54 protein-coding genes (1 of these 54 running past the window's edge) are annotated in these 57671 nt (G+C 58.6%); 31 read left to right on the forward strand and 23 right to left on the reverse strand.

Annotated features, from left to right (window positions below):
• Positions 1-286: 286 nt before the first annotated feature.
• From B0E51_RS13285 to B0E51_RS13290, 3 genes are all read right to left on the reverse strand, one after another.
• Positions 287-1114 (reverse strand): hypothetical protein, encoded by an 828-nt coding sequence (locus B0E51_RS13285; protein WP_143525922.1) that lies wholly within the window; start codon positions 1112-1114, stop codon positions 287-289.
• A 68-nt stretch (positions 1115-1182) separates the two neighbouring features.
• The gene (locus B0E51_RS19300) at positions 1183-1515 is read right to left on the reverse strand and encodes a hypothetical protein (RefSeq protein ID WP_143525923.1); all 333 of its coding nucleotides are present in this window, start codon (positions 1513-1515) and stop codon (positions 1183-1185) included.
• 58 nt (positions 1516-1573) lie between these two features.
• Positions 1574-1873: a hypothetical protein gene (locus B0E51_RS13290; protein WP_077445388.1), complete on the reverse strand. Its 300-nt coding sequence runs from the start codon at positions 1871-1873 to the stop codon at positions 1574-1576.
• A 789-nt stretch (positions 1874-2662) separates the two neighbouring features.
• Here B0E51_RS13290 and B0E51_RS13300 point away from each other — a divergent pair.
• Positions 2663-3880: a site-specific integrase gene (locus tag B0E51_RS13300; protein ID WP_077445392.1), complete on the forward strand. Its 1218-nt coding sequence runs from the start codon at positions 2663-2665 to the stop codon at positions 3878-3880.
• 8 nt (positions 3881-3888) lie between these two features.
• On the forward strand, positions 3889-5247 hold the full coding sequence (locus B0E51_RS13305; RefSeq protein WP_077445394.1) for a hypothetical protein: 1359 nt from the start codon (positions 3889-3891) through the stop codon (positions 5245-5247).
• 61 nt (positions 5248-5308) lie between these two features.
• Here the strand turns inward: B0E51_RS13305 and B0E51_RS19515 are convergent, their stop codons facing one another.
• Together B0E51_RS19515 and B0E51_RS13315 are read right to left on the reverse strand one after the other, a co-directional pair.
• Positions 5309-5521: an AlpA family phage regulatory protein gene (locus B0E51_RS19515; protein WP_168172637.1), complete on the reverse strand. Its 213-nt coding sequence runs from the start codon at positions 5519-5521 to the stop codon at positions 5309-5311.
• A 628-nt stretch (positions 5522-6149) separates the two neighbouring features.
• Positions 6150-6884, reverse strand: a complete 735-nt coding sequence (locus tag B0E51_RS13315; protein ID WP_077439632.1) for a YoaK family protein — start codon at positions 6882-6884, stop codon at positions 6150-6152.
• A 227-nt stretch (positions 6885-7111) separates the two neighbouring features.
• Between B0E51_RS13315 and ccoN the strand changes: the two genes are divergently transcribed.
• From ccoN to B0E51_RS19885, 9 genes are all read left to right on the forward strand, one after another.
• Positions 7112-8578 carry a cytochrome-c oxidase, cbb3-type subunit I gene (gene ccoN / locus B0E51_RS13320; RefSeq protein ID WP_077439631.1) on the forward strand — a complete coding sequence of 489 codons (1467 nt, stop codon included), beginning with the start codon at positions 7112-7114 and terminating at the stop codon, positions 8576-8578.
• A gap of 10 nt (positions 8579-8588) precedes the next feature.
• Positions 8589-9242 carry a cytochrome-c oxidase, cbb3-type subunit II gene (gene ccoO, locus B0E51_RS13325; RefSeq protein ID WP_077445398.1) on the forward strand — a complete coding sequence of 218 codons (654 nt, stop codon included), beginning with the start codon at positions 8589-8591 and terminating at the stop codon, positions 9240-9242.
• Positions 9239-9433, forward strand: coding sequence for a cbb3-type cytochrome c oxidase subunit 3 (locus B0E51_RS13330; RefSeq protein WP_077439629.1), 195 nt, complete (start codon positions 9239-9241; stop codon positions 9431-9433). Before ccoO ends, B0E51_RS13330 begins: the two co-directional genes overlap by 4 nt.
• Positions 9430-10335: a cytochrome-c oxidase, cbb3-type subunit III gene (gene ccoP / locus B0E51_RS13335; RefSeq protein WP_077439628.1), complete on the forward strand. Its 906-nt coding sequence runs from the start codon at positions 9430-9432 to the stop codon at positions 10333-10335. The genes B0E51_RS13330 and ccoP overlap by 4 nt, the downstream gene beginning before the upstream one ends.
• The gene (locus B0E51_RS13340) at positions 10319-10537 is read left to right on the forward strand and encodes a hypothetical protein (protein ID WP_254424020.1); all 219 of its coding nucleotides are present in this window, start codon (positions 10319-10321) and stop codon (positions 10535-10537) included. Before ccoP ends, B0E51_RS13340 begins: the two co-directional genes overlap by 17 nt.
• On the forward strand, positions 10534-12780 hold the full coding sequence (locus B0E51_RS13345) for a cation-translocating P-type ATPase (RefSeq protein ID WP_077445400.1): 2247 nt from the start codon (positions 10534-10536) through the stop codon (positions 12778-12780). Before B0E51_RS13340 ends, B0E51_RS13345 begins: the two co-directional genes overlap by 4 nt.
• Positions 12777-12992 (forward strand): cbb3-type cytochrome oxidase assembly protein CcoS, encoded by a 216-nt coding sequence (gene ccoS, locus B0E51_RS13350; RefSeq protein ID WP_077439626.1) that lies wholly within the window; start codon positions 12777-12779, stop codon positions 12990-12992. The genes B0E51_RS13345 and ccoS overlap by 4 nt, the downstream gene beginning before the upstream one ends.
• 67 nt (positions 12993-13059) lie before the next feature.
• On the forward strand, positions 13060-13506 hold the full coding sequence (gene azu, locus B0E51_RS13355) for an azurin (RefSeq protein WP_077439625.1): 447 nt from the start codon (positions 13060-13062) through the stop codon (positions 13504-13506).
• Between the two features lie 290 nt (positions 13507-13796).
• Positions 13797-14012: a hypothetical protein gene (locus B0E51_RS19885; protein WP_343124668.1), complete on the forward strand. Its 216-nt coding sequence runs from the start codon at positions 13797-13799 to the stop codon at positions 14010-14012.
• 264 nt (positions 14013-14276) lie between these two features.
• On the opposite strand, the gene B0E51_RS13365 is transcribed toward B0E51_RS19885, so the two are convergent.
• Together B0E51_RS13365 and B0E51_RS13370 are read right to left on the reverse strand one after the other, a co-directional pair.
• Entirely contained in the window at positions 14277-14888 is a 612-nt protein-coding gene (locus B0E51_RS13365) for a hypothetical protein (RefSeq protein WP_254424521.1), read from the reverse strand.
• Positions 14828-16075, reverse strand: a complete 1248-nt coding sequence (locus B0E51_RS13370; protein WP_077439622.1) for an NnrS family protein — start codon at positions 16073-16075, stop codon at positions 14828-14830. Before B0E51_RS13370 ends, B0E51_RS13365 begins: the two co-directional genes overlap by 61 nt.
• A 408-nt stretch (positions 16076-16483) precedes the next feature.
• Between B0E51_RS13370 and hemN the strand changes: the two genes are divergently transcribed.
• The 11 genes from hemN to fdxA all read left to right on the forward strand — a co-directional run bounded on the left by hemN (position 16484) and on the right by fdxA (position 31564).
• A complete protein-coding gene (gene hemN, locus B0E51_RS13375) occupies positions 16484-17881 on the forward strand; it encodes an oxygen-independent coproporphyrinogen III oxidase (protein ID WP_077439621.1) in 1398 nt (465 codons plus the stop codon).
• A gap of 29 nt (positions 17882-17910) precedes the next feature.
• The gene (locus B0E51_RS13380) at positions 17911-18672 is read left to right on the forward strand and encodes a helix-turn-helix domain-containing protein (RefSeq protein WP_077439620.1); all 762 of its coding nucleotides are present in this window, start codon (positions 17911-17913) and stop codon (positions 18670-18672) included.
• A gap of 426 nt (positions 18673-19098) precedes the next feature.
• Positions 19099-20562 (forward strand): copper-containing nitrite reductase, encoded by a 1464-nt coding sequence (gene nirK / locus B0E51_RS13385; protein WP_077439619.1) that lies wholly within the window; start codon positions 19099-19101, stop codon positions 20560-20562.
• A gap of 62 nt (positions 20563-20624) precedes the next feature.
• Positions 20625-21398 carry a formylglycine-generating enzyme family protein gene (locus tag B0E51_RS13390; RefSeq protein WP_254424018.1) on the forward strand — a complete coding sequence of 258 codons (774 nt, stop codon included), beginning with the start codon at positions 20625-20627 and terminating at the stop codon, positions 21396-21398.
• A 2-nt stretch (positions 21399-21400) separates the two neighbouring features.
• A complete protein-coding gene (locus tag B0E51_RS13395) occupies positions 21401-21985 on the forward strand; it encodes an SCO family protein (protein ID WP_168170404.1) in 585 nt (194 codons plus the stop codon).
• 152 nt (positions 21986-22137) lie between these two features.
• Complete coding sequence (gene ubiM / locus B0E51_RS13400) at positions 22138-23373, forward strand: 5-demethoxyubiquinol-8 5-hydroxylase UbiM (RefSeq protein WP_077439617.1); 1236 nt, start codon at positions 22138-22140, stop codon at positions 23371-23373.
• Positions 23374-23765: 392 nt separating this feature from the next.
• Positions 23766-25091: a hypothetical protein gene (locus B0E51_RS13405; RefSeq protein WP_077445404.1), complete on the forward strand. Its 1326-nt coding sequence runs from the start codon at positions 23766-23768 to the stop codon at positions 25089-25091.
• Positions 25092-25700: 609 nt separating this feature from the next.
• A complete protein-coding gene (locus B0E51_RS13410) occupies positions 25701-28031 on the forward strand; it encodes a cbb3-type cytochrome c oxidase subunit I (RefSeq protein ID WP_077439615.1) in 2331 nt (776 codons plus the stop codon).
• A gap of 338 nt (positions 28032-28369) precedes the next feature.
• On the forward strand, positions 28370-29248 hold the full coding sequence (lipA, locus tag B0E51_RS13415) for a lipoyl synthase (protein WP_254424522.1): 879 nt from the start codon (positions 28370-28372) through the stop codon (positions 29246-29248).
• A gap of 446 nt (positions 29249-29694) precedes the next feature.
• Positions 29695-30999, forward strand: a complete 1305-nt coding sequence (locus B0E51_RS13420; protein ID WP_254424017.1) for a divalent metal cation transporter — start codon at positions 29695-29697, stop codon at positions 30997-30999.
• A gap of 241 nt (positions 31000-31240) precedes the next feature.
• Positions 31241-31564: a ferredoxin FdxA gene (fdxA, locus tag B0E51_RS13425; RefSeq protein ID WP_077439613.1), complete on the forward strand. Its 324-nt coding sequence runs from the start codon at positions 31241-31243 to the stop codon at positions 31562-31564.
• Between the two features lie 206 nt (positions 31565-31770).
• On the opposite strand, the gene B0E51_RS13430 is transcribed toward fdxA, so the two are convergent.
• The 4 genes from B0E51_RS13430 to tatA all read right to left on the reverse strand — a co-directional run bounded on the left by B0E51_RS13430 (position 31771) and on the right by tatA (position 33704).
• Positions 31771-32037 (reverse strand): DUF2249 domain-containing protein, encoded by a 267-nt coding sequence (locus B0E51_RS13430; RefSeq protein ID WP_077439612.1) that lies wholly within the window; start codon positions 32035-32037, stop codon positions 31771-31773.
• An 86-nt stretch (positions 32038-32123) separates the two neighbouring features.
• Positions 32124-32885, reverse strand: coding sequence for a twin-arginine translocase subunit TatC (gene tatC, locus B0E51_RS13435; protein WP_077439611.1), 762 nt, complete (start codon positions 32883-32885; stop codon positions 32124-32126).
• Entirely contained in the window at positions 32882-33466 is a 585-nt protein-coding gene (tatB, locus tag B0E51_RS13440; protein ID WP_168170403.1) for a Sec-independent protein translocase protein TatB, read from the reverse strand. The genes tatC and tatB overlap by 4 nt, the downstream gene beginning before the upstream one ends.
• A 4-nt stretch (positions 33467-33470) precedes the next feature.
• Entirely contained in the window at positions 33471-33704 is a 234-nt protein-coding gene (gene tatA / locus B0E51_RS13445) for a twin-arginine translocase TatA/TatE family subunit (RefSeq protein WP_077439609.1), read from the reverse strand.
• An 899-nt stretch (positions 33705-34603) separates the two neighbouring features.
• Between tatA and B0E51_RS13455 the strand changes: the two genes are divergently transcribed.
• The 9 genes from B0E51_RS13455 to B0E51_RS13495 all read left to right on the forward strand — a co-directional run bounded on the left by B0E51_RS13455 (position 34604) and on the right by B0E51_RS13495 (position 42637).
• Positions 34604-34888, forward strand: coding sequence for a DUF2249 domain-containing protein (locus B0E51_RS13455; protein ID WP_077439607.1), 285 nt, complete (start codon positions 34604-34606; stop codon positions 34886-34888).
• Positions 34869-36125 carry a hypothetical protein gene (locus tag B0E51_RS13460; RefSeq protein ID WP_077439606.1) on the forward strand — a complete coding sequence of 419 codons (1257 nt, stop codon included), beginning with the start codon at positions 34869-34871 and terminating at the stop codon, positions 36123-36125. The genes B0E51_RS13455 and B0E51_RS13460 overlap by 20 nt, the downstream gene beginning before the upstream one ends.
• Complete coding sequence (locus B0E51_RS13465; RefSeq protein ID WP_077439605.1) at positions 36122-36538, forward strand: putative zinc-binding protein; 417 nt, start codon at positions 36122-36124, stop codon at positions 36536-36538. The genes B0E51_RS13460 and B0E51_RS13465 overlap by 4 nt, the downstream gene beginning before the upstream one ends.
• The gene (locus B0E51_RS13470; RefSeq protein ID WP_077445409.1) at positions 36519-37379 is read left to right on the forward strand and encodes a chorismate mutase; all 861 of its coding nucleotides are present in this window, start codon (positions 36519-36521) and stop codon (positions 37377-37379) included. The genes B0E51_RS13465 and B0E51_RS13470 overlap by 20 nt, the downstream gene beginning before the upstream one ends.
• 48 nt (positions 37380-37427) lie before the next feature.
• Positions 37428-38453 (forward strand): quinolinate synthase NadA, encoded by a 1026-nt coding sequence (gene nadA / locus B0E51_RS13475; protein ID WP_077439603.1) that lies wholly within the window; start codon positions 37428-37430, stop codon positions 38451-38453.
• Positions 38450-39901 carry an L-aspartate oxidase gene (gene nadB / locus B0E51_RS13480; RefSeq protein WP_077445411.1) on the forward strand — a complete coding sequence of 484 codons (1452 nt, stop codon included), beginning with the start codon at positions 38450-38452 and terminating at the stop codon, positions 39899-39901. Before nadA ends, nadB begins: the two co-directional genes overlap by 4 nt.
• Before the next feature lie 124 nt (positions 39902-40025).
• Entirely contained in the window at positions 40026-40541 is a 516-nt protein-coding gene (fabA, locus tag B0E51_RS13485) for a 3-hydroxyacyl-[acyl-carrier-protein] dehydratase FabA (RefSeq protein WP_077445554.1), read from the forward strand.
• Positions 40541-41749 (forward strand): beta-ketoacyl-ACP synthase I, encoded by a 1209-nt coding sequence (gene fabB, locus B0E51_RS13490; RefSeq protein ID WP_077439600.1) that lies wholly within the window; start codon positions 40541-40543, stop codon positions 41747-41749. The genes fabA and fabB overlap by 1 nt, the downstream gene beginning before the upstream one ends.
• Before the next feature lie 228 nt (positions 41750-41977).
• Positions 41978-42637, forward strand: a complete 660-nt coding sequence (locus B0E51_RS13495) for a hemolysin III family protein (protein ID WP_077439599.1) — start codon at positions 41978-41980, stop codon at positions 42635-42637.
• 36 nt (positions 42638-42673) lie between these two features.
• Here the strand turns inward: B0E51_RS13495 and B0E51_RS13500 are convergent, their stop codons facing one another.
• From B0E51_RS13500 to B0E51_RS13555, 12 genes are all read right to left on the reverse strand, one after another.
• Positions 42674-43564 (reverse strand): U32 family peptidase, encoded by an 891-nt coding sequence (locus B0E51_RS13500; protein ID WP_077439598.1) that lies wholly within the window; start codon positions 43562-43564, stop codon positions 42674-42676.
• A 4-nt stretch (positions 43565-43568) separates the two neighbouring features.
• Complete coding sequence (locus B0E51_RS13505) at positions 43569-44567, reverse strand: peptidase U32 family protein (RefSeq protein ID WP_077445413.1); 999 nt, start codon at positions 44565-44567, stop codon at positions 43569-43571.
• Between the two features lie 279 nt (positions 44568-44846).
• On the reverse strand, positions 44847-46328 hold the full coding sequence (locus tag B0E51_RS13510; RefSeq protein WP_077439596.1) for a UbiD family decarboxylase: 1482 nt from the start codon (positions 46326-46328) through the stop codon (positions 44847-44849).
• Positions 46325-46573, reverse strand: coding sequence for a hypothetical protein (locus B0E51_RS13515; protein WP_139350364.1), 249 nt, complete (start codon positions 46571-46573; stop codon positions 46325-46327). The genes B0E51_RS13510 and B0E51_RS13515 overlap by 4 nt, the downstream gene beginning before the upstream one ends.
• Before the next feature lie 67 nt (positions 46574-46640).
• The gene (locus tag B0E51_RS13520) at positions 46641-47759 is read right to left on the reverse strand and encodes a PLP-dependent cysteine synthase family protein (protein ID WP_077439594.1); all 1119 of its coding nucleotides are present in this window, start codon (positions 47757-47759) and stop codon (positions 46641-46643) included.
• Positions 47752-49740: a pyridoxal-dependent decarboxylase gene (locus B0E51_RS13525; RefSeq protein WP_077445415.1), complete on the reverse strand. Its 1989-nt coding sequence runs from the start codon at positions 49738-49740 to the stop codon at positions 47752-47754. Before B0E51_RS13525 ends, B0E51_RS13520 begins: the two co-directional genes overlap by 8 nt.
• A 1100-nt stretch (positions 49741-50840) precedes the next feature.
• Positions 50841-51569 (reverse strand): nitrous oxide reductase accessory protein NosL, encoded by a 729-nt coding sequence (locus B0E51_RS13530; RefSeq protein ID WP_139350355.1) that lies wholly within the window; start codon positions 51567-51569, stop codon positions 50841-50843.
• A gap of 2 nt (positions 51570-51571) precedes the next feature.
• Positions 51572-52405: an ABC transporter permease subunit gene (locus B0E51_RS13535; RefSeq protein WP_077439591.1), complete on the reverse strand. Its 834-nt coding sequence runs from the start codon at positions 52403-52405 to the stop codon at positions 51572-51574.
• On the reverse strand, positions 52402-53340 hold the full coding sequence (locus tag B0E51_RS13540; RefSeq protein ID WP_077439590.1) for an ABC transporter ATP-binding protein: 939 nt from the start codon (positions 53338-53340) through the stop codon (positions 52402-52404). Before B0E51_RS13540 ends, B0E51_RS13535 begins: the two co-directional genes overlap by 4 nt.
• A complete protein-coding gene (locus B0E51_RS13545; protein ID WP_077445417.1) occupies positions 53333-54622 on the reverse strand; it encodes a nitrous oxide reductase family maturation protein NosD in 1290 nt (429 codons plus the stop codon). The genes B0E51_RS13540 and B0E51_RS13545 overlap by 8 nt, the downstream gene beginning before the upstream one ends.
• A 67-nt stretch (positions 54623-54689) precedes the next feature.
• Positions 54690-56666: a TAT-dependent nitrous-oxide reductase gene (gene nosZ, locus B0E51_RS13550; protein WP_077445419.1), complete on the reverse strand. Its 1977-nt coding sequence runs from the start codon at positions 56664-56666 to the stop codon at positions 54690-54692.
• A 47-nt stretch (positions 56667-56713) separates the two neighbouring features.
• Positions 56714-57671, reverse strand: the final stretch of a protein-coding gene (locus tag B0E51_RS13555) for a NosR/NirI family protein (RefSeq protein ID WP_254424523.1). Its footprint extends 1148 nt past the window's final position; 958 of the gene's 2106 nt are visible here — the last part of the coding sequence; the start codon falls outside the window, past its right edge; it ends in the stop codon at positions 56714-56716.

Consider the following 57671-nt stretch of genomic DNA (forward strand, 5'->3'; position numbering starts at 1 on the left):
GCATGGTGTGGTCTCCTCTGGCCTCGTAACCCGTGGGGAATGACCGCATCATGCGCGCACTGTTTCTTCAGTCCGCACGCAAGGCGTTGATTGAGCGAAGAGATTCGTGGGGAAACCTCAGCCTCCGTCCCCTTAAATTGACTGTGTATGTTTTAGCAGCCGCGCATGATCTGCGTGAAACTGGACTGGCCCTCCGTAGTGGCAACTACTTTCGACTCAGTGAAAACGGAGCTCGATACGTTTCGGATCATCGGCTCCTTGGATGATCGATCTAGGCGTGAATTGATCAGAGAGTTTTTCGCACCGGAGAGCCAGGTGCATCTGGGACGGACCAGTTCAGGCTTATTTCGTGCTTCGCGAGATCCGCAATTAATAGACTCATATCGTGCTCGTAAACGTGTCTAAGGGGCGGCCCTTCTGGATTAGCGAGAGTATTAAGTGCATCCGATGCTAGAACGCAATCATGATCGGTTGTCGTATAAACGGACTTAAGAGCGGATAACGTTGCAATTATCTCATCTCTGCTTAGCGAACTATTTCCCTGGTTAAAAGTGTCCATGGATTGAGAGGCAATTGTATCCATTTCTTTGACGTCGCTAGTGCATTTGACTACTGCGGCGGCAGTCTTCGGGTCGCCTTTGCTAATTGTCTGGATCTCATCCAAGGTAATGGCGAAAGTTGGTATTACGAGCTTGTCGAAAGAGAGGTGTAGCTCCACGCTCGACATTGCCTTTTCCAAGTCTGACTTCGCAAGACCTTCGGCAAAAAGAAGACGCCGCTGCGTAAGCGATATCTCTGCCGCATTAAATTCAGGTAGGCGGTTACTCGCAATAACCTCATCCACTGCGTTTCGAGATGCGGTTTCTCTGGCATCAATTCGCTGAGAAAGCCGGTATGCCTGTTCACTTAAGTAGAATGACGAGAACGTCGCAAACATTATTGTCAATAAATTAAGCAGCGCTATTACTTTGGCGTTTGTATACTTCGTCCATTTTGAACGAACATCGCGCTTTTCGTATCTTGAAGGACGAGTGCCGACGAGCCGCCTTTTAGTTCGGAATACGTTTATAACACTTCCCCTATATTTAATAAGAGCGCGACCGGCAAAAGACATGACCCGTCGGGTGGAACCGATAACCGGGGGCACTCATTCTTTGCGAGAGTGCCGCCAGGGTGCAATGCCTACCCGGCGGTTTCGCCATGATCACCGAATGATCGGCGCTCAGGAGTCAGCCCTTCGGCCGCGCATCGGCCATCCCGATCGGCATCGGCAATGGCCGCGTCATCGTTGTCACGCTCTTCAACGCTCTCGCCTTCCGCAACGGGATCACCTGAATCGGTAGCCTCGTCGTAAACGTGCCACCGGCCGTGCACACGAAGTCCGTCCGGCCCGCGCGAGCCAAAAGAGAACGTGCTAATCCGAAATTTCCCTACCTTGAAACTGCCCATACGTGACCATTTATTCAGTTCAGTGCGCCGATGGTGCGCGCGATTCGCGAAGGCAACAAGTCGCATGCGCGGAGGCACTAAAAAGCCCGCAGAGCGGGCTCGATGCGGATATTGTGATGGAGGCTTATTTACCGAGATGCTGCAGGATCGGTCCGAGATACTGCTGAGCCATCCACCAAACGCCACCGAGGATGCCTAGCAGCACAATGACTACGCCGCCCATGATCCATGCCTTTGTAGCTACATGATTTAAGCGCTCTTTAATCGTCGCGACGTCGACACGAAGGTCGCTGCAATGCTGTTCGAGCTGGGCAATGCGTGCAAGCATGTCAGGATCATGAGGGCCGCTGCCTCCGGTGGCAAGGCCCTTGTCCTTGTAGGTGCCAAGAGTGGGCACGGAACTGAGGTGGTTGCGCTCATTCACGCTTGAGGCTATCCAAATAATTTTTGAACATGTCGACCTGGTGCATACGAAGATAGCCACACTGCGCACAGAACATCGCTAGGACTCGGACGGCGGTAGGTTCTAGTTGACCGCTTGGGGCCATCCACGGGACGCACGCCGTGCGGCCGGTGCCATCGGTCATTCCAAGCCAATTTGTGCAGTCGCAAATGGGGCAGGCATACCGATCTTCGCGCTCGGTCATGAACTGGGCAATCTGTTCTCCTGAAATGTCGAGCCCAGTAGCTGCCGTCCCGGCGGATGCGGGAGGATCACCTCGCACGCCCTCGGTCGAATCCTTGCGAGTTGTGTCTTCGCTCATCAGTCAGTCTCGAACTGGTTTGCAGTGTGGCGCACGTTGGCCACGTCGATATTCGGCAGCTCTAGGATGTCGTTCGAGTCCAGTGCTTTCATTTGTCACAGGCAGAAATGCTTGCATCGTTTGCTCATCGATCCCGGGCCGTTGATCTACTGCCGCAGGCTACCTAAATGCCAGGGCTTACGCATGTATGGGACAGAATCGTGTACAGAAACATGCATGCACAAAAATCCCATTAAATCAGGGGCTTAATTGCAAAACTGGCGGAGAGAGTGACCGCCTGCAAAGTCCGCAACGAGAGTCAAGGCACCCCAACGAAGTCTAAGACAAATGGCTATCTTAAGCCATTTAAGAGAGATATTCGCCCAACTAACCACAACGAGGCGCAACCAGATTCAAGCCATCATGGCATACTGACTGGCATACCCCAACTCAATCCGGAGCCCTCGACCATGGCACTGCTCACCGATACCAAAGCACGCAGTGTCAAACCTGAAGGCACCCCGCTTGCACACGGCGGAGTCACGGGGTTGGTGCTGCATCCCTCCCCGAGTCACAAAGGCCACGGCAAGTGGGTGCTCCGCTACGTCAGCCCCGTCTCCAAGAAACGGCGCAATGCTGGGCTCGGCAGTTACCCCGACATCAGCATCGCCGAAGCCGCCCAGCAGGCTCGCTTGATGCGCGAGCAGATCGCTCACGGGCAAGACCCATTGGAAATCAAGGCCAACGAAGCAACCAAACCCCGTATGCCGCTCCTGAAAGAGGCTGCCACGACGCTGCACGAAGAGCTGAAACCAGGCTGGAAGAACGCCAAGCATGCCCAGCAGTGGATTAACACCCTTACGGAGTATGCCTTTCCGCTGATCGGCACGATGCCCATCGACCAGATCCAGCCTCGGCACATTGCCGACGTCCTACGGCCCATCTGGTTGGACAAGGCTGAAACAGCCGGACGGGTGAAACAACGCCTGCACGCAGTGATGGCCTGGGGATGGGCGCACAGCTACTGTCAATCCAATCCCGTCGATGTCGTGGGGCACCTCTTGCCGCTTCAACCGGGTAAGACTGTCCGCACGCAGCATCAGCCTGCCATGCCCTGGCAGGACATTCCGTCGTTCGTGGCGAAGCAAATGCATCACCCTAATGACGTCACCATCGCAGCACTGCAGCTCTTGATACTTACAGCCGCTCGCTCCGGCGAGGTGCGCGGTGCTATGTGGTCGGAGTTTGATATGAAGGCGGCCATCTGGACGCTGCCCGCCGAGCGGATGAAGGCGAAACAGGCACACCGGATACCTCTCTGCAAACAGGCGCTACGGCTTCTTAAGAAGCAGCATGGGCAGCACAAAGTTCTGGTGTTCCCATCAATACGTGACCAGAAGGAGCTCTCGGATATGACCTTGACGGCCTTTCTCCGTCGCGTCAAAGCCTGCAGTGACGTTGCAAAGCGCACAGCAACTGCACACGGCTTCCGCTCCAGCTTTAGGGACTGGTGCAGCGAGAAAGGGTATGCCCGTGACCTGGCAGAGAGAGCCCTAGCTCATACGGTCCAGAACCAAGTGGAGGCGGCCTATCACCGGACGGACCTACTGGAGCAAAGGCGTCCGATGATGCAAGCTTGGGCTGACTTCGTTGCGCCAATGAAGGCACGGCAAGACCCCGCAACCTGAGAGCAGCCTTGAATATTCATGACGACGCCGAAGCGGTACCTACGCACTCACGCTCGCACGTCGTGCTGCTCGCCGACGTGCTTGACTTAGCGATAGATGCAAGCGCGCTGCGCCGCTTGATTCTCGAAGGCGCGAGCACTGAAGAGTACCGGCTGTATTGGCCCATCCCCTCCGATCGAATGGTTTTTTCCGGACCGTGGGACGGTGGGAATCCGGAGTACGCAAAAAAGTCCATGACCCCCGCAGATGGGTATATGCCGGCGGCTTGGACGCCTCGGCCAAACGTGAGGTTTGTTCGTCTTGCACCGAAGGTGGCTCAACAGTTCCTTGCGACTAAATCGTACATCCAAGATCCGATATTCGAATCAGATTTTAAGGATGGCCTGTTCATTCCCGACGACGTCAGCGTGTCGTCGGGGCTGTTCGCAGTCACAGCGTTTTCAGCACATTTACGTCTCTCACATCCGGCGTGCCTAGACCGAGTATCTGAACGGGGGGTGCCGTCGAGCTCTGTGGAAATCAGGTTTCACGAGATATACATCGACAAGAGTACCCGCGACCACATCCGAGGGCACCTCCAAGAGCAGCTGAGCGCCTCACCCGCCACACACGTGGCGACGGCCACCGAGGTCACGGAGGCAACATTAGCGATCACGGAACGAGCGGAAACAGTCTCCGTGGGTACAGACAAAACATCGGCAACTACGAACGCAGACCCCGGATTGAAATCCGTGGAAAGCGGCGACCCATATGAGCTGAAGGGGCGATCTGATGGCGTCTACGTGCTGTATAAGACGGCGGAAAGATGTGCGGGCAACCATGCATTCGGCAGCGCATCCAAAGCTCAGGATCGTCAGGACATCGCACTCGAAACTTTCAACCAGCTGCTCGACGAGATGGCGAAAGGAAGTGACAATGAGAAAGCGCGTCGGAGAAGTCTGCAGCAGCTCTTCACGTCGACACGGCTCAAATACGCGCTTTACCTCATCGACCCCGAGTTCGACCACAACCGTGGTCGATCCCTGGATCAGCGATGTGAATGGCCCCCTGCTGCTGGGAAGGACTTCCTTGCCCAACCAGATGAGCGGCGCCAAGTATTCGTAACGGACATGCTCGCCCTGATCGTAGGCGGGACCGAGCAATGGCTTAACTTCAGCGCAAATCTCCCGGCTGCCGGTGGCACCAAACAGGCGGCACTGCAACATTGGCTTGAAGACCACGGGCTAACTGGCTCGGACGAGCTCAAGACGGCCTTCGCCGTGATCGTTTGGGGCCGCGCCGGTGGCTCCATTCCCACTCCCCCGAAATTTGCAAAACCGTCGACATCTCGCGCCCGCGTTGAAGCGGAGCGCCGAGCGTCACGCTGACGCGTTTGATCAAGCCGCGTCGGAAGTTCATCTTAGTGATGCGTCACAGTCATCACCGGCGTTACGCATCGAGGTATGCCAGCAACTCATCGACGCGCCAGCCGATAGCACAGCGGCGCCCGGCACCAAGCGGTTTCGGCTTCGGAAATTTTGGATCGTACCAGCGGCCGCCTTCCTTCATGCGGTTGCGAATCGTGGAAGGTGAAAGCCCGACGATGCTGCAGGCCTCAGGCATCCGAGCGATCCTGGTGTTCCGTTCTTGCGAGAAGATCATAAAAGGGTCCAGTGCGATTCCAAAAGGTTGCGTATCCAGAGTCGATACCCTGCGCCTATGAATCGGTCGACGCCCAGTCCGAAACCACCCGAAACATTTGGACCACTCTGGTCCAAACACGTCCATGCTGGTAGAAAACCGCGCTACAGCGGGCTTTTTCGGGGTCCGAACAAATGTGGGCATTCGCATCAATTGCGCACCGCCGCGAACTACGTTCGGCATTCCCATCACACCGAATGGAATGCAATTGCACGTCGCCGAGCACGTGTTTCCGGGAACGGAGGATCGCTCTTTGACCACTGCCGGAGCAGTGAATCTGCTCAAAGAATTGCACCCTTACATCACTTTGTATGGTTTCCATCGACGTTCCGCGACTGGGCCGAAAGACCACGAAGCACCCGCGTGAAGTAATCGAAGCAGCGATGGCGCACCGGCTCAAAGACAAGTCAGAGGCTGCATATCAACGTGGCTACCTGCTGACTCGGCGCGCCAAGTTGATGAACGACTGGGAGCGGTATTGTCGTTCTACGGCATAGTCTTGCATGCCCCCGATCCGCTATTTGCAGCGGATCGTGGTTCTATCTCGTAAGCGTCGACATTGAGATCCCATGCACGCATGATCGTCGTATCAGGCTTGTGGCACCGACACGTCGCCCCGAAGCGCCTGCCAGATACCTAGTAGCGAGAGGGCCAGAAGAACCGACGCCGTGGCGAAGAGAAGACGTCCGCCGATCGCCTGATAGACCATTACACCGATGATCCCGCCCACCAGGAAGGAAAGCACCGTCTGTGCATGAAGCCGAAGCTTCAGCTGATAGGGCGCAGCATCCACCCCAAGCTCGCGGCCACGAGCGATGTCGAACAGCATGCTCAACTCGATGCCAATATCCGTCGACATACCGGAAACATGGGTTGTTCGCACACGCGCACCAGAAATCGTGGTGACGACCGCATTCTGCAGACCCATAAGAAAACTCAACCCCAGGATCAATGTAGGCCCACGGTTAGCCTGAGGAAGCCAGAGACAGGCACATCCAAGCAACGCCATCAAAACTGCCTCTGCGAGGATGCTGACAGCGTAGATACTACGAATGCGTCGACGCTTGCCCGCATTAATAAGCAAGGTCGACACCGCAGCGCCCAGCACGAAAGCCAAGACAATCGACAAATAGAACATGCCTAGCAACCACTCTCCCAGTGCGGCGTGATCGGAGAGCGCCGAAACGTTCCCAGTCATGTTGGCGGAGAAAAAACCTACTGCGTGAAAAGCAGCCGTGTTCAGCGCTCCGGCAATCGCGGCCAGGGTGCAGGCAAGGCGACGATCGACATCGCTGCTTCGCGCGTTTCCTTCCCTTACCAACATTGAGACTGCCCCGTTCAACGTGAGGTTGGTGCAATGGCATCACTGTAGACGGTCAACGAATCGCGTGCCATCTGAAGCGGTGCGGCGAACCCATTGAGCGTTGCCTAACACAATGATGAGGAATTGGTTCCGATCCTGCGTAACAGGGAGCCGAAGCGACTTGATCTAGATCAATAGTCGGCTGAACAGCGTTGTCAGAATACCTCCAACCATAGTTAGGGGGTGCCATGCCAAATACCGAGTACTACAACGACAAGGTCGTGCGCCAGTTTCTGCTCGGCGCCGCGGTATGGGGAATCATCGGCATGTCGGTAGGCGTCTACGCCGCCGCGGAGCTGATGTGGCCCGCGCTGAATTTTGATATCCCATGGCTGACCTTCAGTCGCATCCGTCCTGACCACACCTTCGGGGTGATCTTCGGCTTTGGCGGCTGCGCGTTGATGGGCACCTGCTATTACGTGGTGCAACGTACCGGTCAGGCGCGGCTGGCGCTGGGCCGGCTTGCCGAGTTCACATTCTGGGGTTGGCAACTGATTTGCGTGCTGGCCATGGTGTCGATGCCGCTGGGCGCGACCCGCGGCAAGGAATATGCCGAGCCCGAGTGGATCGTCGCCATTCTCATCGCCGTGGTATGGGTCAGCTTCGGCGTGGTGTTCTTCGCCAGCCTGACGCGCCGGCGCATCCGCCATATCTATGTCGCGAATTGGTACTACGGCGCCTTCATCATCGCGGTCGGCCTGTTGCATATCGTCAACGGTCTCGTGCTGCCGGTGTCGATGTGGAAGTCGTACCCGATCTATTCGGGCGTGGTCGATGCCATGGTGGAGTGGTGGTACGGCCATAACGCGGTAGCGTTTTTTCTCACGGCCGGCTTCCTCGGCATGATGTATTACTTCGTCCCGCGGCAGGCCCAGCAGCCGCTGTGGAGCTATCGCTTCTCGATCGTCAATTTCTGGGCGCTGATCTCGGTCTACATGTGGGCAGGCGCGCACCACCTTATGTACACCGCCCTGCCCGACTGGGTGCAGTCGGTGGGTATGGCATTTTCGCTGATCCTGTTGATGCCCAGCTGGGGCTCCGCAGCTAACGGGCTACTCACCTTCAACGGCTCGTGGTGGCGACTGAAGACCGACCCGGCCGCCAAGTTCATGGTGATGTCGCTGGTGTTCTACGCCGCGGCCACCTTCGAAGGTTCGATGATGGCGATCAAGACGGTGAATTCGTTGTCGCACTACACCGACTGGACAATCGCCCACGTACATTCGGGTGCGCTCGGCTGGGTCGCGATGATCACCATCGGCTCGCTTTACGCGATGGCGCCTCGTGCGCTAGGTCGACCCGCCATGCACTCGCATCGCGCGATGGAAGCGCATTTCTGGCTGCACATGATGGGTACGCTGATGTACATCTGCTCGATGTGGGCCGCCGGCATCACCGAAGGCATGATGTGGCGCGCCACCAACCCGGATGGGTCGCTCACTTATTCCTTCCTCGACAGTCTGATTGCGATCAAGCCGATGTATTTGATCCGCTGGGCCGGTGGCCTGCTGATCCTGTCTGGCATGGTGGTGATGGCCTGGAATCTGTGGCACACCGCAGCAGACGCCCGTGCCCGACTGATCAAACCGATTCCCGTGCCGATCCCGGAGCCGGTGCCCAATCAGGTACCGGCCCCCTTGCCGGCTGCCGGTTGAGGATCACGACATGGCATACAAGCATTTTGAAATCATCGAGAAAAACGTCGGCCTGCTTGGCATCCTGATCGCTATCATGGTCTCGCTCGGCGGCCTCGCTGAAATCACACCGCTGTTCATCGAGGCACATACGATCAAGGCGCCGTCCGGGGTCAAACCGTACGACCCGCTGCGCCTGGCTGGCAGGGACATCTACGTACGAGAGGGCTGTTATCTGTGCCATTCGCAGATGATCCGCGCGCTGCGTTTCGAGACGGAGCGCTACGGTCACTACTCCACCGCCGACGAATCGGTCTACGACCGTCCGTTCCTGTGGGGTTCCAAACGTATCGGACCGGATCTAGCTCGTGTCGGAGGCAAATACTCGGATGACTGGCAGCGCATGCACCTAATGAACCCCCGGCAGGTGGTGCCGCCATCAAACATGCCAGGTTTCCCCTGGCTGGCCGACAAGAAACTCGATGCGGCGGAGATCCAGGCCAGCATGCGCACGCTGCGCCGATTGGGCGATCCGTACAGCGACGCGGACATCGCCGGCGCGCCAGCGGCGGTGAACGGCAAGACCGAGATGGACGCGCTGATTACCTATCTGCAGGGCTTGGGTATTAAAAATGAGCCGACGAAGACAACCTCGGCGGAAGCCAGCGATGGAGGCCAACCATGAGTCCGGTATGGGGACAGATCGCGGGCGCTTTCATCCTGGCCATGATGATCACCTTCATTGGTATCTGGATCTGGGCTTGGCGCAAGCGCCACAAGAAAGTGTTTGACCAGATGGCCCAGTTGCCGATGCAGGAAGATACGGAAGAACAACCTGCCGACACGCAGGCAGGCACACGGGAGAGTCGTCCATGAGCACAGGCTGGTCGTTGTGGGTCATGTTCCTGGTGGTGTTCAACCTGGGCATTACATTGTTCCTGTTCCTGTGGGGACCGTGGGTAAAAATACCGACGTTGCCCGACGGCACCAGTGGCCACATCTGGGCACACGGTGCGCTGCGCGAGGGTGTGCGACGACTGCCGCGTTGGTGGTTGCTGATGTCGGCCAGCATGTTCATCGCCGGCTTCACGTATCTGGCGTTGTTCCCTGGCTTCGGCAACTTCAAGGGTTTACTGGGCTGGACCTCGCATGGCGAACTGGCGCGCAACGTGGCCAGCAACAATGTCGCGTTCGCCGAGGAGATGAAGCGCTTCGAGCTGTACCCAGTCGAGCAACTCGCTGGCGATCCAGCCGCCCAGCAGATGGGCAAGGAATTGTTCGGCGACGACTGCGCGGCCTGCCATGGGCGCACCGCCAAGGGCAATCAAAAACTTGGTGCGCCCGATCTCACTGACGCCGACTGGTTGTACGGCGGCGACGGTAAGTCGATCACCGCAAGCATCCACGATGGTCGTGCCGGTGTCATGCCGCCGTGGGCGAGTCTGGGCGAGGACAACGTGAAAAATCTCGCCCAATATGTGCTTAGTCTGTCCGGCTCACCGTACGATGCTGCCAAGGCGGCGGCCGGCAAGCCGCTGTTTGTCACCTGCGCCGCCTGTCACGGCCCGGATGGCAAGGGCAACCAGGCGCTTGGCGCACCCAATCTCACGGACCACATCTGGCTGCACGGTGGCAGCGTTGCCGATATCGAAGCCACCATCGGTGGCGGCAGGCAGGGCCATATGCCGGCGTGGAGCCGCCGCCTCAGTGACGACCAGATCCACGTGCTGGCCGCCTATGTCTACCACCTGTCGCACCGCGATGATGCCACGCCATGACGCCCGCGATTTATCCAGCGCATCGAGCTGGTATCGCCAGCCGGTGCTGTGGCTTGGTGTGGTGGTCTTCGCCGCATCGATGGCCGGGTGCGTATGGCTGATCGTGGTGAGCTCCCGTCACGCCGATATCCCGGTGGACACGTCGCACACCGTGTTCGGGGTGCCAAGCAGCAGCCATAGCAGCAACGGCCCTCCACCATGAGTACCCATGCGGCATGGGTCCAGCCGCAACTGGCTGCGCAGGTATTGCGTACACGCCGAGATGGTCATAGCGAGATCGCTCTGCGGGTCGAAGGACTGCACAACGCGCAGCAGGTATTGCGACTGGAGCAACTCATCCACGGGTTGCCCGGCGTGCAGCGGGTGGCCATCGACGCACCGGCCAAGCGCGTACGGGTAGTGTGGGACAGGCAGCACACATCACTGCCGGTTCTGCTCGAGGCGTTCACTGGCGCACGTTGCAGGGCGCAACCGCTGCGGCATGACAGCATCGACGACGCCCGTTCGCGCGAATCGCATGACGCATTGAAGCGCCTGCTGGTCGCCGGCATGTTCGCGATGCAGGTGATGACCTATGCGTTCGTGATCTACATCGGCGTCGTCGACTTCGTCGATTTCACTACCCGCGGCCTGTTCCGCTGGCTGAGTCTGTTGTCCACCGTGCCCGTGGTGTTCTATTCGGCCAAGCCGTTCTATGTCGGCGCACTGCGCGAACTGCGCCACCACCAGTTGGGCATCAACCTGTCGGTGACGCTCGCGGTGCTGCTGGTATTTCTCGCAAGCACGATCAACACCTTGCGCGGCAGCGGCGACATCTACTTCGATTCGGTCAGCATGTTTGTGTTTCTGCTGCTGGCCGCACGCTACGTGGAGTTGCGCGCGCGGCATCGCAGTGGTGCTCTTGGCGATGCGGTGATCGATGCCGCACCGCTGCTGGCGGAGCGTCGGCATGCAGACGGCAGCCTGGAAACGGTGGCCGCGATCGAGCTGGTTGCTGGCGATCACGTGCACATCGCCGAGGGCACCACGGTACCGGCAGACGGCGTGCTGGAGAGCGCCATGGCCGAGGTGGACGAGGCTTTGCTGTCGGGCGAATCGCTCCACGTGCAGCGTCAGCGCGGGGAGCGGCTGATTGCCGGCAGCATGCTGCTGGTCGGCCCTGCCGAGCTGCTCGTGGAACACACCGGCGAGGCGACAGCTGCCGCCCGATTGAGCGCGCTCAGCACGCGTACGCGCAAGGCGCGCATGGTGTCCGCGCCCGGGGGCGAACGCGAAGTCGGCCGTTTTATCGGCCGCGTACTGCTGCTGACCGCGTTGACGGCGCTGGGCTGGATGCTGGTGGACCCAGCGCGCGCGTTCGAAGCGGCGGTGGCGGTGCTGGTGGTCGCCTGTCCATGCTCGTTCGCACTGACTCGACCGGCCACGCTGACCCGCGCTCTCGGCGTGTTGGCTGGACACGGAGTGCTCGTCACCGACAGCAGCGCGCTGGCCACGCTGGCGCGGGTCGATTACGCGTTGTTCGACAAGACCGGCACGCTCAGCGTGCCGCAACTGGCAACCGCCGCGATCGAACCGCTCCGCGGCGATGATCCCGATGACGTGCTGCAGCTGGCCGCCGCACTGGCCCATGAAAGCTCGCATCCGCTGGCGCGTGCGCTGGCCAGCACCGCCCGCCAGCGTGGCCTGCCACAGCGGGCGCAGGCAGTTGAGGTCAGTGCCGGCGCAGGCATCAGCGGGGAAGTCGATGGTCGCCCACTGCGTTTGGGGCGCGCCGATTTCGCGCTGGCGCCGAGCGGACATATGGTATCGGCAAGCCTCTCAAATGCGCTGCTGCTGGCCGATCAGAACGGACCGATCGCTGCCTTCCATCTCGACGAACAGCCACGCAAAGATGCCCGCCGCACGCTCGACGCGCTGCGTGCCGACGGCATCGCGCTGGTAATCGCCAGTGGCGACAGTAAATCGCGCGTGGCCGCGCTTGCCGCTCGTCTGGACATCCACGACGCTTACGGCCGTCAGTCGCCCACCGACAAGCTGCAGCGGCTGCAGGCAGCCCGCCAGCGTGATCACGTCACCTTGGCCGTCGGTGACGGAAGCAACGACGCGCCGGTACTGGCGGGCGCGGACGTCTCCGCCGCGCTGGGTAGTGGAACCGAGTTGGCACAGGCGCATGCCGACCTGCTCTTGCTGGATGGAGGTCTGGACGGCCTCGTGCAAGCACGCTCGATCGCGCGCCAGGTAGCTCTCGTGGTTGCTCAGAGCCGGCGCTGGTCACTCGTCTACAACTTGTGTGCCGTGCCGTTCGCCGCGCTCGGCTTCGTGCCGCCGTGGCTCGCCGCCATCGGGATGTCGCTGAGCTCATTGGCAGTCGTGCTCAACGCATTGCGCGTGGGTCGCGACAGTGTCAGCGAACCCACGGCGAAGCAACGCGAGATGCGCGTATGAACATCCTGCTTGTACTGATCCCGGTAACCTTGCTGGTGGTGCTGATCGCGACAGTCATTTTCTTCTGGGCCGTCAATCACCAGCAGTTTGACGATCTGGACAGCCCGGGAGTTCTACCACTGCTTGAAGATTTGGCTCCGGGCGAAGCGCCTCCGGAAAGGGCCACGCAGGCAGAGGACTTTGCCGCTGGCACTGACCCAGATCAAGGCTGACTGCGCATGAGCACGCCAAAATGAAGCCACTCTTCTTCCCCACCATTCCTCATTGGAGCTTCTACTAATGCGAAAACTAATTGCGATCACCCTGCTCGGCCTGTTGTCCACCCCACTGCTGGCCACTGAGTGTGCAACCACTGTCGAAGCCAATGATGCTATGCAATACAATCAAAAAAGCATCACCGTGCCGAAGACCTGCAAGACCTTTACGGTGACCTTGAAACACACCGGTACGCTACCGAAGACTGCGATGGGCCATAACTGGGTGCTGGCCCACAATGCCGACGAGCCCGGCGTTATTGCCGACGGCATGCAGGCAGGTGCTGCCAGCAACTATGAGAAGCCGGGCGACGCCCGAATCATTGCGCATACCAAGCTGATCGGTGGTGGCGAATCCGACTCCGCGACCATCAGCGTAGCCAAGCTCAAGACTGGCGAACAATACGCATATTTCTGCACCTTCCCAGGCCACGCGACCCTGATGAAGGGCACGCTGAACCTGAGCCAATAAGTGGCGCCCACAGCACGTTTCCGGCTGGTACCGGATACGTGCTGTGGGCAAACGCCCCTACTTTCGTGTATTCCGACTCCTGATGCACCACGTTCCGCATGAACTCACCATTCCTTGACGAATTCGCGATCGCTACGCTAGTCGACCGCTTTTACGAAAGGGTGCGATGCGATCGGAAACTGGGCCCAGTATTCAATGCCGCAGTGCGTGACTGGGACGAGCACAAGCGCTTACTTGCCTCCTTCTGGTCATCAGTAGCATTACGCATCGGAAGCTGTCGCGGAAACCTGATGGCCGCACACCGACCGCACCCGATCCTCGCCGAGCATTTTGACCGCTGGCTTACCCTGTGGCGTGAAACCTGCGCCCAAGAGCTGGACGAAGCGAACGCCGTACTGATGCTGGAGTATGCCCAGCACATCGGCCGCAGCCTCAAGCTGTGGCTCGGCCTGCATGAGCGAGCACATAACTTTGTCGTGCCCGTAGTCGGCATCACCAGAGAGTAGCTCCCCAGCTCGGTCGAGGCACTCCGCGAGCCATGCTTCACCAATCACCCGGAGCCAGCTCCAGGGTCGGGTGTACCCGACACATGAGTGATTCAGCGCCTTCAGGTTTCACAGTCGTAGGGCTTGAACATCTCCCTAAATCGCTACCGACCTACTGAAACACCGGTGCCGTCGTACTCACTGCCTAAAACTGGCCGTCGATACTGATCGACTGATCATTGAATGCGACTGTAGAGATGATGCGCCTTATTAGAAGAAGGCCGTCTACAGATAGAACATGATCTTGGCCAAGAAAACGATGCCAATCATCAGGCCGAGTACCACGCGATGGGTATGCCGGAACCGGCACACGTTCATCCTGCCGCTCCGCATAGCCCGCATCGCATTAACAAACACGCCGAGTACGCCGAACGCCAGCAGCATCTTCAGCAGCAACAAGTTGCCGAAGCGCGTGCCAATACAGCTGATGCCAGCACAACGAATGTCGAACAACATGCCGCCACTGGCGAACAGCAGAATCACTACCAGCGGCATGAAGCGGCGTGCCCGCGCCATCACCGCCTGTTCGATACGCTGCATTATGGCCCCGTCGAAGTGTCGATGTAGGGACTCGATCACCAACACCTCGAACGCCACCGAACCGACAAACAGGATCGCGCAAGACAAATGTATCAACACTATCCATGGATACCAGACAGCCATCACTTTCTCCCAATACTGGGTGAACGAGTCTGCGCGTAGCCCATCCTGGACGCGCTGATATGGATCAAGCGAGAGCCTGTGTGAGTTGTTGGCAAGACGACGGCGGCGCCACCTTAACCCGGCTTGTTGTCCACCCGCGGGGTCAGGTAGATCCATGCCGAACGCAGCACCCATGGCAGAAAAGCCAGTAGCCAGCCGTACGCAGCGACCACCAGCCATAGGTACATATCGCCGCCCAATTCCGCGCGGATGCGCAGCAACACGACGATCTGCAGCAGTCCGAAGCACAGCCACGCTACCGCGCCCATCTGCAGCGGCCGACCGGAATGGCCTTGGGTCACCCGCGTCACCATTGCGACCAGCATCGAGCCGAAGTAACCAATCGCCAATGCATGCAGAGGTGCACGTCCGAGCAGCAGATGACCGCTGGCCGCGTAAATCACGTCCTGCAGCGCATACAGCACGAATGCCAACGGCAGCCAAGCGAATGCCAGATGCAACACAGCAAGCAGACCTGGCCGCATCGCCTTCCAAGGTTGCCACGCCAGCGCGTGCCAAGCGAACACCAGCGCCAGCGGAACATCAGTTAGCCACAGCCAGCCCAACGCATTGCGCCAATCCAACAGCGCATGTACTAGCAGCAACACCCACACAACCGGAAGGCTCCAGCGCGGACGGATCACCCTGTAGTCGGCTGCCACATTGCCGCTAAAGAACGGTAGCATTCGGTGCGTTACCGTAAAGAAAATGGGCAGGAGCAGACCAAATGTCCCCAGCCGGATCGCCAGCGTAGCGCACTCGAACGGACCGCCGAACAGAGAGACCAGGAACGCGAGAAGCCCTAGCGTGCCCAAACCCACCGCCAGAAGACACGAACGCGCATGGTTGTCGCGCTCACCCGACGCATGCAACACCGTCGCCAGTGTCCAGAAGCCGATCACGTAACCCGCCAGCATCACGATGAAGCCGAGCTTGAGCAGCCACGGCAAGTCGAGCAGCCCCACGTTCGCCAGCACATAACCGCCGAATACGCAGCCAGCGACCGGTACATACCGCCCGCGCGGCAACGCCGGTCGATTCAGCCAGCGCGGAAAAACTGTCAGTAAAAAGCCAAAGATGAATAGCGGAAACAAACCGTATTGGATCAGCATTGCATGCGCCCAGCCGGGGGCTATCGATGGCTGCGGCCAGCCACCCAGCCCGAAGCGCATCCAGGTTAGTTCCAGCGCCCACCAAAGCATACTGAGCAGCACTGCAACCGTGCCGGCCAGAAACAGCAGCCGATGCGGCGCCGACGCCAGCAGGGCTGGCAACTCCGCGAACATAGCGGGCTTGACTCTTGAAGATGGAGATTCAGCCATGACGGCGTCAACTCAAGTGAGAACGACCTGTCATGTTGACCGCCATTCGGGGCGACATTCTTGATCTGTGTCATATGGAGGCCGTACCGATTGATCGGCAATCATGGCTGCGGTTCGCGACCGGGTCGAAGGGCGTATGACTTCTTGCCTAGTTGCTCCAAGGAGGTGCACATCATCGGCCTCGTAAAGTGTGGATGGGATTCCCAACCTCATGTTTTGCCCTCTTAGGCTTAGACAGGATAGCTTGCGGAGCGATTGGCCTGACAAATAGCACGCGATGCTCTCCAACCGACGTAAAGCTGGATTTCCGATGGTGGTGCTCGCCTTGGATAGGAGCAACGCAGCATTTCGTCGCGGTTTTTGACCTGAATCAATGCACGAACTACTCGCGCTGCACAAACTAAGCACATGAGCCGAGCCATCACTGCACCTGAATTCGATCCGGCGACAATCGCCCGCTATGACACGGACGGACCGCGCTATACCAGCTATCCCACAGCACCGCAGTTCCGACGCGATTTCGTCGAAGCCACGCTACGCGAAGTGATCCGCGCGTCCAACGAAGAGCCAATCCCGCGTTCGTTGTCGCTCTACGTTCACGTACCCTTTTGCCTCAGTCCGTGCTTCTACTGTGGATGCAACCGCGTAATTACCCGCGATATCGGCAAGGCCGACCGCTACTTGGAACGGCTGTACCGCGAGATTGAACTTTTGGCACCACTGTTCGACCGTGATCGGCCAGTGCGTCAACTACATTTTGGTGGTGGCACGCCGAACTTTCTCGATCTACCGCGGATGGCCGAGCTGATGGAGTCGTTGGCCCAGCACTTCAGCTTCATACACGAGAGCCGGCGTGAGTACGGCATCGAGATTGATCCGCGCTTTGCCGATGGCAACTACATCCACGGCCTGGCGGAGCTTGGCTTCAACCGACTGTCGGTAGGCATCCAGGATTTCGATCCGGAGGTGCAGCAGGCTGTCAATCGTATTCAGAGTGTGGAGCAGACACGTGAGGTATTGCAGGCTGGGCGGGCCGCAGGCTTCGTGTCGGCCAGTGTAGACCTGATATACGGTCTGCCACGGCAAACGATGCAGGGATTTGACCATACACTCTCGGAAGTGATCGGATTGGAACCAGACCGTGTAGCCGTATACGGTTACGCGCATATGCCGCACCTGTTCAAGGCGCAACAGCAGATCGACACGGCCGAACTGCCCGATCCGGCGACGCGGCTAGCCTTATTTGGTCAAGCGCTGCAGCGGCTCTGTTCGGCCGGCTACGTCTACGTCGGCATGGATCACTTTGCACGCCCCGACGACGAGCTGGTACGCGCACAAAGGGCGGGCACACTGCAACGAAATTTTCAGGGTTACTCCACCCATGGCGACTGCGACATCGTAGGCTTGGGTGTGAGTGCGATCAGCCGTATTGGCAACAGCTACAGCCAGAATGCCCGGGATCTAACCGGCTACTACAGTGCCCTGGACAATGCCCGCCTGCCTATTGTTCGTGGGCTGCTGCTGGACGAGGACGATGAGATTCGTCGCGAAGCGATAAGTGAGCTGATGTGCCATGGTAAGCTGGACATGTATGCTTTTGGTGCGCGTCATCGTCTAATCTTCGGGGAATATTTCGCTACTGAACTGGCCCGGCTGCAATTGCTTGCCGATGACCAATTGGTGACCTTAGACTCACGTATCATCCGTGTAACGTCGCGTGGACAGCTGTTGTTGCGTAGTATCGCGATGTGCTTTGATGCGTATCTCGGCCGAGAGAGCACGGCACGCTACTCGCGTACCATATGAATGGCACGATCACCAAAGATGCTTCCCAGATGCGTTCCAGCGATCAGATAGGCCGCCTGCCCCAACCACCCAGTCCGATCGCTGATGATGGTGATGAAAACCATTTCTGTCGTACCTGTGCGTTTGCCAGCGTTTGTCTCGCAGTGGGCTATGGCAAGTCCGACCTAAGTGCACTGCATTGTCTGGTCGAGCACGTAGGACCGTTTCGAGCCGGTGAATATGTCTTCCACAACGGAGACCCATTTCGCGCAATCTTTGCGGTGCGTGCTGGCACAGTAAAGACCAGCATGGTTGATCGCGACGGGCGCGAACAGGTGCTTGGCTTCTACCTACCCGGCGAAGTAATCGGCCTAAACGCCATCTATCCGGATCATTTTCCGTGCGATGCAATCGTGCTGGAGAACGGACATTTCTGTCGCTTCTCATTCCCGGCCATGAGCGCGTTGGCCGCTCGTATCCCAGCCGTACAGCAACACCTTTTCCGCATGCTCAGCAAGGAGCTGGGTGCCGCCAGCCTACTCGCGGGTGACCATAGCGCCGACGAACGCATGGCAGCGTTTCTCGTGGATCTAGGTGAGCGTTATGCCACGCGAGGCTTTTCTGGCACTCACTTTCAACTAAGCATGTCACGCGGCGATATCGCCAACTATCTCCGTCTAGCCGCCGAGACAGTGAGCCGAGTTCTTAGTCGCTTCCGCAGCCTCGGGTTAATTGAAATCGAAGGGCGCGAACTGGTGCTAAACAATCCAGCCGAGCTGCGCAGGATAGGTCAGAGTCTGCTACCTAACTGAGCTAGGTGTCGCAGAGAGCGAGTCCAAATTCAGGTGACCGTGCGCCCGAACCAAGAGCCTGTCGCATTCGACAAACAGGCTATGGCATGGATGGCTCCCAAGCTTCATCCAGTCTTTCTCTGTTGAAGCAATTGGCCATGCAGGCGGCAATGCCGTCATCTGCAATTTTTCCCCAGCGCGCCAGCCTCTTTGATCCGCGCTTAAACCCAAAGCCCTGAGGCTAGTGGTGTCATAAATTGGCACTACTCTCGCACTGGAGCCACCTGGTTCCACATGTGAACGGCCATTTCGGCGATCGTTTTTCGAGCTAGCATTATGCGGCAGCTTGACGCAGAAAGCATTTGTCGCTTTCGAAACTGATCCAAATCAAGTAGGCAAAAAGATAGTGATTTAGGCTTAAGCCAGGACTCACAAAGGAGAGACCTTATGTCACGATTGCTGCCCTCTTTACTGGCTGCCGCTGGCCTGTTGGCGATCACTGCTTACATCGGTTCATCCGCTTACGCGGCACACTCCGCTGGATCGATCAATGGGTCCACAACAGTCACAGGGGATTTCGGACCTCCCCAAGGACCGCCCATCGAGGAGAAGCTGGTCGCTCCCCCGGGCGTACCGGCACCGATTCATCGTGATCATCCTGCACGCGTGATCGTTCGCCTTGAAACGCAAGAAGTGGTCAAGGAAATTGCCGATGGCGTGCGTTATAACTTCTGGACTTTCAACGGCACTACGCCAGGGCCGCTGATCCGCGTGCGGCAGGGCGATACCGTGGAGCTGCATCTGAAGAACGATCCCAATTCGCACATGGCGCACAACATCGACCTTCATGCCGTGATGGGACCAGGTGGTGGCGCAGCCTCCACCGTCACACCACCGGGACATGAGAGCGTATTTACTTTTAAAGCGCTGCGCTCCGGCACCTTCATCTATCACTGCGCGACAGCACCCGTACCGATGCACATCGCCAACGGCATGTATGGTGTGATCGAAGTCGAGCCACCAGAAGGTTTGCCCAAGGTTGATCACGAATATTACGTGACGCAAGGCGACTTCTATACCACTGGCACCTACCACGAACCCGGCTTGCAATCGTTTGACATGCAGAAAATGCTGTTGGAGCAACCGACCTACGTTTTGTTCAACGGTCGCGAAGGCTCCTTGACGGGCGCCAACGCGCTCACCTCAAACGTGGGCGATACGGTGCGCCTGTTTGTCGGCAACGGAGGCCCGAACTTAGTGTCTAGCTTCCATGTCATCGGCGGCATTTTCGACAATGCCAATGTCGAGGGCGGCACCTTGATCAACCATAACGTGCAGACCACCCTGGTTCCAGCGGGTGGCACCACTATGGTCGAACTAAGCACGCCGGTACCGGGGACCCTGCTGCTGGTCGACCACTCGATTGCTCGTGCCTTCATGCAGGGAGCACTGGGCGAAATCAAGGTGAGCGGGCCGCCACAACCGGCGATCTACAATAAAGTATCCAGCGGTCCGGTAAGCGGCGCGGCGGAACCCGTTGCCGTAGTCGCCGAAGTCTCCAATGCAAACTCGGCCATGGCCGATGGCAAGCGTGTGTTTACTCAGATCTGCTCCGCCTGCCATCAGGGCAACGCAATGGGTCTGCCTGGGGCTTTCCCGCCACTGGCGATGTCCGATTACCTCAATGCGGATCCAAAACGAGCGATCGGCATTGTGCTCAACGGCCTCAGTGGAAAGATAACCGTCAACAGCACCGGCTACGAGTCGGTAATGCCAGCCCAGGGTCCGAACCTCAACGATGAAGAGATCGCCAACGTATTGACCTATGTGTTGAACAACTTCAACAACAAGGGTGGAAGCATCAGTCCGGCCGAAGTCAAGGCCGTCCGTGCAGGCGGCAAACCAAACTGAGGTCGAGTCGATCGCACCACCGTGTCGATGCCATCGGCTGTCGTCCCAAGGAGGCTATATCCGTGTCAAACCGGCTCGCCGGATGCCTGTTGCTGCTGGCGATATCGCCAGCAGCAACAGCTGCAGACTATGTGGCCATTCCCGCTGGCCGGTTTGTAAGTGCCTTGGCCATAGACGGCAGCGCCTCGCGTATCGCGATTAAGCCATTCACGATGCGGGCCGAGCCGGTGACTAACGCCGAATATCTGACCTTCGTGAGCAAATATCCACAATGGCAGCGAGGCAGAGTGTCGCCCCTGTTTGCCGGACCGCAATACCTAGCAGCGTGGCAGGGGCCACTGATCCTAGGCGCCGCGGCACAACAACAACCGGTGACCAATGTCAGTTGGTTCGCCGCGCGAGCTTTCTGCGCCAACGAGCACGCGCGACTGCCTAGCTGGTACGAATGGGAATACGTGAGTGCCGCTGATGGCACCCATCGTGATGCCAGACAGGATCAGGCTCGCAACCAGACGTTGCTGTCGGCCATCCTGGCCAGTAACGGTGAGCGCCCTGGTGTGATCGGTCAGCATCACGCCAATTTCTATGGGTTACGTGATCTCAACCAACTGCTGTGGGAGTGGACCGGCGATTACGCCGCGATGTTTCCCAACGCCGATTCGCGGGTTGCTGGCGGCGGCGCCCTATTGGCACTATGCGGCGGCTCGGCGTTGGCCTTTGAAGACAAGAACCAATACGCGCTAATGATGCGTGTTGCCGCCCTGACTGCACTCAAACCCGCCGATGACGCACCGCGCGTTGGCTTCCGTTGTGTTCGTGACTTGCCTGGAAAATGACCATGCGCTTCCCTCTACATGTACTGCTGCTGATGGGGCTGGTGCTTGCTCCACCGCTGGCATTCGCTTCGCCCCCCGCTGCCACACCACTACCGAAAGACTCGATATATGGAATTCCCACCCTGATACTGCGAGATCAGCAAAACGATGTCTTCTCGTTTGCCTCACTACGTGGGGAGCCGCGTCTCGTTGGTATGTTCTACGGCTCGTGCAAAATGGCCTGTCCGCTCGAAATCGAAACATTGAAACGCATCGAGCATGCGATCGCGCAGAAAAGACCAATACCGGTGTTACTGGTGACGTTCGACCCCACGGTCGACGACGTTGCGATGCTTCGGCAAGTGGCGGACGAACATCATGTGCAAACGCCGCAGTTCCGACTGGCCCGCCCTGAAGAAGGTGATGAAGGCATGCTGGCAGGGGTATTGGGCATTGCCTACCGGCCGTTGCCAAGTGGTGGCTTCAGCCATAACGTGGTGGTGGCCCTGCTCGACGCGGAGGGCCGCGTAATTGCCACGACCGACGCCTCCGGAGCACCTGACCCAGCTTTCGTGAGAGCGATTGTCGACTTGGAAGCAAAACGCTAACGCCTTGAGGGCCGTTCGGCGCCTGCCGCGTTGACTAAACCTAGTTCGGTTACGGTTGCGTCACAGTAGCCAGGCAGGCTTGATTTACGTCAATGCCCATATGCATGCTGAAGCGTAACTTGACGGCATCACTGAGCAATTGAGAGACAGTCATGTCGTTTGATGTCGTGGTGGTGGGTGCGGGTCCTGTCGGGCTGTGCTTCGTACGCTCACTTGCTGGCAGCGGCTTGCGCATCGCGCTGGTCGAACGCCAGGACGAGGCATCCTTGAGGGCGCCACTGGACGACGGTCGCGAAATCGCAATTACCCATCATTCGCGGCGGCTATTGATTGAATTAGGTCTCTGGTCACGGCTGAGCGAGGAGGAGCTCAGCGCCTTACGTGACGCCAAGGTACTCAACGGGGATGATCACGACGGGTTGTTTTTCAGCCACGAAGAAGCGGGGAAATCGCTGATGGGCTGGCTGCTGCCCAACCATGCGATTCGTCGCGCAGCCTACGCCGCGGCGGCGGAGTTGCCTGAGGTGCGAATCGTAACTGGCGTGAGCGTAACCACAGTACGCAACGGCAGCGATGGCGCCGATGTCGTTCTCGACAATGGCGAAATCTTGCGAGCACAGCTAGTAGTGGCCGCCGACAGTCGATTTTCCAGCTTGCGTCGGGAGGCGGGCATCGCTGCCGGCATGCACGATTTCGGCAAGGTCATGCTGGTATGCAAAATGCGTCACGAGCGGGTGCATGATCAGACGGCGTGGGAGTGGTTTGCCTTCGGCCAGACTTTAGCGCTGCTACCATTGCATGATGCTCACACATCCTCCGTGGTAGTGACGCTACCACCACAGCAAATGCAAGCACTGCTTGCGCTGGATGATGCCGCACTGGGCGTCGAGATGGCCGCGCGATTCCAACAACGCATGGGCGCAATGAACGTGACCGGCCCGCGCTGCGCTTACCCACTGGTGGGCGTGTACGCTCGACACTTCGTCGCTGACCGTTTTGCAGTGATCGGCGATGCTGCGGTCGGAATGCACCCGGTCACGGCTCATGGCTTCAACTTCGGATTGCTCGGGCAAGAGACTCTGTCTCGGAAACTACGTGCGGCGAGAGCCGCCAGTGAGCCGATCTGGAACCCTCAGCTGCTGCAGAGCTACGAACGCGAGCACCGTCGTGCTACCCGCCCGCTGTATCTGGCGACGCAACTGCTGGCCAAGTTGTACACCGACGATCGCCGCCCGGCACGGGCGCTGCGCAAACTGGCGCTGGATGGTAGCGCATGCCTTGGGCCGTTCAAGCGCATGGTGATGAGCGGTCTGACCGGCGACCGCGACGGAAGTCAATCGCCTATGACTCGGATACGGAGTCTGCTACAGCGAATGCGACCGGCATAAGCTCAGACATTGCGAGGGCCCTTTCGACGCGCTGGTTTCTACGACATCGACGTCGATAAGTGGTAGCCGCTCGCCTTCCTGCTCAGCGCTCATTTGCGGGTACCGATCAGCTGAACTGAATTAGCTGGTTTGGTGCATGGCTGTTTCTTATACCGCTGATCATCGGAAGGCATATCGCTGTCGCAGACGATGCGTGGATAGCCGTACGTTGGAGAACCCGGTTTGCAGCCGCCTTCTAGTGCCGGGCTAGCGTGTCTGTGCCTGCCGATTGATGCCCTACGCAGGACACATTGTCACAGTTGATACCCAGATTGCCCGAACTTGACGCGAATCAGATCGCGTGCCACTGCGCGCTACGAAACTGCGCACACCCATCACGAGAGCCCATCATCATGCGCAACAAACTCGCCACCGCAACTATCGCAGCCCTTTTCTGCACACTCAGTTTCGGCGCGCACGCCGATACCCTCAGCGATCTGTTTACTCAAGGCACGGTGGACGGCCAACTTCGCGTATATGATTTCAATCGCGACTACGGCGTGCAGACCGCAGCGAAGCCGAATGCCCAGGCATTTTCCGCTGCGATCCTGCTCAACGCGAAGACTGCCTCGTTGTACGGTTTCAGTCTCGGCGCTTCGCTGGTGAGCGCCAATTCGTTCGAGACGCAATCGGACAACGTGAAAAAAATCGATAGCACGCTGATGGGTCCCGGCAACTCCCTCACCGCGCTGAGTCAGGCCTATCTGCAGTACCAGAACAGCTGGGTGCTGCTGAAAGGTGGCTATCAGTACATCGATACGCCGTGGCTGGGCAGTATGGATGGGCGAGTGATTCCTGCCTCGTATGACGCATTGACCGCTGACTTCAAGCCTCTCGCAGGCTGGGACATCGTTGCGCTGCGCACCTTCGGCTGGAAGAGCCGTACGTCGGACAATTATTTCGATGACAACCTCTACTACCCCACCACCTATCATGGCGACTCCCTGTACGCCGGTAACGCACCGCTGCCGGCCACGGCACCTTCGGCTCCTGGTACTTGGGCGTTGGGCTCCACCTACGTCAACGGTGGGCTGAAGGTACAGGGCTGGTACTACGACTTCATGGATTTCGCGCACATGGGTTATGCCGACGGCAGCTATGTGTTCAATACCGGCACCGGTTTCAATCCCGTTATCGGCGCTCAGCTGTTGACCGAAACAGGTGGATCGGACAACACGCTGGTGGATACCCAGGCCAAATTGCTGGGTGTAGCCGGCGATGACGTGAAGAGCCGTGCTTGGGGTGCCGATCTCGGCCTGGTCATACCGAACGGCCGCTTTGATGTGTACTACAACAAGCTGTCGCAGGAGGACGATGCCGTTGGCGATGGCGCCATCATCTCGCCGTATACAGTGGGTTGGTCCACCGATCCGCTCTACACCACCTCGATGATCCGCGGCCTGGGGGAAGCGGGTCCTGGGCACGCATGGAAGGCCAAGGCGGCGTATGATTTTTTTGGAAGCAAACTGCAACTGGTTGCCGCTTACGCCAAGTACACGACTGATCTCTTCGGCGACAGCCACGATACCTATTTCGACATCATCTACAACTTCGACGGCTACCTCAAAGGCCTCCAGCTGCGCGATCGGTGGGAACTCTCTTCCGGCGGTACGGGCAACCTGAATCCCGGCAATGGGTCGTTCACCTACAACCGCGTGATGCTCAGCTACAAGTTCTGATCATGACCGCCGCGGTGTCGAGAAAGATGGAAGACTTGCAATAACCACGCTCTGAAAGCGCCATGTGGTCGTAGCGGGCTGCGTCCATCGAGACGGCTCCGATCAACGGTTGTGACAAGAGAGTTCGGTCCAGGAAAGGAAAACGGCGGGTAATGCTCGCCGCTTTTCGTTCCCACCATTGCGTACTGCCCATGCAAAGGACTCGCTAAACCTTGACTGCACGCAATTCCGGGGAGCGCAACGATCGACACCGGCATATTCCCCTCGCCACGTGGTGTGACGAATTCAAGTCCGAATGCACTTAACTCAGCCTTCGCCTCGAACACTTAGCGCTATGCCTTGAATGGTCGCGTCACCTGCCCGGAATCGGGGTGATCAATCGACTGAAGAGGCTGCATTGCTCCGTGACCTCGATGCATAGCCATCGGCCACCCGAGACCCATTAAGGCGTTGGTCGACCTGTCAGTAACGGTGTACCTAGGCAAGCGCTGCGACATTTGCGGCGACGAGTCACGCAGTTTCGTTGCCATTCCTGATCCAGATCAGCTGGGCGCCAAGGCAAGTTGCATAGCATTTGCGTAGCCCCTTTCCGCAAACAGGAATGCATCGATGAGTACAACTAATCTCCCATATGGCCAAGCGGGTCCACAGGACCGTACCAGCAAGGTACTGATCTGGGTGCTGCTGTTCGTTACCGTTGCCTGCTTGCTGGGCATGGCCGCAGCGACCCGCAGCACGTATCAGCAGGCCGCTCCACTACCTCAGCAAATGGTTACCAGCGATGGTACGTCGGTCATGGACTATGCCGACATCGTTGGCGGCAAATCGGGCTTCCAGAAAGCCGACCTGATGGATTACGGCAGCCTGTATGGCATGGGCTCCGCCTTTGGCGAAGACTACACCGCCGAGTATCTGGTGCAGTTAGCGAAAGAAGTCCGGAACAACCTCGCCCTGACGCGTTATGGCAAGCCTTTCGATGCCGTCGACGCCGACGAGCAGGAGGGCATCACCCACGCCATGCGCAGGCAGTTGCAAGGCATCGACCTGAGCCAGCAGCAAGTCGTCCTTCCGGATGCTGTGGCCGCGGCGATTGGCACGCTGCATCCACGCATCGCCACGGCGCTGCTCACTGATGATTTCGCCAAAGGCTACACGGGTGCGCGCGCGCTGAACCCATCCAGCGCCGATCAGACCGCAAAGTTCCTACTCTATTCGTCGTTAACCACGGTCGCACGTCGTCCCGGCAAGGATTATTCATGGACTACCAACTGGCCGGCAGAACCGCTGGTCGGCAATGCCCCCACGTCAGCGACCTTCGTTTGGACGTGGGCATCCTTCACGATGGTGTTCTTCGCCATCGGCGCGGCGCTGGTGATCTTCCGTCTGTGGATCCAGCCAAAAGCCCCAAACGAAACCTTTGAACCGGTCCTGCACACTTTCATGGCACCCACGCCTAGCCAGAAGGCGCTATGGAAGTACTTCCTGGTCGTAGCAGGCGTTCTTCTGGTGCAAATCCTTGCCGGCTCGATCATGGCGCACTACTACACTGATCGCGCCAGCTTTTACGGGTTCAATGTTGGCAAATGGCTGCCGTTCGCATTCCTGCGCAGCGTGCATCTGCAAGCACCGATCATCTGGATCGGTGTGAGCTGGATTGGCGCCGGGCTGTTCCTGGCGCCGCTGATCGGCAAACGCGAGCCCAAGGGGCAGCGACTGCTCGTCAACCTGATCTTCTGGGTCTTGTTAACGATCGTGGCTGGCGCCCTGATCGGGGACTATCTGGGCATCATGGGGCTGCTAGACAAGAACTGGTTCTGGTTCGGCAACCAGGGTCTCTCATATCTGGAGTTGGGCCGCTTCTGGCAAATCCTGTTCTTCGTCGGCTTGGCCGTCTGGTGCATCGTATTGCTGCGCGCGTTCTGGCCTACCCTCAAATCGCTGTCTAGGCAGAGCGGTGGCTCGCTGTACGGCCTATTCCGTATCGAACACCTGCTGTGGATAAGCACGCTTACTGTTGCAGTGTTCTATGTGTTCGGCATGATTCCGCTGGGCTCACCCAATCCCTCGTTTTCGATCACCGACTTCTGGCGTTGGTGGGTGGTTCACCTCTGGGTGGAGCTCGCGTTTGAACTATTCACCGCCGCGGTTACCGGCTATTTCCTGATGGCGCTGGGCTTGGTGTCGCGTCAGATGGTCGAGCGTGCCGTACTGTTCGAGTGGGTCCTCATCGTGATCGGCGGTGTACTCGGTACCGGTCATCACCTGTATTGGGCTGGCGAGCCTGGACTCTGGGTCGGTGTCGGCAGCATGTTCTCCTTCATCGAGGTGCTGCCACTGGTCTTGTTGGTACTGGAGGCCATCGAGCAGCAACTTCACATCAAGCAGAAAAAGGACTTTCCGTACAAGCTCGCCTATCTCTACATCCTCGGCTCTTCGTTCTGGAACTTCGTTGGTGCCGGCGTGTTTGGAGGAGGCACGCTGAATGCACCACTGGTCAACTACTACGAGCACGGCACTTTCCTTACCCTCAATCATGCACACACATCCATGTTCGGCGCCTTCGGCCTGTTGGCGATCGGCCTGATCTACATGGTGCTGCGCTATCTCAACGGTGACCGGCCGTGGAGCGATCGAATCGGCGTGTGGGCGTTCTGGCTCTACAACATCGGCGTGGTGATGTGGATCGTGCTGAACTTCTACCCGATCGGCTGGCCACAGCTGGAAGCTGTCTACACCCACGGCTACGCTTACGCACGCAGCATGCAGTTCTACAACACGACTACCTTCTGGCAATGGATGCGCATGCCTGGTGACGTCGTATTCGCCATGGGCGCCGTGCTGATGGCTTGGGACTTCATGGCCAAATTGTGGGCGCAGCGTACTGCGGGAAAGCTAGCTGTCTTGCCATCAAGCGCGGGCAAAGCCATCAAGAATCATTGATGTAAGAGTGAATCGCCCACAAAAGAGGGCCCGCAATAGCGGGCCCTCTTTTGTGATGCGTCCATGGTGGATCACTCCATGTCGTTTTCGTCATTTGCTCATGACCACAGGATGGTGGTATCCAATATTCGGAAGAGTCATTTGTCGATCGCGGCTTGATATGCATCAGTGTTGACGAGGCGGGTAGAGGTGCAGACTGACTGCTCATCCACCGTGGCTCCATCCATCTCATGTCGAGCACTGAACCGGGCACACATATTCCCGATGGCAGCAAGTTTCTAAGTCCGCAAGGCACGCCCGCGGTCAAGGGCGGTATCAAACCGAACGCCGCCAGCGCGATGCCGGATGCCGATCGCAAACCGCCATGGCTACGCGTCAAACTGCCGGCTGGGGCACGCTACGAAGACGTGCGCCAGATCGTACACACAAACAAGTTGAACACCGTATGTGCGGAGTCGAAATGTCCGAACATAGCTGAATGCTGGGGCCGCGGCACTGCCACTCTGATGCTGATGGGATCTGTGTGCACGCGCGCTTGCAAGTTCTGCGCGGTCAGTACCGGCAATCCCCACGGCTGGCTCGATCCACTGGAGCCGATACATGTGGCCGAAGCTGTTGCGCTGATGAAACTCGAGTACGTCGTGCTGACTTCGGTAGACCGCGATGATCTTGCCGATGGTGGAGCTGCGCATTACGCCGCGTGCATACGGGCGATTCATGAGCACTCATCTCAGACGGCCGTCGAAGCGCTGACGCCAGATTTTGCCGGCAACCTTGGTGCAGTCGCTACTGTACTGGACGCAGGCCTCATCACCTACGCGCAAAACCTAGAGACGGTGGAGCGGTTGACCCATCCAGTGCGTGACCAACGCGCCGGCTATAACCAGACGCTGGGTGTACTGGCATTTGCCAAGCGTCATGCGCCGAATACTCTGACCAAGACCAGTTTGATGCTTGGATTGGGTGAAACAGACGCCGAGATCGAACGCACGCTGGACGATGTTCGAGACGCTCATGTCGATGTAGTCACGCTGGGCCAATACATGCGGCCAAGTCCACATCACTTGCCGGTGCAGCGTTTCGTCACACCAGAGCAGTTCCTCCAGTATCGCGAGTTGGCGCTGAGCAAGGGCTTTTTGGAGGCGGTTGCGGGGCCCTTGGTGCGCTCGAGCTATCGCGCCGAACGCGTGTTGGAGCACAACAATCTCGGCTTATGAAGCAGCATCTGCTGCCGGAGGCATGTCGGGTTTTCCCAGGAGTATCGACATGGACGTTCACCTTTTCCGGACGCCAAATCGAAGCTGACATGCCTGCGTCGCCAACTGCTTCTACAACCGCTCCAGGCAGTGGACCTCAGGAATAGATGTTCAGCTGAGGTAGGTAACGCCTTGGATCCACAGCGAATCCACGAGTCCCGGAATGGGCTGATTAGTCGATATCCAGAACAGCAAGTGATGAGCCGACGTCGACACTCGGCCGCTCTCGCGATGACCGACCGCACCATCGTCAACGCGCCACCATCCCTGCCCTTGCCTTCCCTCGCCATCACATTGATTAGCTCCACCCCCAACGGAAAGGAGTACACTGAAATTATAATGATTCTCATTTGTATTGAAGTGCGCTAGTCCGAATCGATATCACGACTCAATGGTACGAAACCATCGTGATCACCGACGTCTCTGCGCAGAACTTCCCTCTCGAAGAAGTCCCGTATATGTCAGCTACAGCCGTCGAAGCCCTGATTCGTCCGAAATCGCGCTGGACCCGCTTTGCCGTTGTGGCAGGTCCCGGCATTGTCGTGATGCTGGCGGATACCGACGCGGGGAGCATCATCACCGCCGCGCAAAGCGGTGCGGAATCTGGATATCGGTTGCTGCTGTTGCAGGCAGTCATGATCCCCATCCTGTTTGTAGTACAGGAACTCACGATCCGCCTGGGTATCTTCACCGGTCAGGGCCATGGCCACGCGATCAGGCAACACTTCGGGCCCATCTGGGCATGGATTTCAGTTTCAACACTGTTGCTTGCCTGTCTCGGTGCATTGATCACTGAATTGAGTGGCATCGCTGGTGTAGGAGCGCTCATAGGCATTCCGAACTGGCTCAGCATGACCATTGTGATCATCGGACTCACGTCGATGGCCTATAGCGGCTCGTACCTGTCGGTGGAACGCATTGCGCTAGCGGTCGGCCTGTTTGAATGTGTGTTTTTGTATGTCGCGTGGCAGGCAAAACCTGATATCACCGCAGCCCTCACGGAAGCGTTGAAGATGCCGCTCACCAATAGCCGATACCTCTACCTGATCGCCGCAAATATCGGCGCGGTGATCATGCCCTGGATGGTGTTCTACCAGCAGTCAGCAGTGGCCGAGAAGGGACTGGTTGCTGCCGACCTCCCCGCGGCGCGCTGGGATACAGCGATCGGATCAGTTGTCACTCAGCTCATCATGGCTGCCGTGCTAGTGGCAGTCGCTGCAACCATCGGGCGCGTTGACCCCGGACACTCTCTGGATACAGTTCAGAAGATTGTGCAGGCGATCACGCCCTTTCTCGGCGAACGGACAGGAACACTGTTATTTGCGCTAGGCATGATCGGCGCGGCGCTCGTCGCGACCATCGTCGTCACCCTTACGGCAGCGCGCACCCTCGGCGAAATCATGGGCTACAAACACTCGCTCGCCCAGCGCCCGCAAGAGGCTCGGTGGTTCTATGGCGTGTACACGGTGACCTTGGTCCTGGGAGGCCTTCTAGTGACCTCTGGCGTTGACCTGGTAAAACTCAGCGTTGGGGTACAGGTCATGAATGCGCTGCTGCTGCCTATCGTCCTCGGCTTCCTTTATACGTTGGCCCGACGGGCACTACCGGAACCATATCGCCTCAAGGGGGCTTATGCCGTTGTGGTGGGCATCATGATGGCGATGACCGCCGGACTTGGTCTATACGCAGGCATCATCGGGACGCTGACTTGAGTTCGATGGGTTTCCAGAGAGCCCTTACACACGTCTCAATGCTTGACTTCAATCAAGGCGCCTCTCAAGTCCACTTGGCAAACTGCACACCATGACCCATGGTTGCTCATGCTCGACGGCTCGGTGCGGTACTCATGGCGAGCCGGGGGTCTGTTCGTCTACATCACACCAGTTATCCCACAGCACATCACACGCATGATGCTATCCGACCAACGGGTTTCAGCCCGCGAGGACCAAATTCGTGACCCATGTTGTCACCGAGAATTGTATCAACTGCAAACATACCGATTGCGTTGAGGTGTGTCCGGTGGACTGCTTCCACGAGGGGCCCAATTTTCTGGTGATTGATCCCGACGAATGCATCGACTGCACCCTGTGTGTGGACGAATGCCCGGTTGGTGCGATCTTTCCTGAATTTGACATGCCTTCCGGACAGGGAGGCTTTCTCGCGATCAATGCTGAACTAGCACGCGAATGGCCGGTACTCACCAGCAAGATTGCTGCCATGGAGGATGCCGCCGAATGGGACGGCGTGCCGGACAAACTACCCCTACTCAAGCGCTGAACGGTCAAAAGAAAAGCGAACGGCTTTGCAGTCACTTGATATGGGCAACGACCTCGGCGAGCTAGCTAATAAAGTGTACGCGCGGAGAGCGCCCGCTCGATCCGTCAATAAGGAACACAGGCATTGTTGAATAGCAAAGATCCCAGACGAAGTAACCGCCTTTGGCTCCTAGCCGCAAAACGCCGATAGTTCGTGGGCCTGCCGCCTCACTCGATCGGCAGACCGGTAATGCCGAAATCAATCACCGTGATATCGGGATTACTTTGCCGATAGGTGACCGTCAAATTATCGCCAAGGCGCTCGCGCAATTGGGCGATGAGCGGGAGCGGATCGTGATCGTTCACGAAACGCATTGTTTCACCGGAACGTAAAACGCCGATAGCACCAAAGATCGCCGAGTGACGAAAACGGCGTGCAACACCGCGGGCATCAAAAGTATGAACGTTAGCATTCGTGGAGGCTTCGAAGGACATGATGTTGACACCCTACTGAGGAAAGTTACCTCAACATACGCCGCCGCCCGCTCGGTACCACTGATTTAGATCAAACGATCCATCGGTTACTTCAGCTGGCGCCTCTCCTCACGATTACGTACCAGTGCTGTCGAGACGAAAACGCCAATCTCGTACAACAGAATCATCGGAATGGCCAGCATGATCATCGACAACATGTCGGGTGGCGCCAGCACCGCAGCGACTACAAAAGTACCGACGAAGACGTAGCGCCGTACAGCTCGCAGCTTAGCGGGTGTCACGATGCCTAACGCTGCCAGCAGCACAACTGCGACGGGAACCTCGAAGCAAAGACCAAAGGCGAAAAACATGGTCAGCACAAAATCGAGGTACTTCCCAATATCTGTCATCATCGACACCCCTGTCGGAGTGCTCATGGTTAAGAAGTGGAATGCTGCGGGAAGAATCAGGAAATAGGCGAATGCGCAGCCCGCATAAAAGAGCAGTACAGCGGACGCCAACAGCGGCAGAGCGAGACGCTTCTCGTGACGGTATAACCCCGGACTGACGAAGGCCCACAGCTGATAAAGCACGGCTGGCATTGCCATGAACAGCGCGACGACAAATGCCAATTTAAGTGGGGTGAGAAACGCACTGGCCACCTCGATCGCAATCATGTGCGAACCATGTGGAAGACGTTCCATCAGTGGTTGTGCAAGCCAGTCGTACAAGTGCTTGGAAAACGGCAGAACAACCAACAGCACGAACAGCACGCTCAGGATCGCTTTCAGCAGCCGCCCACGCAGATCTAGCAAGTGAGCCATCAACCCATCCCTGCCCTTGGTTCCAATTGGCGATGCGGCGATCATCGGATCGTCGCCGGGACAGTGATAGCGCTATTGAGGGATTCGATGCGCATGGCCGCAGAACGGACGTCAGCCACGGCTGCACGTAGTTCATCGCAGGCGTCCACCGTTGTATTTCGAATACCGTCCGCGGCGAAGGCAAGTTCACGTAAGGCCTGCGCCAGCTCCGTCGGAGCCTCGCGATACTCCTTCGCCATGCCATCATCCTTAACCACCGGGGACATAACATTCTCGGTGGCAGCGAGTTTGGCCGTTGCCGCGCTCTGCCAGGCTTGTGACATATCGCTGGCCTCATTCCAAAAAACCGTGTTCGATGCACGAACATTTTCAACCGTCGACTGAATATCTTCGACGAGTGGTGTCACCGTCGCCTGGACACCGGTAGCCACATTGGCAATGTCATCCCTGATCGATTGCATTTCAAGCTCGCGCGTGACATCGGCCTGAACGTCGGCCCAGACGGAACGGGCACGCCGCGCCATCGCACCGACGGTGCGTGCAACTCCCGGCAGACGCTCGGGACCAAGCACGATCAACGCCAGCACGGCAATCAGAAGAAGCTCATTGAAGCCGATTCCAAACACAAGGCTACGACACGCGTTCGCGTTCGGCGTTCTTGACTTGCGCGGAGGTATCTACAGGAGGGTCGGCCTTTAGCTGCTCGGACGGGCCGGTTTCAACACCACCCTTCATACCTTTTTTGAAATCACGAATGGCCGCGCCAAGATCGCCGCCAGCATTGCGTAACTTTCCGGTGCCAAAGAACACCAGGACGATGACAAGCACCAACACCCAGTGCCAGATACTATCAAGACCAAACATAGATCACCTCACAACTTGCAGCGCTAAATGCGCGATGCGGTTGATTTCAATACTTCGACGAGACTGCGTTCACCCCGATGGGAGGTCCATCAATCCACTTTTTAGCAACATGACAGCGCGGTCTGTAACTTTATCCACGTGATATGGAACCCGCTACAGGCCGTTGACAGCTGCATCACTTTTCCCCTCGGTGGCGTTCGACGGATGATTCCAGTCAATACCCTCACTCTCCTGCAAAAAAAGTGCTCCAGTCGCAGTTCATTTCCCGGCCGTAGCACATAGGCAGGGAAATATCGCGTCGAATCAAACTTCAATGGTTTATCGCTGCTCTTCAAACAGGCCTCACTGCGAGGTCCGGATGATGCTTCGATATACATTCCGCATATCTCGCAAACGTCATCTTTCAAAATGGCCACGGGCCTCTGGGGTGGTAGGGATTGATGGTCCCCACAGCCGACGAGAAGGAAGACGAACGCGAGGCTCGTACATCTTGCAATAGCGGCCTTCACGTCGAACTTCACACTTCCCTGTGGCGAAAAATGGAAGGTCAACGCTTATCGTCGCCGAGAATCACGTGAACCTGCCAAGACAAGCCTTCCATGGCGCTCATGCTAGGCCTTGACGTAATCAATCATATTGACCTTTGTCAACTGGCACGCACCGGCACGAATGGCAAAGTGTCACAGGCGCCCAAGGCTCCTGGATCTCGCTGGGCCCAAATACGCAAATCGTCAGCCCCGATTGATACTACAAAGTTTCGCACTGAGCCGAATGGCGTGGTTAGGGAGTACTGGATAACGCTCTCTGACCGAAGGTCGAACGTCTCGTCGACACGACAATTGGATGTCGTTTGATCCAGATCAGCGCGTCAACGTGATACGTGTGCTGCAATACCGATTATGCATCACGTTAGCCGTCCCATTCAGCAGGTTGCCACTGACGTGAAGTGGCCTGAATACGACCTGAGAGGGCGTCCCTGCCCCGAACCGATGCAACGTGCACTCGAATTTTCCGACGCGTTGGAGCCGGGGGAGAGCGTGTGTGTACTCACCCCACTGTGGCCAACGCCACTGCTTGAAGTTCTGGACGCACGCGGCCTTCAGACCAGAGTGTACGCACTGGCTTCCGGTGGCATGCGTGTGTTGATTTCCCGACCCGATCACGATGGTACAGCTGGCGCTTGAGAAGGCACCGCCGACGGCGTTGCCGCGCCGTTTCCTGCTCAGCGTACCGCTGTGGGGAATGTTCGCAGGCATACTTCTAGTCGTCGACGGTGATGCACTTCTGCGCACGCGTTGGCTGCCGGAAACTCTAGCGCTGGTGCACGCATTTACTCTCGGTGTTCTCGGCAATGCGATGTTCGGCAGCGTGTTGCAATTCCTGCCGGCAGCGGCTGGCGTACACGTGCGTGGCAGTACATCGCTCGGGCCTTGGTTGCACGTACTGTTCAATCTCGGCCTAGCCCTGCTGATGACGGGACTGCTTGCTGGTTGGCGCCTCGGCCTTCTGGCTGCTGGCGTGCTGCTTCCGACAACATTCGTGCTGCTATGCGCGATGACTTTGCCGGGCACGCTCTCGGCTGTTGGTCAACGTCTTTTGCGGGCAGGTATTGGCGTATCACTGGTGTTTGCTTTGTCTACAGCATTGCTTGGCGGTTGCCTGGCACTGGGTCTTGGTGGCTGGTTGGAGATACCGCTAGCTGCGCTGGTCGACGTGCATGCAAGCTGGGGATTACTGGGGTGGACCGTACTGCTGATCGCCAGCGTGGCGCGCGTAGTGATGCCCATGTTCCAGGGAACTTCCGTGGTACCGGCGGCGGCACAAGCTGCATGGCTGATGAGCCTGCTGTTGGCGTTGCTCGCTGGGGCGTGGCTACGGCTGCTACGCGACGATGCCTCATGGCTACGCTTAGCACTAGCTATCCATGCACTGCTGTTTACTTGCTCTGCACTGTGGCTGCAATGGCGGGCGCCGCGGTCACGGCGAGGACCCTTGCTTTGGAGTTGGCAGGCCGGACTGGGCGCACTAGCGATTACCGCGCTTATCCTTCTCTGGGATACACGGAACGAATTATTGGCTGGCGCATTGGGGCTGTGTATCGCCCTGCCATTGCTGGTGAACGGTATGTTGCTGGAGATTGTGGCCTTTCTCGGCTGGATCGCCTTACACCGTCGTGTCAGTCGTGGCGTGCGGATACCCGGCATACAACGGCTTCTGCCTGAATTGGACAAGGCCCGTGTGCTGCTGGCGCAACTGCCGCAGGCATTTCTGCTACCAGCGGCTGTGTTGTGGCCACGCCTTTGGCTGGCGCGTTCAGCCGGGCTGGCGATGCTACTGGCATGGCTTTGCCTTTGGCTAACTCTTGATGGCGTGCGCCGACGCGCAAACCGCTTTCTGCTTAATATGGAGGATCATCCATGACTGGTAGGCCGCCGCTCGTCTATTCCTGCTCTGGCTGTTCCAGTGCGGCACAGATGGCCAATCACCTCGCACTGCAACTGGACCGCGCAGGCGTCGCGGAGATGTCGTGCATCGCCGGCGTTGGTGGCGGCGTGACTGGACTGGTCCGCACCGCACAAAGCGGGCGACGCATCCTCGCGCTCGACGGCTGCATACTAAAATGTGCCTCGGCCTGTCTGACCAACGCGGGCGTGGTGGCCGACACACATCTAGTTCTGTCCGACTATGGCGTAAAGAAACGCCAGCATGCCGATTTCGATGCCACCGAAGCACGACGCGTCTATCTGGACAAGGTGCTTCCGGCAGCACGAGCGCTGTTAGCGCTGCCAGCGGCCGCCACCGGGGAGACGGTCGATGTATCGACATCTTCCTGAGCATTTCGCCCTGTCGCGGGCGCGCGCCGTGATTGATCGTGTCGATGACGGCTTAATTCTTCTGCTGGCCGCACGCCGTCGGATGGTGCACGTGGTGGCGGCTCTCAAGCCACGTGCGGGAGTACCACTGCGCGATCCGGCGCGGGAGCGTCGGGTACGCGACCGTGCGCAGAAACTAGCAGCGCGACTCAATCTGCCATCGTCCACCGCAGAGGATCTACTGGACCTGGCCATCGGCGATGCTTGTCGCCAGCAAGGATTGATTGTTGACGTGGATCAGAGCGGTGCTCGCGACTCTGCTTCAATAATGGCGTCCACTATGCCTAGCCCCCCACATTTATCCTCCCTTGTTCCACGTCTGCTGCGCCTGTTGCCGCCACCACAGAGGATAGCTCCGCTGCTGCATGTCGCGCCATCGCGCTGGCAGCACACTTTACTCGAGGCAGGGATGGCGCATGTACTTGCCACTCCTTTGCGCGTGGGCGCACTCGACTTCATGCTTGGACGACGACTAGCCATCGAGGTGAGCGACCTGCGTATCCGCTGGGTGCTGGAGTTACGTGAAGGAAGTTTGCGTGTGACCAATGACGCGCCAGAGGCCAGTGTGCGCGGTAGCGTCGCGGACTTGTTGTTACTGGCCTGCCGGCTGGAAGACGCCGACACGCTCTTCTTCCAACGCCGGCTGGTACTCACTGGCGACACGGAGCTTGGTCTTACGGCGCGCAATATGCTCGACCGGCTACCGTGGGAGGCGATACCGCTCGGCCTGCGCATTTTGCTGAACCGGAGCGCCCGCTTCACGCGCGCCGCCCGGGCGGCGCATCGACGTGAGGCAGCCTGACAGGTTGCTGCGGCACGTGTTTCTCCTACATTCCCTCTGCGGATCGCCATGACCGACCCCGACACGTTGCCATTGCCTATCTGGCGTGACGCACTTGAGCATGAATATGCCGAACTCGGTGCACGCCTCGAACACTTGGTGCCCTGCCTTGAATGGCCATTTCACCTACCCTGGATCGAGGCTATCAACCGGCTGAAGAAACAGCGTGGCGCCGTGATCATGGCGCACAGCTATCAGTCAGCTGAGATCTTTCACGGCGTGGCAGACGTCACCGGCGACTCGCTCGCACTGGCACAGGCGGCGGCGGACTGTGAGGGCCGCCTGATTGTGCTGTGCGGAGTCCATTTCATGGCTGAGAGCGCAAAGATCCTGGCCCCGGAAAAGACGGTCTTGATACCTGATCTAGAGGCCGGTTGTTCACTAGCTGCGTCGATCACCGCTGCTGACGTGCGCGCCTTGCGAGCGAAATATCCTGGAGTACCCGTAGTTAGCTATGTCAACACTTCGGCTGAAGTGAAGGCTGAGTCTGATGCCTGCTGCACTTCGGCCAATGCGGTTGAAGTAGTAGAGGCGATGGGAACGAACCAGGTGATCTTCCTGCCCGACCGCTTCCTTGGAAATTACGTCGCGAGCAAGACCAAGGTGGAGCTGTTGCTGTGGACCGGCCGCTGCGAGGTACACGAAAAATTTACTGCACAACAGGCTCGGCACGCACGCGAATACTTCCACGCCAAATTGATAGCACACCCCGAGTGCCCCCCAGAGGTATGGGCTGAGGCCGATTTCGTCGGCTCTACCAGCGCGATGGTTCGCTGGCTGGCTAAGGAAAGGCCGGAACGCGTGGCACTGATCACTGAATGTTCAATGGCGGACAACTTGCGTGCACAGTTCCCAGCCACCGAATTCATCAAGCCATGCAACCTCTGCCCGCACATGCAGCGAATCACCCTGCAGAAAATCTACACCTGTCTGCGCGACCTGCGGCATGAGGTCAGGGTGCCCACTGACATCGCTGTACGGGCCAGGACGGCACTGATGCGGATGCTTGCGATAGGCCGGCAGGAAACGATATGACGCGCGCAAGGCCACCTGTAGTGGTGGTGGGTGGTGGTGTAGCCGGACTGACCACAGCGCTGGCGTTGGCGCCAACGCCGGTACGCCTGCTTTGCCGCGCACATGATGGCAGCGGCACGGCCAGCGCGCTGGCGCAAGGCGGTATCGCTGCCGCTCTTGATCCAAGTGACAGCCCCGCCATGCATGCCCTCGACACACTCACCGCCGGGGCGCACCACAATAATGCTGCGATGGTGCAGTGGCTTTGCTCGCAGGCACCGGCGGCCATCGGCTGGCTGCAGGCGCAGGGCGTTGCATTCGACCGAAATGCGGACGGACATCTGCACCTTGGCCGCGAAGGCGGACATCTTGCCGCACGGATCGTGCATGCAGGCGGTGATGCCAGTGGTGTGGCGCTAGTTCAGGCGTTACGTCAACGCGCGCAACAGTCATCCCATATCCAGTGGCGCGGCGATATGGACGTGGATGGACTACTGCTGCGCGGCGATGCTGTCTGCGGCGTGTGTACCCACGATACGCGCGGCCATCGGCATGAAATGGAGGCCGCCGCAGTTGTGCTGGCCACCGGTGGTATCGGTGCGTTGTATGCGCGCACCAGTAATCCTCCCGGTGCAGACGGCAGCGGTTTGGCGCTAGGCATGTCCGCCGGCGCGCGAACTCGCGACCTCGAGTTCGTTCAATTTCATCCGACCGCGCTTAACGTTGCGGGCGTCCATTGTTTGCCGCTGATCACCGAGGCCCTGCGCGGTGCCGGCGCGCGTCTGTACGGCGCTACCGGTCAGCTGTTGATGGCCGATCAACATCCGCTGGGTGATTTGGCACCGCGCGATGTGGTGGCCCGTCGCGTGTGGCAGGCATGCCGCGATGACGGCTCCGCATGGTTGGATGCACGCGAAGTGGATGGTGAGTGGGAGCGGCGCTTTCCCACCGTCTTGGCGGCATGTCTTGCCGAAGGCATCGATCCACGACTGCAGCCGATACCGGTGACGCCAGTGGCTCATTTCCATATGGGCGGAATTGCGGCAGATGCAGATGGCCGTACAGGTGTGCCCGGTTTGTATGCCGTCGGTGAGGTAGCCTGCAGCGGCGTGCATGGCGCTAACCGACTGGCCAGCAACTCGCTGCTCGAAGGCGTGCTGTGTGGTCAACGCCTGGGTTTGATGTTGGCCACCATGGATTTGCGAGCAGCAAGCAGCGGTCCATATCGCTGGGTTGGGCGTGCCGCGAGCCTGCCACAGTCGCGGCTGGAAGCTCTGCGCATGTTGCTATGGCAGACCGCAGGACCGGAACGTGAGGCAACTGGCTTGCAGAACGCGCTGAAGGCATGTCTGGCTTGGGCCGATGAAGGTTGGCAGGCTCGCCTCGCACAACGGGTGCTTGAGGCAGCCCTATCGCGCACTCACAGTCTCGGGGCTCACTATCGCACCGATGCCGTCATGCCAGCTTGACTGCGCGATTGTGCCGCACGCCTAAAACAGACGCTGGCGTATGTTTGCACCCCCTTGACCAGCGTCATGGTGCCCGGGTGGAAAGCCTCGCAGACTGGTTAGGTCTTCCTCTGCAAACATGGCCATGAACCGACCTTCTTCGTTCGACTACGCTCAACTGCTTGCCTGTGCCCGCGGTGAATTTTTTGGTCCCGGCAACGCTCGTCTACCGTCGCCACCCATGCTGATGTTCGACCGCATCACCCGTATTGATGAACATGGTGGCGCTTCCGGCAAGGGCGTCATCCTTGCAGAGCTGGATGTCCGGCCTGACCTGTGGTTTTTCGGCTGCCATTTCGACGGTGACCCTGTGATGCCAGGCTGTCTTGGCTTGGACGCGATGTGGCAACTCAGTGGGTTCTTCCTGCCATGGCTGGGTGAGCCCGGTCGCGGTCGGGCGCTTGGCGTGGGCCAAGTGAAGTTTTCCGGACAGGTATTGCCGAGTGCAAAGTTAATCCGCTATGAGATCGATATCCGCCGAGTGCTACGTGGAAAGCTGTCCATGGTGATTGCAGATGGCAAAACGTATGTCGATGACCGGCTTATATACGTAGCCACCGACATGCGAGTTGGCCTGTTCCAGTCGACGGAGGGCTTCTGATGCGCCGCGTAGTGGTAACCGGCATGGGCATCGTGTCTTGCCTTGGCAACGCCGCGGATGCTGTCTCTTGCGCACTGAGCGAAGCACGCAGCGGAATTCGCGCCGTTCCAGAATATGCCGTTCGCGGCTTACGCAGCCAAATCGCCGGCGTGCCGCAGATCGATCTCAATGCGGTGATAGACCGTAAGTTGAAACGCTTCATGGGTGATGCAGCGGCCAATGCGTACGTGGCGATGCGAGCGGCCATTGCCGATGCTGGTCTTGCCATCGAACAGATATGCCATCCGCGCAGCGGTGTGATCGCCGGCTCCGGCGGTGGCTCAGCACAGTGGCAGATTGAGACTGCTGACCTTCTGCGCGAGAAGGGTGTACGTAAGATCGGTCCATACATGGTACCCCGCACGATGTGTTCCACAGTGTCAGCAACACTCGCCACCGCTTTCGGCATTCTCGGCCTGAGCTACTCGATCGCCGCGGCATGTGCCACCTCGGGCCATTGCATTGGCGCGGCAGCAGACCTGATCCGTCATGGTGCGCAGGATGTAATGTTTGCTGGTGGCGGCGAAGAACTGAACTGGGGTATGACCGCGCAGTTCGATGCGATGGGCGCTTTGTCCAGTAACTATAACGACGAGCCGCAAACCGCATCGCGCCCCTACGATGCGGGTCGCGACGGCTTCGTCATCGCCAGCGGTGGCGGCATGCTGGTGCTGGAGGAATACGAGCATGCAAAGGCGCGGGGAGCATGCATCCATGCCGAACTGGTCGGCTATGGGGTGACCTCGGACGGAGCCGATATGGTGTCGCCATCAGGCGAAGGCGCAGTGCGTTGCATGAGGATGGCAATGCAGGGCGTGACGTTGCCAATCGACTACCTCAACACCCACGGCACCGCCACCCAGATGGGCGACATTGTGGAATTGAGGGCTGTCCGCGAGGTATTCGGAGAATCCGTACCGGCAATCTCCTCAACCAAGGCTTTGACGGGGCACTCGCTCGGCGCGGCGAGCGTGCATGAGGCAATTTACAGCCTATTGATGCTCAGGGATGGCTTTATGGCAGGGTCCGCCAACATCGTCGAGCTTGATCCGCGCGTCGAGGGATTTCCCATCCTGCGAGAGACGCGTCAGGCGACGTTGAACACCGTGATGTCCAACAGCTTCGGCTTCGGTGGCACCAACGCTAGCTTGGTATTTGCGCGGGTTTGACAGCTATCAGCTGCCTGGGCGGGGGCACCCACGTGTCACCCCTTGCAAGACTATCCCTACCATTTGCATTTGCTGAAATCTGGCGATCGCTACGGTGGCGGCAGCTCAGTCGAGCCGATGAGCTGCGCTCCAAACCCGGCTGATGACAGGGACTCTGATATCAGATCTGTCCCTTCCGTGCCGCACAAATAGATTCATTTTGAAATTCATAGCAAGGGCCAATATCACATGCCACGAACGTCAGTCAGCGCCATCACGCGGCACCAAACCCTCGGCGAGGAAATCGCCAACAGTCTCAGTCACGGATTTGGCTTGTTGCTGGCTATCGCCGCCCTACCCATCCTGGTCATTCATGCGCAGCACGTGGGTGGCATCTCGGCGATCGTGGGAGCGGCGATATTCGGCAGCAGCGCCGTCCTGCTCTATCTTGCTTCAACCCTCTACCACGCAATCTCACACCAACGGCTCAAGGCCATCTTCCGAGCGCTGGATCACGCAGCCATCTATTTGCTGATCGCTGGAACCTATACGCCAATCACCTTGGGCGTGCTTCACGGAGGCTGGGGTTGGACCATGCTCGGCGTAATCTGGAGCCTGGCTCTGGCGGGGCTGGTGTTCAAGGCCATGGTAGGTCCGCGATTTCCACGCGTGTCCACCCTTATGTACGTCGCCATGGGATGGGTGGTGATGATCGCCATCCGGCCGCTGTGGCTACACATGTCGGCAAATGGACTGCTTTGGCTCGGAGCTGGCGGTTTGGCTTATACCCTGGGCGTGGTGTTCTTCGTGCTAGACGGTAGGATTCGATACAGCCATTTCATCTGGCATCTGTTTGTCCTTGCCGGCACAACATGCCATTTCTTTGCAGTGCTGCTTTACGCGTTTTGATCGACGAGAAGATTGCGCCTGCCCACACCGCTGCCCTCAGACAGCGGTGTGGAGCATCTGCATTCCCGGCTCGCCGTGCCAGTAGCCGTTGCGTATACCGATCCGCGGCGGCGCCACTGGCGAGCGACGCGCAAGGTGAAAGTGCGCCACGACATCGGCCATGCCACTAACTTGCGGATATAAACGAAGCACGTCGACGCCAAGTTCGCGAAGTGCAGGCAACTGGGGACCGAGATCGGTGACTTCCTCGCCCTGGATCTGGATGCCGTTGATGCGTAGGAACGGTCTACCCTCGCGAGTGGCAAGCGGCATGCCATCGGGGTATTCAATACAACGAAAATCGCATTGATCTTTGCCAACATCTAGGGCACGCGCGGTGAAGCAGCGCGCTGAGTAAGCCAGTGGCAGTCGACCAAACGCTATCACCTCAAGTTCCGGCATCGTGAGGTTCTCAGCGAGCATCGCCGCGCGAAGCTCACGCAACAGCACTTCGCCCTGCTCCACGCCAGGAACCCAGCGATGCAGACCATCTTCCATCAGTAATGCGAGTGCTCGATGGTTGTAGACATTGAGCGATGGACCGGCAACGAAGGGCACGCCACGCTCGCGGCACAACTGCACTGCGGAGAGATCGTTCGCCTCGATCCAGCAGTTACCGTCACTGACCAACCGTTTTAGTGCGCCGAGTTCAGATTCGGCTTCGATCAGTGCCAATGATGACAACACGACTTGCTTACCGCTCTCGCTAAGTTCCGCAGCCAGTGCGATCCAGCCCCCAGTGCTCATCTCTCGCCGTTTGCTACATACGGTCTCACCGAGATAGATGATATCAATGGGCCATTGCGCTGCCTCACGGTAAAAGGCCAAAGTGCGCTCGCGGGGCCAAAAATACTGTAATGGTCCCAAGCTTAGTTTCATCGTATTCATCGGTTCAGTGCCAATGACGGTGATAGGGGCCGAGCGTGGTCTGGTGACCCTCGGCATGTGCTGACAGCGAGCGTTGCCAGTCCGCTTGCAGCTGCCAGTCCTGCGGTGATCTGTGGTAACGATCCAGTGCATCACGCCAAGTGCGAGTGACCGAACTCACGTAGGCCACACCGCGTTGGCGGCCCTCGATCTTCAGAGCCGTCACCCCTGCCTGAGCGAGCCGAGGAAGCAACTCCAAGGTATTGAGACTGGTCGGCTCCTCAAGTGCGTGAAATACCTCACCGCCGACGTCAAAGCGTCCTTTGCACACTGTGGGGTAGCCCGCTGGCTCCGCGGGCTCAAATCGGTCAATCAGCACCTTGTTCAGGCGGACACTGCGTCGGCCGTCTTGCTCCTCCTCCCAGCGTACAAAGCTGGCCGGCGAACACACGCCGTGACGGTTCGGCGAAGCACCAGTGACATAGCTCGACAGCTGACAGCGCCCCTCAACCATGATGCATAGACTGCCGAATCCGAAGACTTCCAAAGGCACCGGCGAATTCATGCACAGTCGCTCCACCTGCTGGATAGAAAGTACCCGTGGCAATACGGCACGACTGATGCCAAAGCGCTCGTACATGTAGTGCAACGCGGGCGCAGTGGTAGCCGAACCCTGCACCGATAGATGTCGCGCCAGCCCTGGATGGGTACGTGTGGCGTAGTCGAGCACCGCCATCTCAGCCGCAATGATCGCATCGCAACCAAATTCCGCCGCCTTGTCCACAGCCGCCTGCCAGTGCGCCAGCCGTACGCTATCTGGATAGGTGTTGAGCGCCAGATAGACCTTGCGACTACGCGCATGCGCGTAGTCGATCCCTGCACTCAGCTCTTCGTCACTAAAATTGAGACCAGGGAAGGCACGCGCGTTGGTCTGATCGCGAAAGCCCGCGTAGACCGCATCCGCACCGGCATCAATTGCCGCCTGCAATGCCGGCAAATTGCCTGCGGGACAGACCAGTTGCATACGCACGCACCTTGGGAAATCGAACAGACCGCATCATGGCGCGTGCAGGTAGCAGTTGCCTTGATGTGCGTCAAATCGGGCATGGTCATCAGATAGGGTAGTTGGCTTGGTGAAACTCATGCTCGCCGACATCGCTGCGGTTCGGCACAGTCGGTACTTTCACAGTGGGCATGGTTGGCACTCCGCCATGGCCAGTGGAAGCACCCTACCGCACAATGCAGGTCGAGCTCGCGGACCGCTACGCCCACTGCGAGCCCTTGAGCTGGAAGCCTGCGACGCCTAACCGGCCACGCGGGTGGCCTGCATTGCGGCCCACATCACGTCAATGCGCTGTGCAACGGCGGCATCCGGCACGATCGGCCTACTCCATGTACGCACCGTTTCGGACGGCCATTTGTTGGTCGCATCGAGACCGAGTTTCGAGCCGATGCCGGCGGAAGGGCTCGAAAAATCCAGATAGTCGATCGGAGTATTCTCGACCAGCATCGTGTCGCGTGCTGGATCGACACGGGTGGAAATTGCCCAGATCACGGCCGACCAGTCGCGTACGTCGATGTCGTCGTCAGTGATGATCACGAACTTGGTATACGTAAACTGGCGCAGATAGGACCACACGCCCATCATCACTCGCCGTGCGTGACCAGCGTACTGTTTGCGGATGCTGACCACCGCGATGCGATAGGAACATGCTTCCGGCGGCAGGAAGAAATCGACGATCTCCGGAAATACCTTCTGCAGAATCGGCACGAAGATATCGTTCAACGCCATCGATAGCACAGATGGCTCATCGTACGGCGCGCGTCCCATATAACTACCATGGTAGATCGCGTCCCGGCGCAAGCGCATGCGTTCGATCGTGAATACGGGAAAGTGATCTTGCGCGTTGTAGTAGCCCGTGTGGTCACCGAACGGCCCCTCCAACGCGGTGTCGCCCGGGTAGATGAAACCCTCCAACAGTATTTCGGCACCGGCCGGCGCATCAAGGCCGGTCAGCTCGCTGCGCCATACGCGGGTGCGCTGGCCACGTAGCAAACCGGCGAATTCGAATTCAGACAACGTGTCTGGCACCGGCGCCACCGCCGCCAGCATTGTCGCCGGATCAGCCCCGACCGCCACCAGCACAGGGAATGGGCGCTCCGGATGCGAGGCAACCCAGTCGGCATAGTCCAGCGCACCCCCACGATGCGGCAGCCAACGCATGATTACTCGATTCGTTCCGATCGCCTGCTGCCGGTAGATCGCCACATTCTGCCGTGCCTTGCGCGTGCCACGGGTGACCACTAGGCCGAACGTGATCAGCTTCCCTGCATCCCCGGGCCAGCAATGCTGGATTGGCAGGCGCGAGAGGTCGATGTCGCCGCCTTCTACACCTTCGTACTCGAAGGCAGCCTCATGCACGTACTGAGGTGCGACGTGGGCTAGTTGCGCCAGCTCCGGCCATGTCGCCAGGGCTTGGCGCAGACTGGATGGCCAGCGCGGCTCCTTGATCGAAGCCAGAAGCTGCCCCAATTCACGCAGGGATGCTAATGGCCTTCCGGCCAACGCTGTCTCGATCCTTGAGCGATGGCCAAACAGATTGCCAAGCAGCGCGTGCGAAGCACCCAGCGGCCGCTCCATCAACAATGCCGGGCCACCTTCGCGTAGTGCGCGCTCGCTAAGCGCGGTTGATTCCAGGTACGGATCAATCGCTTCATTCACACGGATTAGCTGTCGATCTCCCTCCAGTCGCGAGAGAAAGCTACGCAGGTTGTGAAAGCTCACGGCGATGCCTGCGGTGGCTGGGGAATGGCCAGACTCTCATCACTGGCATGATCTATGAGTTGCTGATGGATCAATTCCAGCTCGGCCAGCAAGCGCACGCGCTCCTCCTCGGCTGCGGAGGCCTCGGCAGGCCTAGCAGGCAGCGCCATACAGGAATCATAGGCACGCCCATCCTGCACATCGTAGATGAGCAGATCGCACAGGGTCCTGCCGAAGCGGCCAAAGCCTAAGTTGGCTAACGACATGTCGGCTTTCTCGAATCGGCGCGGCGGCATATGACGGCAGGCAGCATGTAGACGTATTGATTGCGTTTCATATCGCGCCATTGCCCGGGATGCGCCAGCGGCCATCTTGCAGGGTAGAGCGCAGTGCGGCGTCCCACGTCGAAATATCGATACCACGTGCGGCCAGCCACTTTCGATCGAACAGCGTCTGCGCGTAACGTTCACCACGGTCGCACAGCAGGCTGACAATGCTGCCATGTTCGCCGTGGGCCCTCATCGATGCGGCAAGCTTCAGGCAAGCAACCAAATTTGTACCGGACGAGCCTCCGTAGCGATGGCCAAACAGCTCCTCCAGAAGCCAAGCGGCGGCGATCGAGGCGGCATCGGGTACCTCGATCACCCGATCGACCAAATCAAACAAAAATCCTGGCTCTACCCGTGGCCGGCCAATGCCTTCGATCAACGTCGGCTGGCTTGCCCTGACGTTGGGATCCCGGCTGCGCCAGCCATGCACAAAGCCACTGCCCGTCGGCTCGGCTACGCACAGCTGCGTATAGAGCCGACGGTAGCGCAGGTAGCGCCCGATGGTGGCGGAGGTACCACCAGTTCCGGCACCACAGACGATCCACGCTGGCACCGGTCTGGGCTCCAAAACGAGCTGGCCGATGATCGATTCTGCGATATTGTTGTTGCCACGCCAGTCGGTAGCCCGCTCGGCCAGGCCGAACTGGTCAAGATGACAGGCGCCGCGCTTCGCGTGCGCAATCGCCCGCTCATGTACCTGCGACGGGTCATTGACGAGGTCGCACTCGCCTCCGAGCGCATGCACGTCGCGGATCTTGCCTGGCGCAGTACCCTCTGGCATCACTGCGATGAACGGTAGTCCAAGCAATCGCGCGAACCATGCTTCCGAAATTGCAGTGCTGCCAGAGGAGGCATCGACCACGGTTTGCCCTTCGCACAGTCGGCCATTGCACAGTGCGTACAGGAACAGCGAGCGTGCCAACCGGTGCTTGAGGCTACCGGAGGGGTGCGCGGCTTCGTCCTTAAAGTAGAAGTCGATTCCGTGAAAGCCGGGGAAGTTAAGCTTGAGTAGATGCGTGTCGGCCGAGCGGGCCGACTCCTGCGCCAGCTTCGCCAGCGCGTTGTGCACCCAGCATCGTTCGAACTCGCGTTGTGGATTGACCAATTTCAGGATCCTATCCAATGCCCGCCTTCCTGATCAACGTCGGGCGAGAGGCGTCAGTAACGGTCAGCGACTGCACGCGCCGGCCGAGGAATTCAAAGTAGCGATCGATATAACTGATGCCGTTCTCATGATCGATCAGGTACGGGTTCATCAGCGTATGACGCAGTATCAGCAGGCGTCTGTTTTCGCCGTCATGATTGAGAGTAGCCAGATCCAACCCCAAGGCATTGAGAATGCGTGCCGTCTCCACCAGCCCCAGCTCCTCCGGCCGCAGACTGGTTACCGAGCCGAAGAATTCCTTCAATTGCAGCGGCTGGCCTGGATCACAGCGCAAGGTGTCGTGCAGCGCACCGACGAATGCATTGGCACCAGCCAGCGATGTGTTGCCGCGCGGATTGAGCGCAAGACAGACCAAGTTACTGTCCGGCGCGAACGGCACCAGCGCGTGCACGCAGTCAGCCAGATCCAGTGCAAACCGCTGCGCACGTGCGTAGAACGCCTCGGCGGCACGTATGGTGGCGCGCGGCAAGCGGCCGAAATGGCGGTGATCCAGCGGCAGTACCTTGTGGGTCACATACGCCGCGGCCGCCGCCGCGCCAGCCTTGGAACCTTCTGGAATGAACTGGCCGAGGCTACGGTAACGAGCCAGGTAGTCGCTGGGCGTGCTGGTATGGAACACGTAGTCAGCGCGCTCGGCCAGCAACGCCATCGCGCGATGGTCACGGCAAATGAAGGCGCCCGTGCCGTAGGGTAAGTAACCAAGCTTGTGCGGATCTACTGTAGCCGAGTCAGTGTCGCCCAGTGCGGCAAATGCCGCATGCACCGCTGGCGTTGGGAACTGTACGTACTCAGTGGCTACCTCTTCTCGCCCGCGCAGGGTGCCATTCTCGTTACGGAACAACGTGGCCAAGTAGCCACCCCAAGCTGCATCCACATGTACCGAAAAGCCGAGCCCATGTGCTTGAGCTTCCGTGCGTGCAGCTAGAACCTCATCTATCGGATCAATCGTGCCGTACTCTGTGCTGCCTAACACTGCCACGCACATCAGCACCGGCTGCCGGATGCGGACGCAGCGTTCCAGGGTGCCCCGCAATGCAGAAGGATCCAACCGCATGCCTCGGGTCGGCAGAAGCTCCAATTGGTCGCGCCCGAGGCCTAGGAGCTTCAGCCCCTTGCTCCATGAGTAGTGCGCGGTTACCGGCGCCAGCACTAGTGGCACGCGCAGCTGCGGGTGCGCGGCGAAGAAGCCGACCAGACCGCGTTGTTCGACGCGCTCATCGTCCACTCGTTTCAGCCAGTGCGCCCGCTCGGTCGGCGGCTGCGCCGCCAGCCAGGTTTGCCACGCTTCCAGAACTGCGATGCCATCAGCATGAGAAAGATTGAAGGCGCTCCAATCATCTGGTGGCAATTCAAGTTGCGGCACACGCGCCGCACGAAGCGCAACCGGGAATGCCTTTAGCGCAAGTGCGAGTCGCAGCGCCTGGTAGTTCGCCAACGTACCGCCCGAGGTCAGATGCCCGAAGGCACAGGCCGGCTGCACCGGATCGTGCGGATAACCGAGCATGCGTGCCAGTTGAAGTCCAACCTGCACCTCCATATCAACCGTGACCGGCGCAGCGTCCTCGCTGACGTTATTGGGGTTGTACGGCAGCGTCAGTATCTGTGCTGCCAGCCCTGGTAACAGAAGGTCCGAAGCCATATGCCCGATGTAACGAGGGCTGTGGAACGGCACTGATTTCTTCAGTGCCGCGGACAAAAGATGGAGCTCGCGACGCATGCGCGATTCAAAAGCGAGGTAGTCGGGGTGTTGGGCTGCGCCGGTGGCAATAGCCGGTGGATCCTCCGGATGAAAATTGCGCCGCCAATACACGTGGTCGCGCAGGAACTCGACGATCAACCTTTCCAGAAGTGCGTCGTTCTCACCATAGGGACCAAGAAAGCAAGCATCCAGCGTGTGGTCGCGTGACTCCAATGCCGAGAACGGCTGTGCTGCGCTCATAGGAGCCTCTCGCATGTCCTGCCAGAAGTCAGATCGCAATATTCGACCGTGACCTTACCTTTCTGCTGAGTGAGCAAATCCGCACGCGCGCGATCCACACGAGATAGCTCGAGCGGAACCCAACCCAACGCTGTCAGCACACTATGGCCTATGACGTGAATTTTCACATTTTCACTGCTCATCGCACATCTCAGAGAATGTGCATATCCTGGTCCACACAGGGCGTAGTCCCATTGATGCAGATCAAACCACAGCAATATCTTTGGAATTTCAACCGCAGCGCAACTTGTGCGATACCGACTGACGACGGCATCTCACTTGCGTGAAGATCGTCAGATTCGCCTGACTGTCGCTAGCGAACACACCGCTTGACCAAACGTGCACTCGATGTGGTCAACGATCCCAAGTGACTTTCGCTGAATCGAGTACCTCTAGGGTCTGCTGCTGGTTGACCTTGCTCCTAAATTTTCCACCTCATAATCGTGATCAGTGGCGGCTTGTTTGGTCGGATCGGCTTGCCGGTGCTTCTCGAACTGCATCCGCGTAACGTACGGCGAAGCTTCGTTAGAATAGGTTCACCAGGGCTCGGCACGAACGCTATTCCAGCCGCCCGCGTTCGACGCATAGCCTCACCTACGGCGTGCGCTGCGATGGGCCGCTTTCGGGGCCAAGAACGATCAGCGCAATCAACACAAGAAAAATCAGTTTGCCAATATTGGCAACAAACATCAGACACCCCTAAGGCTTGCTGATGCTTCCACGATTGTCTTGTCCAACACTGCTTTCAGACAGAGCCTATGCCGCCAACTGGTCTTGCGCCCCAAGATCCCGCCCTTCCTCACCATTCATGTTTTTCTTAAGCCTCCGAATAGCTGACCCCAAATCCGGCCCATACGGCTCAACTTGCTTGCATCAAAAACCAACACAACCACGACTACAAGGATGATTCGATGCCAAATGTTCAAGATTGAAAGAATTCGCGAATAGGCCACTCGCCAATCTAATAGGCATTTGACGTCAGCGAGCCGACGGTAACCAGGCAGAATACTGCCGCCATTGCATCAGCCTAGCGTTCGCACGCAACAGAGGTACCTTCTATGTCAGTGCGATTTCCCGTCAAGCAGAGGGAGCTGCCTCTTTCGCTGCCCTGAATCAATCTCATGCGGAGCAGAGTTCGACATGCGCAGCAGATCAGGGAGTTCTTCCTGCTTAGCCCACGGCGAATCAGCAGAATGAGGTGGCCTAATACAAGCTTTGGCCAAGGCAAATTCCGGTGAGCCTTGAGTCGGGCAGCTATACCCAAGCATCGAGGTCAGCTCGGGAGTCACGTCGGGAAATCGCAATACTTCTCCGCCGTGCTTGCTAACGAATGCCTCGGCATCCTGCCTGGAGGCAAACGATGCAAACGTTGGTCCCATCAAGCCACTCAGTGGTTGCCAAGCCACGTAGTAGGCCTTACGCGCATCGACAAACGTATTGGCCTCGTTGGAGGGGTGCTGCCAATTGATTCGGGCGCTGTCTTGCACCAGCAGATGCTGCAGCCTTGTCATGTTTTCCGGTTGCAGGATATAGGCAAAGAAATCACGGGTTGAGCCGAATTTCAGGGGGAACTTGTCACCCTGAACATAGGCCTCCCCACGCGGCCCGGGGCCGGCCTCGATGTACATCCCACAGACCGCGCAGACATCGCCTTTATGGATGTCCACCGCGACCTGTGGTGCTGGCGCTTGCCTGCTCTCACAAGCAGCCAATGAAAGGACAACAAAGGCTACCAACAAGAACTCGAGGGCCCCGCCCTTCCCCTTGCAGCGCGGGCGCGACGTGTGCATTTTCATACCTCCTTTCGACGAAACAGAAACTGCGCCAGCTCAAACGGAATGACAATCCACAGCAACATGACCAGGTAGAGCACCCAAGGGCGATACACGTGGGTCGCCGTCATTCCCATGAACAGCTCGTTGCCGCTGCCCGATCCGAGCGTGGTCAGGTTGATCAGCCGAAAGACGTCGATCGGATTCAGGTAGAGCAAATGTGGGAAGAGAGATTGCTCCCACTCGTTGCCGCCGCTGAAGACCAGGATGGCCAGCAGGCAGAGGTCAAAAATGATCACCGTGCCCAACCAAGTCACCAGGGCCAAGCCTGCCGCACGCGCCTTGTCGTGGGTGATCACGCTGATCACGCTGGCCAATGCGACGAAGCTTGCCCCGAGCATTGAAGCGCTGAGCACGAAATTCCCCATGTTGAGCCAGGCCCCTGAGGTTCGCGCCTCGGGCTGCATGATCTGAATGATCACCACCGCCACGCCGAACCCCACCAGGGTAGCCGTCGCCAGCGCACAGCAGTGACCCACGAACTTGCCTGCGACCAGTTCGACTCTCGATATCGGGTAGCTGAGTACCAGTAACAGAGTGCCGTTGTCCTGTTCGCCAACCACCATGTCATAGGCGATCAACAGGCCGATCAACGGAATCACGAAGGCCGCCAGCGTGGTCAGGCTGGCCAAAGTCGCGTCGAACGAGGTAAAGCCTATCTTGCCGGCCGCGGCGCCTCCAAAGTAGGCAATGCTTAGGGCCAGCACGGCGAACAGCAACGCCACGGCAATCGTCCAGCGATTGCGGAAGTCGTCGCGAAACTCCTTCCTGGCAATGATCAGGATGCTGCTCATGGCTTTTGCTTCCCCTGCTGTTTTGTGCCTGCGCCAAGATAGTCATACAGGCGCGCCAGCGATGCCTCTTTGACCACAATGTCCTCGACAGCAGGGTCTGTTACAAGCCGTTGCAGCAGGGCCAGCTTGCCCCCTTCGGCGATCTGGATCTCGAACAGGCCGTCGAACCGCACATCGTGTGTCAGCGCGAATGTATCCAGTCCCCGAGCAAAGGCGACCGGATCGGCAGCGTCTTTCAGCTGCACCACGACGATGTCGGGCAACCCTGACTGCCGGCGAAGATCGCCAACGCTGCCCGCCGCGAGCAGCTGGCCCTGGCGCAAGATCAGAGCGCTGTCGATGTGCGGCTCAAGCTCAGCCAGCACGTGTGACGACACCAGCACGCTGTGCCCTTCGGCACGCAACTCGCCGACTATGTCATAGAGCTCGCGCGTAGCCTGCGGATCGAGTCCCCCGGTGGGTTCATCCAGCACGACGAGTTCGGGAGTTGCCAGCAGCGCCTGCGCTAGGCCCAGACGCTGTCTCATTCCCTTGGAATAGGTGGAGACCCGGCGATCCCTGGCATACGCGATGCCGACGCGCTCTAGCAGCTTACTCGCCTGTTCCCGCGATGCACGCTTCAGGCTCGCGAGGTAGTTGATCACCTCATTTCCGGTGAGGTTTCCGTAGAACGCCACGCTCTCGGGAAGATAGCCGATGCGACGACGCAGCGAGACCGCGTTGCTCCCCCATGGGGATTGACCCAACACCTCAACGTGACCGCTGGTCGGTGCGATGAGTCCCAGGATCAGCTTAATCAGGGTCGATTTCCCGGCGCCGTTGTGGCCCAGCAAACCAACCACCTTACCCATTGGCACGGTCGCCGAGACACCGGCCAAGGCAGCGACGCCCTTGTATTGCTTGCCGAGAGCGGAAATATCAATAGCGTTAATCATTTGCTCGCGCTCTCAAGTTTTCGGGAATCCTCATCAGAGGAAAGCTGTCCTGCACACTGGGCGGAGTGAACACTGGAAACGCGTGCTGCACATAACGCATCAGCAGGATCGAGGGGCTCGACATCAATACCCGTGCGCTCGGATATCTCCACAGCAGTACATCGACGCCATCGTTAGGCCGGTAAGGGACATCACCGATGCCATCACCGTTGAGATCCCAGCCCAAATAGTTGCTCCAGTAATTACCTCGGTGGTGCTGTGACCATTCCTCCGAATTGTTCTGCACATACATGACCTGGGTCTGGTTGTCGACGAAGGCATTGCCGTAGATATTGTTCTGGTCAGAACCTGCGGTGACATGGATGCCGATACGCGAACGCTCCAGCAGGTTGTCCGTGATCGTATTGCCCTGGGAGAGGTACACGAAGATTGCCTTGCCCTCGGCACCGTCGACGACCTGACCATCGGTATCGAATTGTCCCTGGATGTTGCGCACCTCGTTGCCGCGAATCTCGCTGTAATTGATGTAGTTGAGCAGGAACCCGTAAGACATGTCGTCATACGCCTGATTGCCGATGACTCGCAGATGATCGGATGCCATCAAGGCGAAGCCTGCGGTGTTGCCGGAGCTAATGTTTCCCTCTAACAAATTCCGTTTGGAATACATGTAGTGGACGCCGTAGCGCACGTCATGGATCCGGTTGTTTTCGATCTTGTTGTCCGGGCTAACGTAGACGTAGATGCCGTCCCGGGTCTTGCTCACGTCATTCCCGGAAATCGTGCACCCGGTGTCATTCCACAGGTGAATCCCGTCACCCCGATCCGACACGCGCAATTGCGGCACGCCAACGATGGTGTTGGCGTTAACCACCACATGGTTGGCACCGTCCAGATAGACACCGAACAGCACGTTCTCGATCCTGTTGTTTGAGACGCCCACATCATCCACCGCACGGTCAATGTAGATACCGGCATTCATCGCGGTCAGGTCCGTACCGGAGTGGCGGATCGTCAGGTCATTGATACGCACATGAGATGCTGACACGCGTATCACATCGCCTGAACCATCACCATCAAGCACTGCTCCGGGGCTGCCCACGAGCGATATCGACTTGTTCAGGTGCAGGTGCACATGGTGAACACCCGCGGGTACGTTAACCACCGTCCCCGCCGTCGCCTCGGCGATTGTCTTCTCAAGGGAATACGGCGCTTGCGCCGCCAGGCAGAGACCAGATGCAGCAAGCAGGAGAAAGAGCAGAGGCCAAAGGCTGCGGAAGTTCAACGGACACCTCGAGCTGAGGATGAGGCTGACCCGCCAGAACACAGGCTCCGGCGGATCCAGCCGTTCATCACGCTTCCACCAACATCCGGCCTCTCATCTCCAAGTGCAGCGCATGGCAGAAGAACGTGCAGTAGTACCAGTAGACTCCTGGCTTGTCAGCGATGAAGGTGACGGACGAAGTCTCCTGCGGGCTGATCTCCATGTTGATGCCATAGTTGCTGAGACAGAATCCGTGGGTCAGATCCTCGATGTCGTCGATGTTTGTGTCCACCACAGTCACTTCGTCGCCTTTCTTCACCGTGAAGCTGTTCAGACCGAACGTCGGCGCAGAGCTGGTCATGTAGACAAAGACCTTCTTGCCCTCGCGGATGACCTTGCTGTCCTTCTCCAAAACGATGCCGTGCTTCGTCGCCTGGGCGACGGTTTCGGCAAAGAACGGGTCCTTGCGATCCCAAATGCGCTTGATCTTGCCCGCCATGAGTCGGCTCGGAATGATCACGGCATCATGGGGCTCCGAGAAGACCGGTGCATCCGCCACCAGCACCATCTGGTCGCCGGAAATGTCGATCAATTGATCGTTGTCCGGATGCAGTGGGCCGACCGCCAGGAAACGATCCTTCGAGAACTTGTTCAGCGATACCAGCCACTTGCCATCCGCATCGCGCGTTTCGCCCAGCGACGTGTGGTTGTGGCCAGGCTGGTAGGCGACATCGAGCTTCTGGCGCAGGTAGTTGACCTTCTTGCCCGCATAGGCGTCGATCGCGTCCTGGATGTTCCATTTTACGATCTGGCTATCGATGAACAGCGTGGTGTACGCATTGCCACGACCGTCGTAAGCCGTATGCAATGGCCCTAGGCCCAGTTGTGGCTCGGCCACCACAGCATCACGCGGATCTTTGAGCTTGCCGGCAAAGTAGTCGTCGACCTTGCTCCACGCCATCAGGGTGACCGTCGGCGACAACTTGCCGGCGGCAGCGAAATACTTGCCGTCCGGGCTGGAATTGAGGCCGTGCGGGTTCTTCGGGACCGGGATGTACATGGTCAGTTCCGAACCATGGCGTCCGTCCACCACTGGCACCTTGGACGTGCCGATGGTCTTGAATTTGCCGGCCTTGACTGCCGCCTCTATGCGCTTGATGTTGAACACGACGGCCCAGTCGCGCTCGCCCTGCATCATGCCTGCAAGATCCACGGCCCCCTCGCTGTTGTAGCAGGTCGAGGCCACGTATTTGCCGTCGTAATCGCAATCGGTATTGTCCAGGTTCCCATCGACGATGACCTGCCATGCCACTTCCATGGTGTCGCCGTTCACCGCCGTGAAAACGCACTGGTATTTCTTCGGATCGTCCAGGTCACGGCCGTCGTTGGGACTGGGAACTCTGAATTCCGAGTTGGCGAACACGTAACCGGTGCGTGGCTCACGCTGCACGCGCAGGCCGTGGACGTCCGCTACATTGGGAATGCTGGTGATCTTGTCGGTGCGCATCACATCACAGCGGATGCGTGCGATACGACAGCCCGTTTTGTCGTTCATGAACAGGTAGCGCCCGTCGTAATGACCGTTCGTCTGACTCATATGCGGATGATGAAGGTCACCACCTCGGGGAAAGTTCTCGCCTAATACCCGCTTGCTCTCGTTGGTGATGCCCCAGCCGATGGCGAAGTCGGTGTTAAACACCGGGATGCGCATCAGTTCACGCATCGACGGCAGGCCCAGAATACGCATTTCGCCGGACTGGCCGCCGCTCCAGAAACCGTAGTATTCGTCCAGTTTGCCCGGCGCAACGTGATCCTCCGGCATGCCCGTGGCTGCAGGGGCGGGGGCCTTACTCGACACGGGCTGTTCGCCCGTCGACGCGCGGCCGCATCCGGCTAGCAGCGTGCCACCGACGCCGGCAAGACCCGCCAGTGCGCCCATTTTCATGAAACCACGGCGGCCAAGGTTCCCCGGCGAACCAGGAAGCGAGGCAATCTCCTCTTCCGTCAGCGCTCTGAACTGGCCGGCTTTCAATTCCGGATTCTGTTCGTTTGTCTTGTCGCTCATTGCTATCGCTCCTCAAAAATTAGTGGCATCCCAACCAGATTGCTGGCCTACCTAGGTCTTTCTGCCTGTGCATCAGTGTCTCCTGCATCTGTGGTGACGACACGCGTTGGCAACGGGCGTGACGCCTTCTCTTTTCTCTTTCGATGTTCGACCAGAGGTGGGCACTTGTGGTCGTCTTCGTAGGTCACCTGGCAGTCCAGGCAGTAGTGACACTCGTTGTAGTTGATCGGACCCAGCGGACTGATCGCCCTGACCTCGCACTCGTTGGCGCAGATCTGGCAGGGATGTCCGCACTCCTTGCGCCGACGCAGCCACTCGAACAGGCGCCAGCGCCCTGAAACAGCAAGGCCGGCACCTAGCGGACAGATGTAGCGGCAGAAGAACTTGTTGATGAACGCTGCCGCGACGAGCAGGATCACCGCGTAAAGAACAAAGCCCCAGGAGCGCATGAAGTGCAGATTGACCGCAGTCTTGAACGGCTCGACCTCCGCGAAGCGCTCGGACAGACCCACCGACTGCAGCGACAGGCCAAAGAGGAACAGCAAGATGATGTACTTGATCGCCCACAACCGCTCATGCACATACGGTGGTGGTTCCAGTTGCGGCACCTTGAACTTCAACGCCACCTTGTTGATCAGCACCTGCATGGCGCCAAACGGGCACAGCCAGCCGCAATACACGCCCCGCCCCACCAATAGCAGGGACACCGCCACGAAGGTCCACAGGATGAAGATCAGGGGATCCATCAGGAAGATGGACCAGTGGAAGCCGTGGATCACCGCATTGACGAAGGTCAGGATGTTCACCACCGAAAGCTGCGCCAGGCCGTACCAGCCGATGAACACGACGGTGTAGATCAGAAAGCCGACACGGACGCGTTCCAGCAGCTTTGGACGCTTGACCACCCAGTCCTGGAAAATCAGGATCAGCGACAGGAAGAGCAGTCCGGCTACCAGCACGGCAATCTCGAAGCGCTTGCCGTACCAGACCTTCACCCACAATGGA

Origin of the sequence: Rhodanobacter sp. C05 (genome assembly GCF_002001165.1) — a bacterium.
GTDB lineage: Bacteria > Pseudomonadota > Gammaproteobacteria > Xanthomonadales > Rhodanobacteraceae > Rhodanobacter.

Excerpts from the sequence above, each read along its gene's own strand:
- B0E51_RS13285 (WP_143525922.1), bottom strand. The coding sequence starts at position 1,114 with ATGTCTTTTGCCGGTCGCGCTCTTATTAAATATAGGGGAAGTGTTATA.
- B0E51_RS19300 (WP_143525923.1), bottom strand. The coding sequence starts at position 1,515 with ATGCGACTTGTTGCCTTCGCGAATCGCGCGCACCATCGGCGCACTGAA.
- B0E51_RS13300 (WP_077445392.1), top strand. The coding sequence starts at position 2,663 with ATGGCACTGCTCACCGATACCAAAGCACGCAGTGTCAAACCTGAAGGC.
- B0E51_RS19515 (WP_168172637.1), bottom strand. The coding sequence starts at position 5,521 with ATGATCTTCTCGCAAGAACGGAACACCAGGATCGCTCGGATGCCTGAG.
- B0E51_RS13315 (WP_077439632.1), bottom strand. The coding sequence starts at position 6,884 with ATGTTGGTAAGGGAAGGAAACGCGCGAAGCAGCGATGTCGATCGTCGC.
- ccoN (WP_077439631.1), top strand. The coding sequence starts at position 7,112 with ATGCCAAATACCGAGTACTACAACGACAAGGTCGTGCGCCAGTTTCTG.
- ccoO (WP_077445398.1), top strand. The coding sequence starts at position 8,589 with ATGGCATACAAGCATTTTGAAATCATCGAGAAAAACGTCGGCCTGCTT.
- B0E51_RS13330 (WP_077439629.1), top strand. The coding sequence starts at position 9,239 with ATGAGTCCGGTATGGGGACAGATCGCGGGCGCTTTCATCCTGGCCATG.
- ccoP (WP_077439628.1), top strand. The coding sequence starts at position 9,430 with ATGAGCACAGGCTGGTCGTTGTGGGTCATGTTCCTGGTGGTGTTCAAC.
- B0E51_RS13340 (WP_254424020.1), top strand. The coding sequence starts at position 10,319 with ATGATGCCACGCCATGACGCCCGCGATTTATCCAGCGCATCGAGCTGG.
- B0E51_RS13345 (WP_077445400.1), top strand. The coding sequence starts at position 10,534 with ATGAGTACCCATGCGGCATGGGTCCAGCCGCAACTGGCTGCGCAGGTA.
- ccoS (WP_077439626.1), top strand. The coding sequence starts at position 12,777 with ATGAACATCCTGCTTGTACTGATCCCGGTAACCTTGCTGGTGGTGCTG.
- azu (WP_077439625.1), top strand. The coding sequence starts at position 13,060 with ATGCGAAAACTAATTGCGATCACCCTGCTCGGCCTGTTGTCCACCCCA.
- B0E51_RS19885 (WP_343124668.1), top strand. The coding sequence starts at position 13,797 with ATGGCCGCACACCGACCGCACCCGATCCTCGCCGAGCATTTTGACCGC.
- B0E51_RS13365 (WP_254424521.1), bottom strand. The coding sequence starts at position 14,888 with ATGGGTGCTGCGTTCGGCATGGATCTACCTGACCCCGCGGGTGGACAA.
- B0E51_RS13370 (WP_077439622.1), bottom strand. The coding sequence starts at position 16,075 with ATGGCTGAATCTCCATCTTCAAGAGTCAAGCCCGCTATGTTCGCGGAG.
- hemN (WP_077439621.1), top strand. The coding sequence starts at position 16,484 with ATGAGCCGAGCCATCACTGCACCTGAATTCGATCCGGCGACAATCGCC.
- B0E51_RS13380 (WP_077439620.1), top strand. The coding sequence starts at position 17,911 with ATGCGTTCCAGCGATCAGATAGGCCGCCTGCCCCAACCACCCAGTCCG.
- nirK (WP_077439619.1), top strand. The coding sequence starts at position 19,099 with ATGTCACGATTGCTGCCCTCTTTACTGGCTGCCGCTGGCCTGTTGGCG.
- B0E51_RS13395 (WP_168170404.1), top strand. The coding sequence starts at position 21,401 with ATGCGCTTCCCTCTACATGTACTGCTGCTGATGGGGCTGGTGCTTGCT.
- ubiM (WP_077439617.1), top strand. The coding sequence starts at position 22,138 with ATGTCGTTTGATGTCGTGGTGGTGGGTGCGGGTCCTGTCGGGCTGTGC.
- B0E51_RS13405 (WP_077445404.1), top strand. The coding sequence starts at position 23,766 with ATGCGCAACAAACTCGCCACCGCAACTATCGCAGCCCTTTTCTGCACA.
- B0E51_RS13410 (WP_077439615.1), top strand. The coding sequence starts at position 25,701 with ATGAGTACAACTAATCTCCCATATGGCCAAGCGGGTCCACAGGACCGT.
- lipA (WP_254424522.1), top strand. The coding sequence starts at position 28,370 with ATGCCGGATGCCGATCGCAAACCGCCATGGCTACGCGTCAAACTGCCG.
- B0E51_RS13430 (WP_077439612.1), bottom strand. The coding sequence starts at position 32,037 with ATGTCCTTCGAAGCCTCCACGAATGCTAACGTTCATACTTTTGATGCC.
- tatC (WP_077439611.1), bottom strand. The coding sequence starts at position 32,885 with ATGATCGCCGCATCGCCAATTGGAACCAAGGGCAGGGATGGGTTGATG.
- tatA (WP_077439609.1), bottom strand. The coding sequence starts at position 33,704 with ATGTTTGGTCTTGATAGTATCTGGCACTGGGTGTTGGTGCTTGTCATC.
- B0E51_RS13455 (WP_077439607.1), top strand. The coding sequence starts at position 34,604 with ATGCATCACGTTAGCCGTCCCATTCAGCAGGTTGCCACTGACGTGAAG.
- B0E51_RS13460 (WP_077439606.1), top strand. The coding sequence starts at position 34,869 with ATGGTACAGCTGGCGCTTGAGAAGGCACCGCCGACGGCGTTGCCGCGC.
- B0E51_RS13465 (WP_077439605.1), top strand. The coding sequence starts at position 36,122 with ATGACTGGTAGGCCGCCGCTCGTCTATTCCTGCTCTGGCTGTTCCAGT.
- B0E51_RS13470 (WP_077445409.1), top strand. The coding sequence starts at position 36,519 with ATGTATCGACATCTTCCTGAGCATTTCGCCCTGTCGCGGGCGCGCGCC.
- nadA (WP_077439603.1), top strand. The coding sequence starts at position 37,428 with ATGACCGACCCCGACACGTTGCCATTGCCTATCTGGCGTGACGCACTT.
- nadB (WP_077445411.1), top strand. The coding sequence starts at position 38,450 with ATGACGCGCGCAAGGCCACCTGTAGTGGTGGTGGGTGGTGGTGTAGCC.
- fabA (WP_077445554.1), top strand. The coding sequence starts at position 40,026 with ATGAACCGACCTTCTTCGTTCGACTACGCTCAACTGCTTGCCTGTGCC.
- fabB (WP_077439600.1), top strand. The coding sequence starts at position 40,541 with ATGCGCCGCGTAGTGGTAACCGGCATGGGCATCGTGTCTTGCCTTGGC.
- B0E51_RS13495 (WP_077439599.1), top strand. The coding sequence starts at position 41,978 with ATGCCACGAACGTCAGTCAGCGCCATCACGCGGCACCAAACCCTCGGC.
- B0E51_RS13500 (WP_077439598.1), bottom strand. The coding sequence starts at position 43,564 with ATGAATACGATGAAACTAAGCTTGGGACCATTACAGTATTTTTGGCCC.
- B0E51_RS13505 (WP_077445413.1), bottom strand. The coding sequence starts at position 44,567 with ATGCAACTGGTCTGTCCCGCAGGCAATTTGCCGGCATTGCAGGCGGCA.
- B0E51_RS13515 (WP_139350364.1), bottom strand. The coding sequence starts at position 46,573 with ATGTCGTTAGCCAACTTAGGCTTTGGCCGCTTCGGCAGGACCCTGTGC.
- B0E51_RS13525 (WP_077445415.1), bottom strand. The coding sequence starts at position 49,740 with ATGAGCGCAGCACAGCCGTTCTCGGCATTGGAGTCACGCGACCACACG.
- B0E51_RS13530 (WP_139350355.1), bottom strand. The coding sequence starts at position 51,569 with ATGCACACGTCGCGCCCGCGCTGCAAGGGGAAGGGCGGGGCCCTCGAG.
- B0E51_RS13535 (WP_077439591.1), bottom strand. The coding sequence starts at position 52,405 with ATGAGCAGCATCCTGATCATTGCCAGGAAGGAGTTTCGCGACGACTTC.
- B0E51_RS13540 (WP_077439590.1), bottom strand. The coding sequence starts at position 53,340 with ATGATTAACGCTATTGATATTTCCGCTCTCGGCAAGCAATACAAGGGC.
- nosZ (WP_077445419.1), bottom strand. The coding sequence starts at position 56,666 with ATGAGCGACAAGACAAACGAACAGAATCCGGAATTGAAAGCCGGCCAG.